Annotated in this window: 33 protein-coding genes and 2 tRNA genes; 25 read left to right on the top strand and 10 right to left on the bottom strand. The window is 51.3% G+C overall.

Annotated features, from left to right (window positions below):
• Positions 1–466: 466 nt before the first annotated feature.
• The 10 genes from HQ41_RS01315 (at position 467) to HQ41_RS01360 (ending at position 19,075) form a co-directional block, all read left to right on the top strand.
• Positions 467–537, top strand: a tRNA-Gln gene (locus HQ41_RS01315).
• 243 nt (positions 538–780) lie between these two features.
• Positions 781–2,058: a pseudouridine synthase gene (locus HQ41_RS09445; protein ID WP_044186863.1), complete on the top strand. Its 1,278-nt coding sequence runs from the start codon at positions 781–783 to the stop codon at positions 2,056–2,058.
• Positions 2,059–2,104: 46 nt separating this feature from the next.
• Positions 2,105–3,511 carry an asparagine--tRNA ligase gene (gene asnS, locus HQ41_RS01325; RefSeq protein ID WP_200880498.1) on the top strand — a complete coding sequence of 469 codons (1,407 nt, stop codon included), beginning with the start codon at positions 2,105–2,107 and terminating at the stop codon, positions 3,509–3,511.
• Positions 3,512–3,590: 79 nt separating this feature from the next.
• The gene (gene pfkA, locus HQ41_RS01330; protein WP_044186867.1) at positions 3,591–4,568 is read left to right on the top strand and encodes a 6-phosphofructokinase; all 978 of its coding nucleotides are present in this window, start codon (positions 3,591–3,593) and stop codon (positions 4,566–4,568) included.
• A gap of 232 nt (positions 4,569–4,800) precedes the next feature.
• Positions 4,801–5,322: a T9SS type A sorting domain-containing protein gene (locus tag HQ41_RS01335; RefSeq protein ID WP_044186870.1), complete on the top strand. Its 522-nt coding sequence runs from the start codon at positions 4,801–4,803 to the stop codon at positions 5,320–5,322.
• 46 nt (positions 5,323–5,368) lie between these two features.
• Positions 5,369–7,642 (top strand): family 20 glycosylhydrolase, encoded by a 2,274-nt coding sequence (locus HQ41_RS01340; protein WP_044186873.1) that lies wholly within the window; start codon positions 5,369–5,371, stop codon positions 7,640–7,642.
• 144 nt (positions 7,643–7,786) lie between these two features.
• The gene (locus HQ41_RS01345) at positions 7,787–9,262 is read left to right on the top strand and encodes a hypothetical protein (RefSeq protein ID WP_152567295.1); all 1,476 of its coding nucleotides are present in this window, start codon (positions 7,787–7,789) and stop codon (positions 9,260–9,262) included.
• 127 nt (positions 9,263–9,389) lie between these two features.
• On the top strand, positions 9,390–14,201 hold the full coding sequence (locus HQ41_RS01350; protein WP_044186879.1) for a translocation/assembly module TamB domain-containing protein: 4,812 nt from the start codon (positions 9,390–9,392) through the stop codon (positions 14,199–14,201).
• Positions 14,202–14,203: 2 nt separating this feature from the next.
• Positions 14,204–16,588 (top strand): BamA/TamA family outer membrane protein, encoded by a 2,385-nt coding sequence (locus tag HQ41_RS01355; protein WP_044186881.1) that lies wholly within the window; start codon positions 14,204–14,206, stop codon positions 16,586–16,588.
• 27 nt (positions 16,589–16,615) lie between these two features.
• On the top strand, positions 16,616–19,075 hold the full coding sequence (locus HQ41_RS01360; protein WP_044186884.1) for a TonB-dependent receptor: 2,460 nt from the start codon (positions 16,616–16,618) through the stop codon (positions 19,073–19,075).
• Positions 19,076–19,162: 87 nt separating this feature from the next.
• Here HQ41_RS01360 and HQ41_RS01365 read toward each other — a convergent pair whose 3' ends face one another.
• The 3 genes from HQ41_RS01365 to tpx form a co-directional block, all read right to left on the bottom strand.
• Entirely contained in the window at positions 19,163–19,726 is a 564-nt protein-coding gene (locus HQ41_RS01365) for a hypothetical protein (protein WP_044186887.1), read from the bottom strand.
• A 247-nt stretch (positions 19,727–19,973) separates the two neighbouring features.
• Positions 19,974–20,597 (bottom strand): hypothetical protein, encoded by a 624-nt coding sequence (locus tag HQ41_RS09225; RefSeq protein ID WP_052405212.1) that lies wholly within the window; start codon positions 20,595–20,597, stop codon positions 19,974–19,976.
• Between the two features lie 133 nt (positions 20,598–20,730).
• On the bottom strand, positions 20,731–21,237 hold the full coding sequence (gene tpx / locus HQ41_RS01375) for a thiol peroxidase (RefSeq protein WP_044186889.1): 507 nt from the start codon (positions 21,235–21,237) through the stop codon (positions 20,731–20,733).
• Between the two features lie 810 nt (positions 21,238–22,047).
• Here tpx and HQ41_RS01385 point away from each other — a divergent pair.
• A complete protein-coding gene (locus HQ41_RS01385) occupies positions 22,048–22,332 on the top strand; it encodes a cupin domain-containing protein (RefSeq protein ID WP_044186892.1) in 285 nt (94 codons plus the stop codon).
• Between the two features lie 18 nt (positions 22,333–22,350).
• Positions 22,351–23,925 carry a PAS domain-containing protein gene (locus tag HQ41_RS01390; RefSeq protein ID WP_044186941.1) on the top strand — a complete coding sequence of 525 codons (1,575 nt, stop codon included), beginning with the start codon at positions 22,351–22,353 and terminating at the stop codon, positions 23,923–23,925.
• Positions 23,926–24,024: 99 nt separating this feature from the next.
• Here HQ41_RS01390 and HQ41_RS01395 read toward each other — a convergent pair whose 3' ends face one another.
• The 3 genes from HQ41_RS01395 to HQ41_RS01405 form a co-directional block, all read right to left on the bottom strand.
• The gene (locus tag HQ41_RS01395) at positions 24,025–25,197 is read right to left on the bottom strand and encodes a cytochrome d ubiquinol oxidase subunit II (protein WP_044186894.1); all 1,173 of its coding nucleotides are present in this window, start codon (positions 25,195–25,197) and stop codon (positions 24,025–24,027) included.
• A gap of 30 nt (positions 25,198–25,227) precedes the next feature.
• Positions 25,228–26,808, bottom strand: a complete 1,581-nt coding sequence (locus tag HQ41_RS01400; protein WP_044186896.1) for a cytochrome ubiquinol oxidase subunit I — start codon at positions 26,806–26,808, stop codon at positions 25,228–25,230.
• Positions 26,809–26,874: 66 nt separating this feature from the next.
• Positions 26,875–27,120, bottom strand: coding sequence for a DUF4492 domain-containing protein (locus HQ41_RS01405; RefSeq protein WP_044186898.1), 246 nt, complete (start codon positions 27,118–27,120; stop codon positions 26,875–26,877).
• Between the two features lie 289 nt (positions 27,121–27,409).
• Here HQ41_RS01405 and HQ41_RS01410 point away from each other — a divergent pair, with 289 nt between their 5' ends.
• Genes HQ41_RS01410 through HQ41_RS01420 form a run of 3 tightly spaced genes read left to right on the top strand, consistent with a single transcriptional unit; the run spans position 27,410 to position 32,616 of the window.
• Complete coding sequence (locus tag HQ41_RS01410; protein WP_044186900.1) at positions 27,410–28,894, top strand: BACON domain-containing protein; 1,485 nt, start codon at positions 27,410–27,412, stop codon at positions 28,892–28,894.
• A gap of 45 nt (positions 28,895–28,939) precedes the next feature.
• Positions 28,940–31,675, top strand: a complete 2,736-nt coding sequence (locus HQ41_RS01415) for a S8 family serine peptidase (RefSeq protein WP_044186902.1) — start codon at positions 28,940–28,942, stop codon at positions 31,673–31,675.
• Positions 31,676–31,689: 14 nt separating this feature from the next.
• The gene (locus tag HQ41_RS01420; protein WP_044186904.1) at positions 31,690–32,616 is read left to right on the top strand and encodes a PorV/PorQ family protein; all 927 of its coding nucleotides are present in this window, start codon (positions 31,690–31,692) and stop codon (positions 32,614–32,616) included.
• Positions 32,617–32,720: 104 nt separating this feature from the next.
• Here the strand turns inward: HQ41_RS01420 and HQ41_RS01425 are convergent, their stop codons facing one another.
• The 4 genes from HQ41_RS01425 to HQ41_RS01440 all read right to left on the bottom strand — a co-directional run bounded on the left by HQ41_RS01425 (position 32,721) and on the right by HQ41_RS01440 (position 37,536).
• The gene (locus tag HQ41_RS01425; protein ID WP_044186906.1) at positions 32,721–35,006 is read right to left on the bottom strand and encodes a BamA/TamA family outer membrane protein; all 2,286 of its coding nucleotides are present in this window, start codon (positions 35,004–35,006) and stop codon (positions 32,721–32,723) included.
• A gap of 33 nt (positions 35,007–35,039) precedes the next feature.
• A complete protein-coding gene (locus HQ41_RS01430; protein WP_044186908.1) occupies positions 35,040–36,923 on the bottom strand; it encodes an ABC-F family ATP-binding cassette domain-containing protein in 1,884 nt (627 codons plus the stop codon).
• A gap of 92 nt (positions 36,924–37,015) precedes the next feature.
• A tRNA-Arg gene (locus HQ41_RS01435) sits at positions 37,016–37,089 on the bottom strand.
• 63 nt (positions 37,090–37,152) lie between these two features.
• A complete protein-coding gene (locus HQ41_RS01440; RefSeq protein ID WP_044186910.1) occupies positions 37,153–37,536 on the bottom strand; it encodes a DUF1573 domain-containing protein in 384 nt (127 codons plus the stop codon).
• A gap of 1,234 nt (positions 37,537–38,770) precedes the next feature.
• On the opposite strand from HQ41_RS01440, the gene HQ41_RS01445 reads away from it, so the two are divergent.
• Genes HQ41_RS01445 through HQ41_RS01490 form a run of 10 tightly spaced genes read left to right on the top strand, consistent with a single transcriptional unit; the run spans position 38,771 to position 49,240 of the window.
• Entirely contained in the window at positions 38,771–40,198 is a 1,428-nt protein-coding gene (locus tag HQ41_RS01445) for a LysM peptidoglycan-binding domain-containing protein (protein ID WP_044186913.1), read from the top strand.
• Positions 40,199–40,237: 39 nt separating this feature from the next.
• Positions 40,238–41,230, top strand: a complete 993-nt coding sequence (locus HQ41_RS01450; protein ID WP_044186915.1) for a MoxR family ATPase — start codon at positions 40,238–40,240, stop codon at positions 41,228–41,230.
• A 19-nt stretch (positions 41,231–41,249) separates the two neighbouring features.
• On the top strand, positions 41,250–42,140 hold the full coding sequence (locus HQ41_RS01455) for a DUF58 domain-containing protein (protein ID WP_044186918.1): 891 nt from the start codon (positions 41,250–41,252) through the stop codon (positions 42,138–42,140).
• A gap of 22 nt (positions 42,141–42,162) precedes the next feature.
• Positions 42,163–43,167, top strand: coding sequence for a hypothetical protein (locus HQ41_RS01460; protein WP_044186921.1), 1,005 nt, complete (start codon positions 42,163–42,165; stop codon positions 43,165–43,167).
• Positions 43,164–44,153, top strand: a complete 990-nt coding sequence (locus HQ41_RS01465) for a VWA domain-containing protein (RefSeq protein ID WP_044186927.1) — start codon at positions 43,164–43,166, stop codon at positions 44,151–44,153. The genes HQ41_RS01460 and HQ41_RS01465 overlap by 4 nt, the downstream gene beginning before the upstream one ends.
• Positions 44,153–45,184 carry a VWA domain-containing protein gene (locus HQ41_RS01470; protein ID WP_044186928.1) on the top strand — a complete coding sequence of 344 codons (1,032 nt, stop codon included), beginning with the start codon at positions 44,153–44,155 and terminating at the stop codon, positions 45,182–45,184. Before HQ41_RS01465 ends, HQ41_RS01470 begins: the two co-directional genes overlap by 1 nt.
• The gene (locus HQ41_RS01475; RefSeq protein ID WP_044186930.1) at positions 45,177–45,959 is read left to right on the top strand and encodes a tetratricopeptide repeat protein; all 783 of its coding nucleotides are present in this window, start codon (positions 45,177–45,179) and stop codon (positions 45,957–45,959) included. Before HQ41_RS01470 ends, HQ41_RS01475 begins: the two co-directional genes overlap by 8 nt.
• The gene (locus HQ41_RS01480; RefSeq protein WP_044186932.1) at positions 45,953–47,725 is read left to right on the top strand and encodes a BatD family protein; all 1,773 of its coding nucleotides are present in this window, start codon (positions 45,953–45,955) and stop codon (positions 47,723–47,725) included. The genes HQ41_RS01475 and HQ41_RS01480 overlap by 7 nt, the downstream gene beginning before the upstream one ends.
• Positions 47,726–47,756: 31 nt before the next feature.
• Complete coding sequence (locus HQ41_RS01485) at positions 47,757–48,527, top strand: tetratricopeptide repeat protein (RefSeq protein ID WP_044186934.1); 771 nt, start codon at positions 47,757–47,759, stop codon at positions 48,525–48,527.
• Positions 48,524–49,240 carry a phosphatase PAP2 family protein gene (locus HQ41_RS01490; RefSeq protein ID WP_044186937.1) on the top strand — a complete coding sequence of 239 codons (717 nt, stop codon included), beginning with the start codon at positions 48,524–48,526 and terminating at the stop codon, positions 49,238–49,240. Before HQ41_RS01485 ends, HQ41_RS01490 begins: the two co-directional genes overlap by 4 nt.
• Positions 49,241–49,576: the final 336 nt, after the last annotated feature.

The raw sequence follows: 49,576 nt of genomic DNA on the forward strand, positions 1-49,576 counted from the left end.
ATGTCGATACAGTTAATTACATATTAAAGATAGTAATAATCAGGGATATACACAACGTTTCTAGCCGAAAAGAGGCAAAATACCGTGCAACGGTCTCATAAGAATCAGTGGAGACATCTCAGCAGATTAATCCACCAATTTCACAAGATTGATCCTTCAATTTATTACCAATGCTCAATCTGTTTTTAAGAACTGCCCTACCATTCTTATTTTTCTTCAGACAAATTATTAACACTATTTAACCAAAAAGATGAAAATCGAGCACGCACCTCAATGCTCGGCCACGAGCACAGAATACCAAGTATCCGACAGCTACCCATAGATCAAGACAACTCAAATCCAAGCGCTTACATTAGTTAGCTCCAAGCATAAGCAAGATTATCCGCTGCACATTTGGAGAATAGAGATATTATCGCTACCTTTGCATCGCATTTGAGGGACATAGCTCCTCCTTATGCTTCGGGATTGTCTCGTGGTGTAATGGTAGCACAACAGGTTTTGGTTCTGTTTGTCAAGGTTCGAATCCTTGCGAGACAACAATAGGGGAGCGTCACTCCCCTTTTTTATTTATGACACGCATCGACAGGCCCCCACTGCTTCACTGTGGTTGTAGGACCTAGACACCTTTTGCCAATTGAGAAAATATAATTTACCTTTGTCGCGCATAGCATATTGACATCGACTTACAAGAAGGAAGATCAACAACAATTTAGGAATTTTTCACGTTATTGTTATGGTAGCCGAGAGGCTCCCCCTATAAATTCATATATAAGTAAATAGATGAGTACAGAAGAAAAAGCTTTCGGTATAGGACCTAGAGCCGAAGCCCCCACACGTCCAAGACGCACGCCTATCGCTACAGCCGATGGTTCTCAGGCGGCTAAATCGTCGGATGCAGGCGCAGTGTCTGGTAGGCGCAGGCGTGTACGCATTAGCACCAGCGATGTCGTTGATCAGCAACGCCCATCAGGTAGCTATGGAACGAAGAGATTCAACAACAGATTTCCCGATAGAGGCTACAACAATCCCAATACCCGTGATGAATATTCATCTCAAGGCTACCAAAGGCATCGCAGCTCTCAGGGGACTCAGCAGGGCGAGATAGACCCCTTCAACAGAGTAGACTACGAGCAGCGCTACCAAAACAAGAGAGCCGAGGGTAGCTACGACTACAACTATAACAGATCTGAGCAAGGCGCTGGCCCTCGCAGACCCAGACCTCAACAAGGAGCTGGCGACAACTACGCAGGCAAGCCCAACAAGAAGAAGATGGTCAAGAAGCCCAAGAAGGTCTTCAAACCCATCGAGCCAGTCAAATACAAGGAGGAGATAGACCCAACGAAGGAGGTTCGCCTCAATAAGTTCTTGGCCAATGCAGGCGTTTGTTCTCGTCGAGAAGCCGATGAGCTAATCCAAAAGGGAGAGGTCTTCGTCAATGGTGTAGCCGTGACCGAGCTAGGCACACGTGTCACCTACCAAGACGAAGTGGTATACAACGGCAAGCGTGTGGAGCGTGAGAGCAAGGTATATGTACTGCTCAACAAACCCAAAAACTGCGTGACGACCTCCGACGACCCAGAGTGTCGCCTAACAGTAATGGACATCGTGCGCAACGCATGCCCCGAGCGTATCTACCCAGTGGGGCGTCTAGACAGACACACCACAGGAGTGCTGCTCATCACCAACGATGGCGATCTCGCTTCCAAGCTCACGCACCCCTCCTTCCTCAAGAAGAAGATCTACCATGTGTGGCTCAACAAGCCTGTGGCTATGGAGGATATGCAGAAGATTGCCGACGGTATAGAGCTAGAGGACGGAGAGATCCATGCAGATGCACTGAGCTATGTCAAGGACGATGACTTGAGCCAAGTAGGCATCGAGATCCACTCTGGCCGCAACCGTATCGTACGCCGCATCTTCGAGCACCTCGGCTACAAGGTGATTAAGCTAGACCGTGTTTATTTCGCTGGTCTTACCAAAAAGAACCTACCCCGTGGTAGATGGCGCTACCTCAACGAAGATGAGGTCAATGCCCTACGTATGGGAGCCTTCGAGTAGGGCTTAAGGATATTTAGGCTTAGGCCATAAACAAGCAAGAAAAGGAATACTACAAATGAAACGAACTAAAATAATCGACGTCCTCAAGGGCGAGCTAGTCGGACAGACTATTTGCGTCAAAGGCTGGGTGCGTACCCGTCGTGGCAACAAAGCAGTGAGCTTCATAGCCCTTAACGATGGCTCTACCATACACAACCTGCAGATCGTAGCCGACAACGAGCGTTTTAGCTCAGAGCTAATGAGTACGATCAGCACAGGGGCTAGCCTATGTGTAGTGGGTCAGCTCGTAAGCTCTCAGGGGGCAGGTCAGAGTGTAGAGATACAAGCCGAGAGCATCGAGGTGCTAGGTACAGCAGACCCAGAGAGTTACCCACTACAAAAAAAGGGGCACTCGCTTGAGTTCCTCAGAGAGATCGCCCACCTGCGTCCTCGCACCAATACATTCGGTGCTATCTACCGCATCAGACATCAGATGTCTATAGCGATCCACACCTACTTCCACGAGCGTGGCTTCGTGTACTTCCACGCCCCTATCATTACAGGCAGCGACTGCGAGGGAGCGGGTCAGATGTTTCAGGTCACGACACTACCTCTAGACAAGCCTCCCTTGTGTGAGGACGGAGGCCTAGACTACGCTCAGGACTTCTTCGCTCGTCCCACAGCACTCACAGTGTCTGGTCAGCTCGAGGGGGAGATGGCAGCTATGGCACTAGGGGCTATCTATACGTTTGGCCCCACCTTCCGTGCCGAGAACTCCAACACGCCACGTCACTTGGCCGAGTTTTGGATGATCGAGCCAGAGGTTGCCTTCATCGAGATCGAGGAGAACATGGACCTAGCGGAGGACTTCATCAAGCACTGCGTCCAGTGGGCACTCGATCACTGTGCAGACGATATCAAGTTCCTCAGCGAGCACTTCGACAAGGAGCTTATCGATCGCCTCAACTTCGTTCTAGAGAAGCCATTCAAGCGCTTAACCTACACGGAGTGCATCGAGATCTTGGAGGCTGCCGTGGCCAAGGGCCGTAAGTTCGAGTTCCCAATCTATTGGGGTGCCGATATGAGTAGCGAACACGAACGATACCTAGTAGAGGAACACTTCTGCACGCCCGTGATCGTTACGGACTATCCCAAGGAGATCAAGAGTTTCTACATGAAGCTCAACGAGGACGGCAAGACCGTGCGTGGTATGGATGTACTCTTCCCCAAGATTGGTGAGATTATCGGTGGTTCGGAGCGTGAGTCCGACTACGACAAGCTACGCCAGCGAGCCGAAGAGATGGGTGTCCCCGACAAGGATATTTGGTGGTATATGGACTCTCGCCGCTATGGCACAGCGCCCCATGCGGGCTTTGGGCTTGGCTTCGAACGCCTACTGCTCTTCGTGACGGGTATGACCAACATCAGAGATGTTATCCCCTTCCCTCGCACCCCACGCAACGCTGAGTTCTAAACAGAATACAAATATGCCTGCGCCCTCCCTCGAAGTCATTCGGGGAGGGCGTAGTGCTTACATCAATCATAGACAATCAATGACAATCAAATGTATAGGCGTGCTAACCTCTGGAGGGGACGCACCCGGCATGAACGCTGCCATACGTGCCGTGACACGTGCGGCTATCTACCACGGCATCGCCGTCAAAGGCATATATAGAGGCTACAAAGGCCTAATAACGGGCGAGATCAAGGACTTCCAGACCCAAGATGTGAGCAATATCATTCAAAGAGGTGGTACAGTACTCAAGACTGCTCGCAGCGAAGAGTTCAAAACCGAAGAGGGTCGGCGCATCGCCTACCAAACCATGCAGGCACATGGCATAGATGCCCTAGTGGTCATTGGTGGCGACGGCTCACTCAGTGGCGCTAGGCTCTTCGCAGAGGAATATAATTTCCCAATCGTTGGCCTACCGGGTACAATAGACAATGACCTAAGCGGTACCGATCTGACTATCGGCTACGACACAGCTCTCAACACAATCGTCGAGGCGGTAGACAAAATTCGTGACACCGCCTCCTCACACGAGAGACTATTCTTCATCGAGGTCATGGGTCGAGAAGCTGGCTTCCTAGCACTCAATGGTGCTATTGCCTCGGGCTCGGAGGCCGCCATTATCCCGGAGTTCGCTCTAGAGAAGGATCAGCTTGCAGAAACTATCGCTAGTGGTTTCCGCAAGACGAAGAATAGTAGCATCGTTTTGGTGTCGGAGAGCGAGGTAACTGGTGGTGCTATGGGTATCGCCGAGCGAGTACGCAACGAGTATCCACACTTCGACGTGCGTGTCGTAATCCTCGGGCACATACAGCGTGGAGGCACACCCAGCGCTCAGGACCGCATCTTGGCAAGCCGAATGGGTGTAGCAGCGATCGATGCTCTACTAGAGGGGCAGCGCAATGTAATGATTGGCATCGACAACGATGAGATCATCTATATCCCCTTCAGCAAGGCGATCAAGAAGAACAAGGCCATTGATGAGCGGCTCGTATCAATCCTGCACATGCTCTCTATCTAGTGGGGCAACACAACGAGAGCTCCTCGCTAGGAGGTACAAACACAAGAATGGTATGTTCTGAACCATGTGCCCCTCTACACCGTATGCCACCCCTATGTGGGTGCGTGAGTTGAAACGATAAGATTACTCGTAAGGCATGAGGGCAGATCGGCTCGTATTGATTGATTTTGTTACAGAATATCTGTAACTTTGCCCTGTACGGCTTTTTGCGCCCTAACCAAAAGAGTAGCTGATGACTTATCGTATAGCACATAGCATATCCAAAGAAATTAGGCGTATGCTTCTAGCTCTCTGCCTCGTACTAGGGGTAGGAGAGCTAGCTTGGTGTATCCATACGGACTCTCTCTGGCATCAGCAAGCAACCAGAGATGTGCTCTCCCTGCGATGCCGCCCACCAAAAGTTACCTACACTAGACCTCTAGGTGGAGTAGTTGCCGCTACCAACGGAGCGACAATCGTCATCGCAGGCAATCAGGTACAAGGAGCTGTGCAAATAGAAGCCCCAACAAGCCTTATCCCACGCAGTAGCGAAATGGGCGACCAAGGAGAGAAAATAGAGCTCCGCATCGTGGGGCGAACCATCTACTTCAACCAAGAGGTTGAGCAAGTCGAGCTCATTGACCTCACTGGCCGTCGCCTTATGGTACAGTACAACACGCGCCAAACCTCTCTAGGAGATATCCGCTCGGGAGTCTACCTGCTTAGATGCTCTAGAGCTGGGCAACTGGTTACGACACGCCTAGTACTACGATAAGGGGAGGCTCTAGGGCTCTCTCATGACATCATTCACAATTATAGATATGACTATTACGAAAAAACTGACAACGCTCTCACTCGCTCTGGGGGCGTTGTTTTTGGGTGCTTGTTCCGATCAGGCGAGCAAGCAGCCTCTAGAGGAGCCATCTCTGATTCCACTACCCAAGGAGCTTAGCCTAACGCATGGGGCATCGTATCAGCTCCCCAAGGTCATTGGCTTCAGCACCCCAGACAGCGAATCGCACTGGGCGGATATCTCTAGCCTACTAAGCACAGAGCTTGGGCGTATCACCTCGCTCAAGGTAGAGCAGAAGCAAGAGGGTGCCGAGATTCGCTTTGTCAATAATCCCGAGATTAAATCACCAGAGGGATACACACTCGTTGTATCTGCAGACGGCATCGAGATACAGGCCTCTACGGGGCTTGGCTTCCGCCATGCAGTGCAGACCTTGGCACAGCTCACCGATGCCGAGGGTCGGGTACATCAAGCTGAAATCAAGGATGAGCCTCGCTTCGCTTACCGAGGACTGATGCTGGATGTATCGCGCCACTTCATGAGCACCGACTTCATCATTCGCCTACTCGACGAGATGGCTCGCTACAAGCTCAATCGCTTCCACTGGCATATCGTAGACGGCGGAGGCTGGCGTATGCAGAGCGATGCCTATCCGCTACTGACCAAGAAAGCAGCTTGGCGCACAGAACGTGACTGGGACAAATGGTGGCATGGACAGGATAGGCAGTTTGTCGAAGAGGACACACCCGGGGCATACGGTGGCTACTATACCAAAGACGACATCAGACGTGTGGTAGCGCATGCGAGCAAACTAGGCATCACTATTATCCCCGAGATTGAGCTCCCCGGCCATAGCAACGAGATCGCAGCAGCCTATCCCGAGCTATTCTGTCTAGAGCGCTGGGACAAGTCTGTAACCGACGTCTGCATCGGCAACGAGGCTACATTCACCTTCTTCGAGCGCATCCTCGACGAGACGATGGAGCTATTCCCAAGCGAATATATTCACATCGGTGGCGACGAAGCAGCAATGAACCACTGGGGCGACTGCACCAAGTGCCGTGCTCGTATGAAAGCCGAGGGGCTCAAGGATCTACATGAGCTACAGAGCTACATGATCAAGCGTATCGAGCGCTTCCTGCTTAGCCGTGGACGCAAGCTCATCGGCTGGGACGAAATCCTCATGGGAGGGCTTGCCCCAGAGGCAACGGTGATGAGTTGGCGTGGCGAAGCTGGTGGCATCGAGGCAGCCAAGAGCGGACACGATGTGATCATGACGCCCAATGGCTTCCTCTACCTAGACTACTATCAAGCTATCGCAGAGCATCAGCCCCGTGCTATCGGGGGCTATGTTCCTCTAGAGAAGGTGTACAGCTACAACCCCGAGTCTAGCAGCCTAAGCGCAGAGGAGAAGAAGCACGTACTAGGTGTGCAGGCCAACCTCTGGACGGAGTATGTAGAGAGCGATGCGCACGCCGAGTATATGTACTTTCCCCGTGCGCTAGCCCTAGCCGAGATAGCATGGTCGCCACAGGAGAAGAGGAACTACGAAGACTTCCGCAGGCGCGCCACTAAGCAAACCGAGGCGCTTAGGGCGAGAGGCGTCAACGCCTATCCGCTCAATGGCATCGCCACTGAGGTTTCCACAGATCTAGACAAGCAGCTCACGAGCCTCACTCTAAGGGCTGAGCAGAGCGATGTGGAGATCCGCTACACCACAGACGGTAGTGAACCAACAGCAGAGAGCGAACTCTACCAATCGCCTATCACGACCGCCGACTCGGCTCTCGTGGTGGCTAAGCTCTTCAAAAACGGCATGGCGCTCGACTCGGTCAGCCTCAAGTACCGCATCGACTACCACAAGGCGATCGGCAAGGCAATCAAGTATGCCAACCAATGGAACGTACGCTACCCCGCTGCTGGCGAGAAGACCCTCATCGACGGCATCAGAGCCACCCCAACCTACCTAGACGGCATGTGGCTTGGCTTCACCGAACCTCTAGACGTGACGATAGACCTCGGCGAGACACGTGAGCTCAAGCACATCTTTGCTCGCTTCATGCAGGAGCGCGAGCAGTGGGTATATATGCCTCGAGAAGTAGAGGTACTCGTCAGCCAAGACGGTAGCAAGTTCGAGAGCCTAGGCACGCTCCCCCCAAAAACGGACGAGCACAACCCTCGCCCTGTCTTTGAGGTATTCGACTTCTTCCCCCGTACTTCGGCTCGATACATCCGCATGCGTGCAGAGATTGGCCGTAGCGTTGGGCACTTCATCTTCCTAGACGAGATCGTCGTCCACTAGATTCTCTCCCAAACACGTCAGAGTAGATAAGCTGCTCCATACACTTATCTACTCTGACGCTCCTTAAAGGGAGTTGTAGCAGAATTAACTTGGGATACAACCCTCCCGCAACGCAACTTTTAACCACAACCAACTCGATCAGCTATGACCTTCCGTACCCTAATGATTAAAACCCACAGAGTACTCGGTACTCTAGTGAGCATTTTCTTCGTCGCTTGGTTTCTGTCCGCTTTCGTGATGATTTATCATGGCTTCCCTAAGTTCTCCTCAGACGAGGCCCATCGCCTCCACCCTAGCCTACCGAACTTCTCTCCTAGCGACAGCCTACTCGCCGTCATGGAGGCAATGCGTACGCATAGCCCAGAGGGCAAGCCGTCGTCTCTCTCACTTAGCTATAATCCAGTGGTGGGGCATCACCTCGCCACTAGTGGAGGTGGAGAGGAACACTGGTTCACTCTCGAGGGTAAAGCTATTACCCCCGAGGCGCCAACAGTCGAGGTATGCCACAGAGTAGCGGCACTCTGGTCCGACAAGATCGAGCGTATCGACACCCTAACGACCCTCGACCAGTGGACGCCTTTCTCTAGGCTTAGGGAAGACCTCCCCTTCTACCGCCTAAATCTCTCCCAGCAGGGGCGCAAGGTCTATCTGAGCGGACGAGACGGACACATCATCACCGAGCACACTAGGAGCGAACGCATCTGGGCTTGGCTAGGGGCTATCCCTCACTGGGTCTACTTCACTTGGATACGTGAGAATAGAGATCTCTGGGAAAATCTAATCATATTTCTCTCTGGTCTAGGTAGCCTCATGACCCTCACGGGTCTATATATAGGTATAGATGTCTTCGTCAGAACGCGTAAAAGCAAGCGCGGTGTGCACTCCCCCTACAAGCGACGCTCCTACCGCTGGCACCACATCATGGGGACATTGGGCGGTATATTCATTTTGGCATGGGTATTGAGTGGGCTCATGTCTCTAGCCGATATACCTAGGTCCATCAACGGCTCTCCCAAGCAGAACGCCAGAGAAGTCCTAAGCGAGCAGGCACTTCCTCTTGGCAGTTACCCAAAAAATCTCATTAACCAGATCCTCAGCCGAGGAGATGTGCGTAGCCTTCGCTGGAGCTCCGTGGGCAATATCCCCACAATCAAGGCCACCGACAGCCTAGACCAAACGATCTGCTACGATGCACGCACAGACCTACCCACACCGCTCAACCTAGAGCGCTCTCAGCTAGAGCAGCTCATCGGGCACATCTACACAGACCGTACGTGGCAGATCGATCGTCTGGAGGAGTACGACGGCTACTACATCAGCCGCAATGGTAGCCTCCCCCTACCCGTCTGGCGCATCCAAATCGAGGCAGAGGACAATCCCTACATCTATGTACACAGCCAGAGCGGTATGGTGCGTACCCTAGACAGACGCGACCGCTGGCAGATGTGGGTCTACAACAAGCCTCACAGCCTCAAATTCACTTGGCTCGTAGACAAGCCTATCCTCTGGCAGATCGTATGCTGGGTGCTTCTACTCGTCGGTACAGTCGTTTCAGTCACGGGAGTAATCCTCGGCGTTCGCTACCTGCGTAGATCCCTAAAACCAAAGTCTAAGCGCTGAGAGCAGAGCAAGGCGTGAAGAAGATATCTGATAGTCATAATTTCTATTCTATATTTGGCAGATGAGCTGTAACTTTGCACCTTAGACTTACGCAAATAAATGCGACGGACAGATAGACAGCGACTCTGTGAAGATTAATAGAAAATATCTCCTTAGGGGTATCCTAACCCTTATCCTTACACCAATCATATTGGTACTCGTAGCGGGCATCGCCCTCTACATCCCTGCCGTACAAGATATGGCAGTACGCTATGCCTCAAGAGAGGCTAGTCAAACGCTCGGCATGCAGATTGAGATCGGACGCCTACGGCTAGGATTTCCACTCAAGCTACGTCTGGAGCGCTTGTACATAGTACAGACTCCCCCAGATACTCTGCTTAGCCTAGACGAGCTTAGCCTAGGCCTAGACCTGATGCCTCTACTGAGCAAGCAGGTCTATGCCCCATCTATCCTAGCCAAGGATATTAGGCTCAACTATTTCGATAGTGCCAGCACCACACAGCTTACCCTCGACCAGCTCACTGGACAGAGTCTATCTGTCGATATAGATGCCCAGTGCGTACACCTCGAGATACTCCGCTCACAAGGGGCTAGGGTTCGCTACCACAGCCTAGATACCCTCGCCAAAGAGGAGGAGAGCGAACCGCTCAAATGGCAGATACAGGCAGATCTACTAGAGTTTTTGGAGACAAGAGCTCAAATAGATATGCCTCTAGACTCCATGATCGTTGGTACAGAGGTGCAAAGGCTTAGGCTGGAGGATACACAGGTCAACCTAGAAACGATGCGCCTAAGCCTAGGTCATGGACAGATTGAGGGTGGACAGATTAGCTATGCCAAGAACTACGATGCTCCCTCTACAGATTACCTAGACTACAACCACATCCAAGCCGAAGACATCGCCCTAGAGGTACACGACCTGCTCTCCGAGGGACAGCTGCTCCAGTTGAGGCTCTCGGGCGGTCAGCTTCGTGAGCGTAGCGGTCTGACCCTAAAGCATCTATTGGGTTCTATCGCCATGGATAGCGTCAAGGTAGAGCTGACCGATCTGGCACTACGTACCTCTCACTCTTCGTTCTTTGGCAATCTCTCCATGCCGTGGAGCATACTCTCTGGCGATAGTACGGCACACTCCGAGCTACATCTAGACTGCTCGATAGGATCCGAGGACGTGAGGAACTTGACGGGGCAGAGCCTCCTGGCTTACGACGAATTCGCTAGCTACGAGAGAGGCCTCAAGCAAGCCGAGCTCACCAATCCTATCGATCTGGGCATACACGTTTCGGGGACACTCAACCACCTACGTCTAGCCCAGATGCAGATGCTCTGGGCCGATGTGCTAGACCTTAGCGTAGAGGGCGAAATCTTTAGGTTAACCAATGATAAGGAGCGGAGAGGAAAACTCAAGATCGAGGGCGGACTACAGCGTAAGGCACGCTCTCTATTGGCTTTGGTGTCGCCAGATATTGCCAAGACGTACACCCTGCCTGCGGGGCTTACACTCAAGGGAGATCTTGATATGGGTAGAGGTAGACATCATCTGAACCTAGTTCTCAAACAGGGAGATGGCTCGGCCAAGCTCTCGGGACTATTGGTCGAGCAGAGCAAACAGTACCAAGCCGGCCTAGAAGTACGAGCACTCGATCTCAAGCGCTTTATGCCCGGGGGGAGCCTAGGGCTTCTCTCTGCCGACCTCTCGGTCGAGGGACGAGGATTCAACCCGATGAACCGGCGTAGCCATAGCGGGCTCAAACTTCGCCTACATCATCTACAGCAAGACTCGTTACAACTCGAGCAAATTACCCTCGACGGCAATCTAAACGAAGGGGCTCTAGTACTCTCGCTAAATAGCTCCAACCCGGGGCTCAACCTCGCCCTACAGGCCGATGCTCTCTTGACAGGGCCAACGATCTATGGGAGCGTTATGCTCGATGCACAGGAGCTGGATATGAAGGCATGGCAAATGTCCGAGTCGCCCCTAGATGCTAAGTTTAGACTGACGGGAGAGCTACGAACCAACCTCAAGGACGAGTATCAGATTACCTCTCTTGTGGAGGATCTCAGCCTCAATCTCTCTGGCAGGGTGCTCAACCCCAAGGAAGTACTTCTACAGGCGCTCATCAAGGGCAATCACTCCGAAGCAAGCGTTACCTCTGGCGACTTAAGCCTACAAGCCTCTGCAGAGACTGGACTAGAGGGACTAACAAAACTCGGCGTGCAACTAGGCAGCAAGGTCGATAAACTGATGGCAGAGGTACAGGGCACGCGCCCCATGCAGACACGCCTAGAGGACATTCTTCCGATACTGCCTCAGCTATCCATAGAGATAAATATGGGTACGGACAATGCGCTCAAGGACTTCCTCGCAGAGCAACGAATCGCCCTAGGCAGCCTGTCGAGCCAAATAGGCCACGACCGAGAGCAAGGACTCAATGGGTATCTGCGTCTAAGCGACCTAAGGCAAGATACCCTGCGTCTCAATGCGCTTGACCTTAGCCTCAAGACGCTTCGCTCGCCTCGCACTAGCGACGCTCGCCCTATCGCCAGCTCTCGCAAAAAGGCTATGCCGCCACCGATGCCACTAGATAGCATGACACTAGAGCTCACGGCCAGCATCGACAAGAAACCATACAGAGCTCAAGAGGGCTTCGGTATCACAACCAAACTGCTAGCCACACTACAGAGAGCTAATCTAGACCTAGAGTGGCTCGATGCACAGAAGCATAGCCGACATCGAGCCAACGTCCTCATTACTTGGGATGGCTCACACTACTTCGCGCATCTACTCTCTTCGCCTCTACGCATCGGCTATCAAGACTTTGAGGTTAGCCCACGCAACCACATTGCCCTAAACAAACAAACGTATTTCCTACGCAGTGATCTCAGCCTAACGGGAAAAGATCGCGCACTGCTCTCTCTGCAGGCTAGCGACTCGGTAGCCAATGTACAAGACATACACCTGATGGTGCAGAATCTTCGCCTAGAGGACTTCGGCGGGCTAGGATTAGACAATATAGGAGGCACAGTCTTTGCCGACGTTCGCTATTCCCGCATCGGCGACATCAACCAAGAGCCAATCATATCGGGAGATATATCCGCTCAAGGGCTTCGCTACGAAGACAAGGAGCTTGGACACTTCGCCACAGCGCTATTCTACGAGCCACGAAACAATTCCTCTCACTACATTACCGCAGAGATAAGCTATCGCGGCACACCTGCACTATCTATAGACGGTATCTATCGCCCCGACAACGAACGTACGCCCCTATCTGGGAGCCTGACGATGACGGACTTCCCGCTAGAGATGGTTAATCCTTTCCTTACGGCCTACAGCACAGCTCTAGCAGGCTCTATTAGTGGCAACTTGTCTCTCTCTGGCGAGATTACGTCCCCTCAGATACAGGGATCTATCGCCACCAAAGACGGACAAGTAGACCTCAAACAGCTAGCCACTCAGATACAACTAGACAGTATCCCTCTACGCTTAGAGGGTAGCGTCCTGCACTTCGACCACTACTCCCTACGCTCGGCTGTCGATCCTAAGCATCCGCTCTACATAGACGGCAGTGTCGTGGTCTTCGGTAAAGAAGCAACCAAAACAGACCTACGCCTACGCGCTAACGAGATGGTACTGCTCAACCAGAGTAGCCCCCAAAGCGAAGAGCAGCTTGTCTATGGTAGGCTGATTGCCTCGAGCGATATGCGGATCACTGGCCTAGCCGATGCGCTCAAGGTGAGGGGACGTCTGTCCGTGCTGGGTGGGACGAACTGCACCTACATCATGCGAGAAGGGCCACTAGAGATGGGCGATAAGATTGGCGAACTGGTAACGTTCGTCGATTTCTCCGACACGCTCTTCGTCAAAGCACCGGTAGAAACGACACGCCTCAGCGGTCTAGACGTCAATCTCTCGCTACACTTCGACCCCTCAGTACGCTTCGGCGTAGACCTAACGGCAGACGGGCGTGACTATATGAGGGTACAGGGCGGAGGAGATATGCAGTTCAATTACCCACCATTCGGCGAGATGAGTCTCATTGGCCGATATGAGATGAGCGGAGGTGGTAAGCTACACTACACTATGCCTATCGTCGGCGGTAAGCTCTTCAACATAGACCCGTCGGGATACCTTCTCTTCAACGGAGATGTCGCCAACCCGTACATCAACTTCATCGCCACACAGACGGTCCGAGCGACTACGGGAGAGGGCAAGAATGCGCAGAAAACAAACTTCGTCGTAAGCATCAAGGCACAGGATCACATCGACAACATACAGCTAGGCTTCGACCTATCTGCTCCAGAGAACCTAAGCATCCAAAACAGCCTCAACACTATGACGGCAGAGGAGCGAGGCAAACAGGCGATAGGCCTCCTCGGCACGGGCATCTATCTAGCAGGTAGCAGGGGCAGAGGCGACTTCAACCTCGACGGGGCGTTGACGAGCTTCTTACAGAGTCAAATCAACAAGGCCGCAGGTACTCTGTTGCAAGGCACCGACCTCGATATAGGTATGGAGGTGCATGACGGAGCCAATGGAGGTAACACCTACACGGACTACACCTACAGTTTCAGCCGAAGATTCTACAACGACAGAATTCGCATCGTAGTAGGTGGTAAGATCCAGAGTGGCAACGTACCAAGCAATAAGGAGCAGACCCTCATCGACAACGTAGCGCTTGAGTATCAGCTTGACCAAGCTGGAGATCAATACCTCAGACTCTTCCACAAACGAGTTACAGACAATATCCTAGAGGGCGAATATACCGAGACTGGTGGCGGATATCTGCTCAAGCGCAAGCTAAATCATCCGTGGGATCTATTTCGATTCCGTCGTAAAAAGAAATCCTCCGAGGACCGAACTCTCGACAGCATCAGACCTAGCCTATGGGCGGCTCCCATCATAGAGGGAAAGGTGGATACAATACAAATGACTAAGTAATTATGACCAAGCAAGCATCCATCTGGGAGCATAGCTTCTCGATGATTGGCACCATCATAACATTAACCCTAGTGCTCTCTCTGGTATCCTGCTCCATCAGACCCTATCAGGGGCCAGATGATATCCTCTACACGGGCGTCAAAGATATTACCTTCGCTGGCGGGGAACGCAACGAACATACCGAGATAGCCAAAGCAGCAGCGGAGGAGCGCTTCAACTATGCGCCCAACAACTCCATCTTCGGTAGCGCTTCGTACCGCTGGCCTCTACCTCTGGTAGGGCCATGGATACACCTCAACTACGCTAGCGACTCGACTTGGCTGGGGCGTTGGGCACATCGTGCCTTTGGCTCCAAGCCTATCTGGATCCGTGACGTCAATCCTGCGCTGCGTAGCCGAGTAACTGAGCGTGTTCTAGCTGAGTTTGGCTACTTAAATGCCCAAGTTACTCATGAGATTCACCCCAATAAGTCCGATTCACTCGAAGCTAAAATCTCATATCATGTCAATTTCGGTTCGCTATATCGGATTGACACGATGGAGTACCTACCGACTTTTACACTCAAAGATTCCCTCAAGCTAGTGCATCGTGAGCAGAGCGTGCTCAAACCGGGGCGTCTATTTACTCACGACGTTCTGCACAATGATCGGATCGAGGTTAGCTCCAAGCTACGAGAGTATGGCTACTATTATTTCCGTCCCGAGTACATACAATACGAGGCTGATACGATGAACCGAAGTGATGCAACAGTACATCTACGTAGTCGCCTGATAGACGGCGTCAATCCCGAGGCTCTCAAACCTTGGCGTATCCGCAACATCAACCTGCGCTTCCTAGACAACGATGACCGTAGCCAAAACCTCCTAGCCGACACGGTGCATATTAACTCCAACATTCTGGCCTACTACAACGGTAGGCTCCCCCTGCGACTCAAGATTCTAGACAGTCGCCTACGTATGCGCCCCGATAGCCTCTTCAAGCAGAGCAAAGCCGACCTAACCCTCAAGAGCCTCAGTAACCTAGGGACTTTCTCTGGCATTGAGTTGCTCTACAATCCGGTTGAGGTAGATAACCCAAGCGAACACACCGAGCGACAGCTAGACCTAAGCATCATGATGCGCCAAGACAGACTGTGGGAGGTTTCTCTTGAGGCCCTATTCAAGCTCAAGAGCACAGAGTTTGTAGGGCCGGGCCTGAGGTTTGTCCTAGACAGAAAGAACCTATTCGGCGGAGGAGAAGTACTCTCGACCGCCATATACGGCAGCTACGAATGGCAGACTGATCGCAGCCCCATCAGCAATTTCTCTTCTACTCTCAACAGTTACCAGATCGGCGCAGAGGCAGCGCTGACTTTCCCTACCCTACTCTTCCCCGGTCAGCTCGATCGTTTCTATCGCTACCCCGCCAACACAACCTTTAAGCTCAGTGGCCAGAAGCTCAATCGAGCTCATTTCTACGGCCTAAGCTCGTTCGGTCTAAGCTACAACTATGACTTCACTCCCCAAGAGGGACATAGCCACAGCATCACCCCTCTCTCTATCTCATACAATCAGCTGAGTGATATTACCGATAGCTTTGCAGAGATCTTGCGCAACAATCCCTCACTCATACTAAGTATGCAAGATCAGCTAGTACCACAGATGGGCTATACCTACACGTGGGAGCAGGCTGTAGGTCGCTCACGCAGTCATCAGCTTTGGGTGCGCAGTGGTATCAGCCAAGCAGGCAATATCATCAATGCGACGTCTATGCTACTAGGGCACGAATACAACAAGACCAAACAATTACTCGGCCTACCATACGCACAGTTTATCAAAGGAACGAGCGAGCTACGCTATACCTACAAGATAGACAGAAATCAGAAGCTGGCCACCCGCCTCTTCCTAGGTGCTGTGTATGCGTATGGCAATGTCAAGCAGGCGCCTTACCTAGAGCAGTTCTATATCGGTGGGGCCAACAGCCTAAGAGCCTTCACGGTGCGTAGCCTTGGCCCCGGGCGATACAAGCCCAAAGAGGGAACTATCTATACATTCATAGACCGTGTAGGAGAAACCAAACTTGAGATGAATATGGAGTATCGAGGACGCCTCGTGGGTAACCTAGAGGGCGCCGTCTTCGTCGATGCAGGTAATGTTTGGTTGCTAAGGCCAGACCCCGATAAACCCGGTAGTTCTCTGGGAGAAATCGAGAACTTCAGCCAATGGCTTGACCAGATAGCCGTGGGGACAGGTGTGGGACTACGATATGACCTAAACTATCTAGTGATCCGCTGCGATGTGGGGCTTGGCCTACACCTGCCCTACCAAACAGAGCGTAAAGGTTGGTACAATATCCCTCGGCTAGGCGATGCACTAGGCATACATCTAGCCATCGGCTACCCCTTCTAGCTATGGGGCAACTCAAATAGAGCAGATATGCATATAAGACTTCTGATACTAGCTATCCTCATCTCTCTAGTTTTCCCTAAGGGCATGATGGCTCAGACCTCTGCGCAGATTGAGCTTAGGGGCTACGTCCTAGACAGAGATCGCCAGCCTGTGCCTCTAGCCTCGGTGCGCATCGAGGGAACAACGCTTGGCACCTCGACCAATCTAAAGGGTTACTACAGTCTACGCCTTAGGCCTATCACCGATAGCCTCACGATTGTATATAGTAGCATAGGCTACCACACCACTAGGCGCAAGCTCCCACGACTGACCTCCAGCACGCAAATCACCGTTGAGCTAGGCGAGGATAGCCAAATGCTCGGGACAGTGATCGTACAGAGCCAAGGGAGCAAGACCTCTCGAGGGATGCAACGCCTAGAACCGGGCAAGCTAAATCTAGGCACATCGCCTGCTGGGGCAGTTGAAGCGCTAGTAGGTACACTATCGGGAGTAGCACAGAAGAACGAGCTAAGTAATCAGTACACCGTACGAGGGGGCAACTTCGACGAAAATCTCATCTACATCAACGGCATCGAGATCTATCGCCCTCTACTAGCACGCTCGGCCGAGCAAGAAGGATTGAGTGCCATTAACCCAGACCTAACCTCCAGCCTACTCTTCTCGGCGGGTGGATTTTCGGCAGACTATGGGGATAAATCCTCATCCGTACTAGATATTCGCTATAAGCAGCCCGACAGCCTTGAGGCAAGCCTACAGCTAGGCTTGATCGAGAATAGAGGCTACGTGGGGAGTCGCCACGGCAAACTAAGCCAGATCACGGGGGTACGCTACAAGCGTGGCAATGCTCTACTCTCGACACTTGATACCAAGGCGGAGTACGACCCACACTACTTCGATGCCCAAACCTACCTAACCTACTCCCATAGCCCAGCCCTCGAGATGAGTTTTTTGGGGCATATCAACGGAACTAACTACAACTTCATTCCACGCACACGCCAGACGACTTTCGGCACACTCCAGCAAGCCAAGCAGCTGAACATATCTTTCGACGGACAGGAGGTAGACCGCTTCCGCACTTACCTCGGCGCACTCTCTCTAGCCTACCGCCCCAATAGCAAGATGCGCCATAGCCTCTCTCTGGTAGGCTTCCTGAGCGAAGAGTCCGAAACCTACGACATCACGGGCGAATACATTCTCTCGGACGTCCTGCCCGATGGAGCAGTTCCCGAGGCGGGCGACAATCCCCTCGACAACAAACTGAAAGCTCTAGGCATCGGCCGAGATCGCACCCATGGGCGCAACCGAATGCAGTATAGCCTCATGTCTATGTCGGCTCGAAGTCAACTAGCCCTGCCCAGCGACCAGAGGTTACTGATGGGGCTAGACCTAAGAGCCGAAGACGTACAAGACAAAATCGCCGAATGGTCGATGCGCGACTCGGTAGGCTATACTACACCCAAGTCCGCCGACTTGCTACGTGCACATCGCAACCTCTACGGCCAAAGTAAGGTAGAGAGCCTACGGCTCTCTACCTTTGCGGAGGCTCGTATGCGTTGGGATGTCAAAACTCTAGGCGACCTCTCCCTAAGTGCAGGCCTGAGAGCCAGCTGGTGGAGTTGGAATAGAGAGCTGATTCTCAGCCCTCGCCTCAGTCTACGTCTACGCCCCAAGCAGTCGAAAGAACTTGAGCTCAAATTCGCCTCGGGCATTTACCATCAAGCCCCTTTCTATCGCGAGCTCAGGCAGGAGCGACTAACCGAACAAGGCGAGGGATACATCACACTCAACAAGGCAATCAAAAGCCAATCGACTCTGCTTCTGCTTGCTGGAGCAGAGTACGACTTCATGATGATGAATCGCAAGTTTAGGCTCAGCGCAGAGGCCTATTACAAGCACCTATGGGATCAGAACCCATACATACAAGACAACATCAAGCTACGTTACCTAGGCGAAAATACAGGACGAGGCTATATCCTTGGGGTCGATGCCAAGCTATTCGGCGAATTTGTCGAGGGTGTGGACTCATGGCTAAGCCTATCGTTACTGCGAGGCCGGCAGCGTGTCGCTTCGGGAGCACAGACCCCTCTGCCCAATGCCCCTGCCTACAACCTAGCGCTCTTCTTCCAAGACTACTTCCCGGGCTTCAAACCCATTCGCCTAAGTCTAAGGGCTGTTTACTCGGCTGGCTTACCTGTGATACACCCTCGTGGTGGATACGATACCGTAGCCTTCACGTCTACCCCCTACCGCCGTGTAGACATCGGGCTAACCTACCGCATCACCCAAAGAGGCAACGGGAGCAATCAGCGCTGGTGGTCGGGGCGATACGCACGATCAATTGACCTAGGCCTCGACGTCTTGAACTTGTTTGATATGGTCAATACGAGTAGCTACTACTGGGTTACGGATGCGTACAACCACAGCTATGCAGTACCCAACTACCTGACCCGACGCACTTGGAATTTTTCCCTGCGCCTCAGCCTATAGCTCAAAGCAAACCTTACAGTTAGGGGGAGTATCGAATGTCGATACTCCCCCTAACTGTTTTATAAGCCTACAAGGGAAGCACCTCCCCTAGCGCTGGAACTTGTAAATACGCCCACCTTCTGGGAGAGCCTCTCCATTAAGATAGAAAATACGTGTGATTTTAGGCTCTCCTCTCTTACCAGTCCATTTGATTTGATTCGTATAGCTCAACACATCTTTCTGACCATTTCCCCAATGGAGTGTAACCTCCTGATTATGATTCTGGGCGCCATCAAATTCACCGAATGAGAGCATCCATTTAGCATCTTTACCGTAGGACCGAGCATAAGTGAAGCCATGAAAGCTAGGCATATAGTATCTCAACACAGATTGTCCACTGCGACGAGCCTGCTCCAAACTCTTGAGCGGATAAACTTTCTCCCCCATCTGAATGGTTGTAGACGTCTTGGTAATGCTCTGCGGATGCTTAGGATCGACTAAATTGGCTCCCGCTTGATCATAGACCTCAATCTGAAAATTGACGGGGGCAATATCCCAGAGCATAGGTTCCTCGGGTTCTTGTTTCTCATTCTTACAAGCAAAGAGCGCAACGAGGGAAAAACCTACCAAGGCCAATCGCATCCAAAGAAAGGTAATAACTCTAGCATTCATATTGTTTGTTTTATAGTAGTAAGTTCACAAATATAACTAATTAAAAGGAGAGTATGCGGAGAAGATAACAGAAAGATGCCAAAGCTAATGAAAGGGGCTAGGTCAAACTCAGTCCTACCCTAGCCCCTTTCTAAATCAGTAACTGCTCGTACCAAATATCTGTCGCATACAACACAGCCATTTGTACAACAATACCCCATAGGTGCTACCAACATTTGGCAGACCTCTAGGACACAACCGTAGGCTCCTAAGGGAGGCTAGTGGGGGCTGTGGGAGCTTGTAGACCAGAGAGTTGCTCTATCCGAGCGGTCTGCTCTGCTAGCGATTGCTCTAGTTGCTCGAGCTGAGCCGTCCGCTCATGAAGTGATTGTTCGAGCAACTCGGCTCTAGCCGTCTGCTCCGAGAGGCTCTGCTCTAGCTCAACCAGACTAGACTTCTCGAGCTTATGCTGATCCTCTAGTTTAATCCACTCTAACACACTACGCACCGCCAAGCCTAAGCTTATGGCAGCAATAGCACCAATGACACCAAGCAGGCTTAGAGGCATCGTCCCGGAGGGGACACCGGGCATCGTCCACTGCCAAGCCGAGTAGAGGACTATAGGGATCAGAAAGCCGATCAATGCCGCTACTGCTACCAACCCAATGTATGGAGCAAACAGCCTCCGTCTAATCATTTTGGGGGCGAATACATAATAGTTGGCATAGAAAAGCAGGATCAGATAGAGATCTACTGCCCAAATGGAGTAGTAATGCTCTGGCGAAGCAAATACGCTAGGTGCATCACCAGCACCCGAGGTAACGAATGTCTGGGCCAGTACAAGCAAAAGCCATAGCCCTGCATAAACAAAGAAAGAGAGTGACTTATTCATGATGTCTTCGGATTATCTTGACGCCTCTCCCATGGAGAATGGGGCGAGACCTTAATAAGAAAAAGGGAGCGTGTCCAAACTAATACTTTGGCACACTCCCCTCTATTATGTCGTATTAAATACTAGGCAGTATTTAATTCTTAAGAGCAGCTAGGGCAGCGTCGAAGTTTGGATCCTGACTAATCTCTGGCACAAGCTCTGTATAAACGACCTTGCCCTCTTCGTTCACAACGACCACAGCACGTGCAAGTAGGCCACGTAGAGGTCCATCGGCTTGTAGTACACCGTATGCCTTCTCGAAGCCATCGCTGCGGAAAGCAGATGTTGGGATCACCTGCTCTAGACCCTCTGCAGCACAGAAGCGACCAAGGGCAAAAGGCAGGTCCTTGGAGATGCAGAGCACCACAGTATTCTCTAGGTTGCTTAGCTCCTGATTGAAGCGACGTACGCTGGCAGCGCAAACGCCTGTATCTACGCTAGGGAAGATATTGAGCACCACACGCTTGCCCTTGAAGTCTGCGAGGGATACTTCGCTAAGGTCTGTCTTCACGACCTTGAAGTCTGGAGCCACTGAGCCTACTGCTGGGAGCTGGCCGTTTAGGTTAATCGTAATGTCTTTCTTTAGTGTTACTGTAGCCATTTTAGTTTCGTTTTGAGAGATTGCCATACCGCATGAGGCAAGTACGGCTACCCCGATTAATATTAGTTTATTGATGTTCATTTGCTTCAATCTTCTCAATAGAAAACAAGTTTATTCTGTGATAGGTTTTGCCGTCAGCCAAATAAATTACCTCCTTGATTAGGGCAACAATCACAAGGCTCAGCAGATACAAATTTATACAATTGCAGTGATTTTTGTATGCCGATCGCAATACTTTGGTGCACCCAAGCTCGCAAAGCCCAAACTGCATATTTGCCCTCTACAAGGCTCTACACTGCGTCAAAGCTTGTTTTGGCTCTCTGCTCTAGACACACAAAAACAACCGCCCAAAACAAGCCTAATATAATACACTAGTAACTAGCGTTATAATAAACACACTGGGGTCATTCTCGGAGCTTGTACGACATTTTTGAGATTTTCTTCCCATCAATCCCCCAACATTGGTGGACACATCGCCAAAGGTTAGTCCATCAATCTGACAAAATCTTCCCATCAATCTCTAAGGTAGCTACATCGTCCTTTAGGAATGTAGCCTTCATTCGTCTAAATTCGGGCATAATAGATTCATATATCTTAACACAAAAAGAATAGAATCGTAGCCCTAATTCCGAAGCCTTATAGCAGCATATAGAACTACACTACCCTCGGTACGACAGTTTGTACAAGACAATTTAGTTAGTGTTTTGAACTCAATATCTAGGTACTGTAACCGATGTTACAGAGTAAGATAGAGCTAGTAGTTACTTTTGCGTAGTAGTAATTCGTCAAACTTCAAAAAATATAATCGTTATGCTAGGTAATAAATTATCACAGACAGGCCGCCTCATCGATAACAAAGAGCTCATGCTCGTTCATCTGCAGCTAGAGGCTGGGGGCAGTGTGCCAGCTCACGACCACGTAGGTCAGGAAGTATTTTTCACCGTAGTCAAGGGAATAGCCGAGGTTACGCTCAACCAAACGGAGAAGCACAGACTTACCCCGGGCGAAGTCTTGCACTTCGCTGGTGAAGCCTCCGTAAGTGTCTATGCCGTGGAGGATGTAGACTTTTTCGTGTATCTCATCAACCGTCAGTAAGCCATGCAATCCAACAAGATGAAAAGCCACCTCCCCGAGGTGGATCTAGAGAAGCTCAAGTTCGTCCTTGAGGTCAAGGAGGCCTACAACGCAGGTCAAATCTCGCTGCAAGAGGCACAGCAGAGGCTTAGGACACGTGTGCAGTCGCTCAAACCCTACGAAATAGCCCTCGCCGAGCAGGAGCTCAAAACCATTGAGGAAGATGAGTGCCGCAAGGAGGATATTCAGGCCATGATGGATCTATTCGAGGGAATCATGGATACAAATCGTCCCGATCTACCAGATGATCACCCCATTATGTGCTACTACAGAGAGAACGACGAGATGCGACGCCTACTGCTCTCCGTGGAGGATCTCGTGCAGTATCCCGTGATCAAGAACCAGTGGCTTGAGCTATACGACCAGCTATCTCAATGGCGCACACATCTAGCACGCAAACAGAACCAGCTCTACTCGGTGCTGGAGCGCAAGGGCTTCGACCGACCTACGACGACCATGTGGCTGCTCGACGATTTCATACGAGATGAGATCCGTGACGCACGCCAGCTGATTGAGCAGGACAGAGATAATGAGTTCATCAAGCTACAGCCCACACTCGTGGCTGACGTGCGAGATCTGATGCAGAAAGAAGAAACCGTTCTCTACCCCACCTCTCTGGCTATGATCACACCAGACGAATTTGAAGAAATGAAGTCTGGGGACCGAGAGATTGGCTTCTCTTGGATCAAGGTCGGCGATAGTGACAAGGCATCTAAGCCAGCTGAGCAAGCCCCCACAGGGCTAGAACCATCGGGCTTTGCAGCCGACCTAGCGGCTCTGCTCGGCAAGTATGGCTACCAAACGGGGGGGAGCAATCAGCTGCTTGATGTGACGACGGGGCAGCTCACGCTAGAGCAAATCAACTTGATCTACAAACATCTGCCCATAGATATATCTTTCGTAGACGAGAACGAACTGGTATGTTTCTATTCGGATACTGACCACCGAGTATTCCCTCGTAGCAAGAACGTCATCGGTCGAGATGTGAAAAACTGCCACCCACGTACCAGCGTGCATCTGGTGGAGGAGATCATTGAGAAGTTTAGATCGGGAGAGCAAGACAGCGTAGACTTCTGGATCAACAAGCCCGGGCTATTCATCTACATCTACTACGTAGCTGTACGCGATGCCGAGGGACGATTTAGAGGAGTACTGGAGATGATGCAGGACTGCACACGCATTCGCCAACTACAAGACTCCCGCACGCTGCTCAAGTGGAGCCAAGACACCTCAGGAGCAAGCAAGTCGTCTGGAACATACGACACGAGCGAGCAAGTAGCTCCAGCCGAGGAGCCTAGAGAAGACGAGGCTGGCGAGGAGGCAAAGGCCATCGAGGATATTACCCCAGCTACCAAACTCAAAGATCTGCTCAAGGTCTATCCCTCACTCAAGGAGGAGCTACCAAAGATCAATGGTGCCTTCAAGATGCTCAACTCACCTCTGGCACGCATCATCATTCCTAAGGCTACTGTGGCCATGATGAGCGAACGTAGTGGTATGCCACTAGACGAATTAATCGTCAAGCTCAGAGAGATAATCAGAGCACTCAAGTAGACGATTCGGTATTGTACCCAAAAAACCAGCCCCAAATAGCTCACTGGACTATTCGGGGCTGGTTTTTTCTATCTCTGCCACAGGGCAGATAACCGCAGACTAATAGTTATGTCCGTGCGGATCTTCCATTTCCCTCTTCGTGATCTTGTGGAGGTCTAGGGCACGCCATGCATAGATCATATATGCTGCCACGAAAGGCACCAAGAGAGAAACATAGCTCATCGTCTTGAGTGTGAAGAAGCTAGACGAACTGTTGTAGATCGTCAGCGACTCTTGCAGATGTCCATCGGCTAGGGTTGGGTAGTAGGCCGTATTGTTCCACCCAGCGATCAGGAAGAGCGCTAGAGCCGTTAGGATCACACCAACACCCTCGAACCAGATCCCCTTCTTGAAGTTAGGTTTGAGGAGCGTCATCAGGATACCGGTAAGCACCAGCACCACGCCCACAAGCATCGTCACGAGTACTAGGGGCATCTCGATGAGGTTGTGGAAGTACTTGTATGGTTGCATGAAGATCTCGCTCGTCTCGGGGTTGAGCGCAAAACCTTCCTTAGTCAATAGATAGGACAGATAAGGCAAGAAGAAGAGTAAGAATGCTGCTGCATTCCAAGCCAATCGACGGCGTGCATTGCGGTCTAGGTCCACATCCTCAATATTGTTGATGAAGTAGAGCAGAGCCGAGGTGCGACTCAGGAAGAAGATAGCGATACCGAAGACTACGTTCCAAGGATTGAGCACAGCCTCCAATCCGTATAGCTGTAGCCCCTTATAGGTCATCCACTGAGAGACTACTTGGCTCGTACCATCAAGATCGAAGATCGCCTCACGATTGATCGAGAAGTTCGCCCCAGTGAAGAACGTAGACACAGCCGTGCCGAGCAAGATAGGAGCCAACAGACCATTGATGAATAGGCAGACTTGATAGGTTTTGCTCCCCCAGATATTGCCGTGCTTGCTCTGGTACTCGTACGACACCGCTTGAATGATGAAGCAGAAGAGGATCAGCATCCATACCCAATAGGCTCCTCCAAAGCTAGTCGCATAGAACATAGGGAAAGAAGCGAAGAAAGCTCCACCGAAAACCACCAACATAGTGAAAGTAAACTCCCACTTACGCCCCACCGAATTGACCAATAGCTTACGATCGGTCTTGTCACTACCTAGGCTAAAAAAGAGGGATTGCCCCCCCTGAACGAAAAGCAGGAAAACTAAGAGGGCTCCTAGCACAGAGATGAGGAACCACCAGTATTCTTGAAAAAATGTGTAACTCATTTTGATCAGTATATTTAGATAATTGGTGGATTAGTGATGATCGGGTCCCTTCTTAATGGCCTTACGCATGATATTGAGCTCGGCAATGAGCATCAGCGTGAAGAGCAGGAAGAAGAGCGTGAAGGTGATGATCACCGACGACGTTTCCAACTTAGATACCGCTGCTCGCACGGGAAGCAGGTTCTGGATCGTCCAAGGCTGACGGCCTAGCTCTGCCACAACCCAACCAGCTTGGCTAGCTACCCATGCTAGAGGCGTACAGATGATGGCAAACCACATCAACCAACGTGTGCCGATCACAGGCTTCTTGCCCCAGAATGTGAACCATGTAAGCAGAGCAAATAGTAAGATAAAGGCTGTACCTAGCCCCACCATGATGCGGAAGGAATAGTACACCGTAGGCACGTGAGGCACGACTTCGTATTTACTATCGAAGTAACCATAGCCGAAGTAGGGGAAGTGCTCATCAAGTTTAGCTTTGCTCGCTTGTGCTTGTGCCTCATCGCCTGCTTTCTTGGCCGAACGATAGTCCTTGAGGGCTGCGATCGCCTCACGTCCACGAGCCATTTTTTCCTCTACCGATAGAGCCTTGGTACCATCGGGTAGGTGATAGTCGCCGCGAATGATATTATTGATCCCGGGCACGTAGGTATTGCCATTGCCAGCTACCAAGTACGAGAGTACTCGAGGAGCCTCTATATTAAATAGGAATGGATCTACACCATCGTCTGGAGATTCCTTGGCGGGATTGAGCATACCGAAAGCAGATAGGGAAATCCCCTCTCCGTCGGCACAGCCACCCTTACCATCGCAGGCCCCTGCATCGTAGAGAGCTTCCATAGCCGCGAGCTTCATTGGCTGGTTCTCTGCGACATCGACCGCAGAGCTATGCCCTGTCAGCGCTGTGAGCAAGGCAGCCACTAGACCAAATGGGGCAATAATCTTGAAGTTGCGCAGGGCAAACTCCTTGTTTTGCTTGCGTAGAGCGTAGAAAGCACACACACCAGCAGCAAATAGAGCACCGAGCGTCCAGCTGGAGATGACCGTATGCCAGAACTTGATGATGGCCGTAGAGGAGAGAGCTACTGCCCAGAAGTCATTCATCTCACTACGTACCGTGTCGGGATTGAAGACGATGCCCACTGGATTCTGCATCCAAGCATTAGCCACCAAGATCCAAATAGCCGATATAGTAGCTCCAATGATCGTCAGCCAAGTAGAGGCTAGGTGGAAGCGTTTACTTACTTTATCCCAACCGAAAAACATCACGGCAATGAAAGTAGACTCCATAAAGAAGGCTAGAATCCCCTCAATCGCCAGTGGAGCTCCGAAGATATCGCCAACGAACGTACTATAGTTGGACCAGTTGGTACCGAACTGGAACTCCAGAATAATTCCTGTAGCTACCCCGATAGCGAAGTTGATCCCGAAGAGCTTCTGCCAAAATTTGGCACTCTTCTTCCAGAACTCATCGCCCGTTCGGTAGTACTGTGTTTCGGCTAAGGACATAATAATCCCAAGACCCAAGGTTAGCGGTACAAAGAGCCAGTGATACATGGCCGTCAGCGCAAACTGCGCCCTAGACCAAGCCATTAGTGATTCTAAGTGCATAATGTAATTAAGTATTGATTAGTTTATCTGCTTAAGTGAATAGTTACTACATGATTTAGCGTCCGGCTACTCATCAGCCCCTCGATCTATGAGCTCGTTCTGCACAAACTCCGCTCCCGTCATCTCTAGACGTTGAGCTTCTTTTTTCGTGTGATTGGGGAAGAAGAAGGGCTTGAGTACCGCAAACATGACAAACAGCTTAATGCCTATGATCAGCCAGAGAATACGGCTCGTACGGCTTAGCCCCTTGAAGCCATCGACGTAGAAGCGATATGCACGAGCTATTGGATTACCTTTTTTATTTTGATTCATATATATTGGTTAAATGATTAATGGCAATACTTGACAAAGATAACAAAACCTGCCAAGTCGTGCTACTTAGGCCACTTTGCCCGAGGCTACCCGGGCTGCCAAACAGGGCTATGGGAGAGTAGCAGATTGGTCAATATCAACAAATAAAACTTATATTTACGAGCCTAAAATTGGACTAAGTAGTACGAGAAGGCTTAGCAAAGCGACTCCCCCCCTCTCTAGCTCCTTAGATTCGAATACATCACTTAATAGTAAGCGTTCATTTTCACAGAAATCATCGTTCAAAAGAATGAAAACATCCTTATTTTTCTCGGGGATCTTAGCCTCCTTGTTAGTACTGATATCTTCGTGTCAAAAAGATAGCCTAGACACTACCAGAAAGCTAGAGCTAGACACTGAGCCACTCGTACACCTCGAGGCTGGCGATAGCGAGAAGATTATCACCGTCAGAGCAACCCACAGAGAATGGACAGCGGAGGCTTACGCCACTTGGCTTACAGTACGCAAAATCGGGAATAACCTCGTCATCAATGCCGAGAGCAACGAAACCCTTGAGCCTAGACAAGCTAAAATCAAGGTTTTCTCCGCCGACATCACCCAAACACTGGAGGTCAAGCAGGCTGGCTACCCAACACTCTTGGTCGAAACGGACCCTGCAGAGGTCATTTTTGAGAAGAATGCCAGCACCATAAGCATTAGGCTGAAAACGAATGCAAAGAACTGGAGTATCAGCAATACCGCTAGCTGGATTACCGTGACCAGCGACCCAGAGAGTAGTATCGTATCCATCAAAGTCGAGGAAAACCGAACTAAGGAAATCCGCACAGCTCATCTAACTGTGCATAGCGGAAGGCTCAAACATACGATTTTGGTCAAGCAGAGAGGTCTACTCCACTTCTTCTTGCCGTATAACGAGTGGGGACAAAACTTCTCCAACATCCGAAGTCTGGAGTTAGCCCGCAATAGTAGGCTCAAGGCCTCCCCAAATCCCAACCGCAGCCCTCGCATTCCCGACTACACCTTCAGCACTACAAGTACGGCTTTCCCCGAGGTTAAATACGAGTTTGTGGACTATGGTAGTCGTACTCTCTACGCCACAACGCTTATCGGAGATGCAGACATTGTGCGCAGCGATGCCTTCCACGAGTATCTCATCAGCGAGGGATTTGAACGTGTTAGCTCACCCAACCAGACCAGCCAGCTCGAGTTCGTAAACCGAGCCCGCAAGACGCAGCTCTACATCTATGCTATTAGAGATGGACAGAGTCAGCAAGTCAGAGGAGTCGTTTTCTGTAGGCCTCTACATAAGCAACCAGAGCCAATGCCTACCCTCGAGCACTTAGAGCTAGGTATCACCCGCCATGGCGAGGCTACAGAGGCCGAGGTCGAGCAGTGGGAGCAAACAAACAAAGGGGCTTTCGACCAGGAGTTTTCCAATATCATAGGAACCCCCTTCTTCTTCGTTCCAGAGCCATTCTACGGCAGAGGCTACTTCTATCGTAGTGGGGCAAAGAGATCTAGGCTGCTCGATAGCTATGTCCATTTATATACCCGACACACACTTGGCATCTATCGCTTCGGTGGCATGGACTATCTGACCGACGAGTTTAGGCAGCTCCTAGAGCGTGAGGGCTTTGTCTTCTCTCACTTTAGCCCTCATGCTAGAGCATATCTCTACCAACATCAAGGGAAGCGATTGGCACTAGCCATTAGATCTATGGAGATCGGTCGCTACCGTATGCTCCGCATCAACATCAATCCGCTCACACCTTAGAGCAGTATCTCGATGATACATACAATAGAATAGACAGATCAGACAATGAATAAAAGACATATTATCCTAGCTCTAGCAGGAGCAACTATACTAGTGGGCTGTCATCAAAGTGACTTGGAGCTTCCCAATCAGCAGGCTCCACAGCTGAGCAGCCAGCAGGCCTCTACATCAGATGGCACACTCCCCCACATGATACGAGTACGCTTCTCTGCCGAGGGCGGAGTACAGATCGAGCAGCTTCTAAGTGACGAAGTCGATCCGCAGACAATCCCTCTACTTAAAGAGATTAAAGCCACTCGACTAAGCCGTGTATTTCCATACGCCGGCAAGTATGAGGAACGCACCCGACGTGAGGGGCTACATCTGTGGTACGACATCACACTAGACGAAACGCTATCTCCCACAGAAATCAGAGAAGCTCGCCAGAGAGCGATGGAGATTGCTCTTCACTCTTCAGAGGTGACCTCGGCCGAGCTCGTGTACACAGCCAAGCTCCCTCAGACCAAAATCACTTACCTTGATCCAAGCCAATGGGGAGGCCTAAGAGCCGAGGGCGGAATGCCGATGGACGACCCGCTCCTCCCTAAGCAATGGCATTATCATAATGACGGTAGCCTAATTCGCTCTAAAGCTGGCGCCGACATTAACTTATTCAAAGCTTGGGAGCAAGAAGTTGGTCGTCCGGAGGTAATCATTTCAATCGTTGATGGAGGTATAGACTACACTCACGAGGATCTCAAGGACAATATGTACATCAACCACAAAGAGCTTACTGGCGTTAGGGGCAAAGACGACGACAATAATGGGCTGGTAGATGATGTCCATGGCTTCAACTTCGTCTTCATGAGGCCGCAAATCAATCCGCATGAGCACGGCACCCACGTAGCCGGTACGGTGGCAGCACGCAACAATAATGGTGTCGGCGTGGCAGGAGTAGCCGGCGGCAATGGTTCAGTAGGCTCTGGTATCAAACTGATGTCCTGCCAAGCCTTCGATATCAACCCTGCCACTGGTCGTGATATAGCGAACGGCTTCGAGGCTGCAATCAAATATGGAGCGGACAATGGTGCTGTCATCAGCCAAAACTCATGGGGAGTGCCAGATGCCCAGACCCTACCAAGATCCTACAAAGATGCGATCGACTACTTCATCAAATACGCAGGGTGCGACAATGAAGGGAGCCAATTACCGACCTCTCCTATGAAGGGTGGGGTACTGATCTTTGCAGCAGGCAATAGTGGACTAGACTATCGAGCATACCCAGCCGCCTACTCCGAGGTAGTTTCTGTCTCGGCGATGAGTACCAACTTTGGAGTTGCCCCATATTCCAATAGGGGCGACTGGGTAAATCTCATGGCACCAGGTGGTGATGTATATGAGCACAACGGGCAAGTGCTTAGCACACTCCCTAGCAATAGCTACGGCTATCAGCAGGGAACCTCTATGGCTTGCCCGCACGTTTCGGGCATCGCAGCTCTTATGGTGTCTAAGTTCGGCAAGCAAGGGTTTACCAATACGGAGCTCAAACAGCGCTTGCTTACAGCTATCTCATCTGTAGATATCAATAAGATGAACCCCGAGTATGTTGGTCGTCTTGGGCTAGGCTATATAGATGCAGAGATTGCTCTCTCCGGATCGGGCGGAGGTGGCGCAGCGCCTCAGCTTGCCCAGTGGCAGCCCATCGTAGCCACCCACACAGGCCTAGAGCTATCTTGGTCTGTTTCTGCCGATACAGACGATCAGAAGGCCCTCGGCTACAATCTCTACATCTCCAAGAGTGAGCTAAACAAGAGCAACCTCGACCAAGCAACCAAGGTAGTAGTAACCAGTGTAGGCCCTGCCGTCGGGGAGAAAGTCCATCACAAGCTAGAGCGACTAGACTCGAATACTAAGTACTTTTTCGCCTTACAACCCTACGACAGATGGTACAACATGGGCGAGTTATCTTTCGCCTCAGCCAAGACTCTAGCCAACCGCCGCCCAGTAGTAGATATCCCTCAGCAAACGCCCATACGTTTGTCGGAAAAAGAATCCTACGATTTGGTTATTCCAGTTTCCGATCCTGACGGACATCAGTGGCAAGCCAAATTTGTTGGCTCTACCTACGGAGCATCTATGGAGCCAATCAAAGATGGGATACGCCTGCATCTGCTCGGGCAGAACCCCGTGGGCAAGTACCAGATCACGATTAAAGTAACAGACGAGCTGGGGGCTAGCGAAGAGGTTATCTTGCCATTCGAGGTCTACCAAAACAGAGCTCCTAAACAGCTGCGCCCTCTGGTCAAGCACTATCTACCCCTCGGCAGAGAAGCCCTCAAGTTTGATCTGAAGGATCTCTTCGTAGACACGGATAATGAGGTACTCACCTACAAGGTTCGTGTGATCGGCACATCGACCGTGGAGGCTAGTATCTCCGAAGGTGCACTATCCATCATAGGCAAACGAATTGGCCTGAGTGGACTAGAAGTATCAGCTACCGATCCCAAAGGATTAACGACAAGGGCAACGCTAGAGATAGAGGTGGTCAAGGACGAACTTGTACACCTAGTCTATCCCATACCAGCATCCACGACGCTCAACGTTCGCTTAGCCGATCGTCTACGTGCGGCCGTACTACGCATCTTTACCCAAGTGGGGCAGCAAATGCTAAGCAAGTCTGTCACGCTAGAGCAAGGCGAGCAAGTGGCTCAGCTAGATATCCGCTCACTCACTACGGGCACCTATATCCTACAAGTAGAGGCTGAGGGCAGAACCTTCCGTCAGTCATTTATCAAACGCTAACTATCATTCATTATATGATCAAGAAAATAATGATTCTTGTCCTTGGGCTGTGTGGCCTTAATCTAGGCGTATCGGCTCAGACCCTACCTATCCTCTCGCTCGGCGGCGACATGCGTTCGGCTGGTATGGCGGGAGTAGTGACAGTAAGAAACCTACATACCAATACCTACTCCTCTACGATCATTCCATTTCAGGAGGGCTCCACCAAGCTTAGCACCTCCTATGTTGGTGGCATACATACTACCAAAGACTCAGGCCTAGCCACTTATCATCAAGCAAGTGCTGCATACGTACTAGGCAGTAGTAGTGCATTATCCCTAGGCTGGAGGTACCTAGGCGGCATCAAGACGGACTACATAGACGCACACGGCAATAAGATTGGGCAAGTCTATCCGAGAGATTGGTCACTAGACCTCGGTTATAGCCACCTATTCGGTAGCAGCTGGCTAGGTTGGGGACGCATCGGCTACCTACAATCCTACAACTCAGTCACAGCGAATATCGTCACTGCCTCGGCTGGAGTAGCCTACCGACTAGACCGAACAGATACTACACCAAGCTATATGGTAGGGCTGTCCGTTGAGAACTTTGGTACGAAAGTCAAATATACAGACTCCGAGATCAGTGCCAATCAGCCAACACTTCTCCGCCTATCGGGCTCTATTGCGCTCCTCAAGTCCGGAAGTCTAACTCTTGGAGGCGGTGGAGTCTATTACCTCGCCACGGCTGGAGAGAAAAAGCTCGGGTATCACATCGGAGGCGAATGGCTACCAATAGAGCATATCGCGCTGCGTACCGGATACTCCGCATCTCCCTATGGCAGTATATGGACGACAGGGATAGGCCTTTCGTTTCGGAACATTAGCCTTGATGCTGCCTACAACCTACACGAGTACAGGCTCTTCAATATGATTAAGCTGGGCATCGGCTACCGTATGTAGTACACATCGCATCATAACCAAGGCAGAGCCATAGAAAATGGGGAGCATTGAGCGATCGCTCAATGCTCCCCATTTTCTATCCCAACAACTAGGTCTTGAGCTATCTAGAAGGGATAACCAATGGCAAAGTGTACTGCCGTCAGATCTCGGATAGGTCGCCCCACAACCCACCTGCGCCCCCGATCGGCTTGTGGGTCATGGAGCTTAAAGCCCATATCCAGCCTGAGTAAAAAGAAGTCGAAATCCCATCGTAGCCCCAGCCCAGAGGAGAGAGCAATCTGCTCGTAGAAACGATCTAGACGGAACTCCCCTGCAGGTTGCCCCTCATAGGGATAAATCGTCCAGATATTACCCGCATCAACGAAGAGCGCCAACTCCCATGCTGGAGCAATGCGTGTACGTAGCTCTGTGCTTAGATCTAGCTTAATGTCGCCGACCTGATGGAAGATTGAAGTCCCAGCACTCTTGGGCATAGCCCCCGGTCCTAGACTACGTACCCCCCAGCCTCTAAGGCTATTAGCCCCTCCCGAGAAGTAACGCAAGTCCACTGGCAAGATACGGCTATTGCCATACGGGTAAACCATAGCTAGGGCAGCATGGTAGGCCAGTGCGTTCTTCCCTCTAAGGCGAAACAGACCACTATAGTCTAGCTCTGCTTTGACAAACTGTGCAAAGTTGATATTCATGAGCGAGTAAGCCCCATAGCTATCCTTACGGCTACGAAGCAGCGCAGACATACCATAGAGGGCATTGCCAGCGGACTGAGCATAAAGACGAACATTGTGTAGCCAACGAGATGAAGTATATCGGTAGTCATTGGCAGAAGAATAGGTCATTTGTATCGAGGAGCTTACGACAAACTGATCTCGATAGTTGAGCAAACGAGTAATCATGGGCAGAGAGCCGATAAACTCCTTGTTGATGTACCCAAAGCGCATATAGTCCACCTCGACGAGCTTGAGCGCATACCTAAAGCCGGGCGAAGCGAAGTGACGCCATGAGTATCCCCAAGAGGCAGACAAGAGATCTCGTGTAAACTCGGGGCGACGCTGATGATCGTAACTTAGGCTAAAGTCTGTGCTGGCCTTGAGTGGGCGCTGCTTAGTGCTATGCCCAAAGGAGATGAATGGACGAGGAAAGCTCAGTGAGGCCTCTAGCCCATAGTTGAGGTGGTCGCTGGCCGCATGGCTAAGGTTCTCATACCCCACACGACCCAGTAGCTTAAACTCCTCTGCCCCTCCCAATAGATTGTTGTGCCCAAAGGCAATAGAGGCATTAGCGCCTAGATTGCCCGAGGAGTGGGTCCCGACCAAGTCTACGGCAAACTCCTTGCTGCGCTCGGCGGTGGTGACAATGTCGCAGTCGAGCGTAGGGACAGAGGCTAGAGTATCTCGCCTATATTGTATATTGATGCTACCCACTGCTGCGAGGTCTGCTAGAGCACTATAAGTACGCCTATCGGCCTCCTGCGTGTAGAGCGAGTCTGGACGAATCCAAATACGACGAGCCAACACTCTGGGGCGGATATGGTGAGAGCGAGCCGAGAGTAAATCTATCCCGCCAAGACGTGTAGAGTCTATGCGCTGGTCTGTGGCTCCATCACCAGCGTGCAGAAGACGCACCCGACCAATGCGGTAGGGCTGATGTAGCCCATCAATGCTCGTACGTAGCCAAGCAGATTGATGTCCGGCAAGTGTATCTACATCAAAGTGAATATACTCCTCTCTGAAGCTCCAATAGCCTCGGTTGCGCAAGATCTGCGTCAGTCGCCGACGCTCCAGCTGCATCTTCTCTGGTGCAAGTGGCGAGCCAACTGTGAGCCACGGTGTATATCGCTCACTAGGGAAACGGTACTTGAGGGCAAGCGTATCGACAGGGGTAAGCAAGGGCAATAGTGTGCTATCGGCCACGTGCATATCGACCTGCTCTATTTGGTATAGAGCCCCGGGGTGGAGCTGATAGGTTAGCCGCACCTTCTTGGGGGCAATAGTATCGAGTCTATAAGTTGCCTCCGCATGTAGAAACCCTCTATTGTAGAGTGCCGCCGAGAGGCTAGAGCGTCCATAATCGGCTTCTTGACGGTTGAAGATAACGGGCGGATCTCCCCAGCGTCTGAGGCGACGGTTGAGCCAACTATTGCTCTTGATATTATTGAGATTGTAGATACCAAGCGACCAGTTGAATAGCCCAAAGAGGCGATGATTGGGGCGCTGGCTGACGTAGTTGAGCAGGTCGCTCACTGGCGGCACCTCACTAGGCAGACTATCCTGCTCTATATGCACAGCAGAGAGCAGCATAGAGCCGTCCTCGACATAGCGTGTAGAGGCACAACCCCAGACCATAGACACAAGTAGCAGAGCTCCGAGGCATCTCCCCAAGTGGGATTGCATAGATTGGCTCCTAGTCATCATCTTATGGTTTTTTTAAGATATTTTCTCCTCTAGCTCGAGCTGACGCAGTGCCAGTAGATCCATCTCATCAATCAGCCCTCCTATTCTATTGGCTGCTTGTACCAGCTCGTCCGAAGTCATAGTCCCTAGGCTCATCGCCTCCTCTAGGGCCTTTTTCTCGGCCTCGAGCTCTGGCATTCGCACCTCGATACTCTCTAGCTCTCGCTTCTCTGCATAGGTTAGCTTGGCTGTGCGTGGTCTATCTTGTCGGCCCGATTGGCTTGGCGCCTCTTTGCGCTCTGCACGTGCCTCCGAGCACTGTCGCTCTCGTTCTTGGTTCTCCTTATAGGCTCGGTAGAGGCTATAGTTGCCGGGGAAATCGCGTACCCAACCATCTCCCTCGAAGCAAAGCAGATGCTCTACGACCTTGTCCATAAAGAATCTGTCGTGCGAAACGATCAGGACACAACCAGCAAAAGATACCAGATACTCCTCTAGTACTTGTAGGGTAAGAATATCTAGGTCATTGGTCGGCTCGTCGAGAATGAGGAAGTTGGGGTTAGTCACAAGCACCGTACACAGGTAGAGCCTGCGCAGCTCTCCTCCACTGAGCTTGCTTACCTGAGTGTATTGTCGCTCGGGCGGGAAGAGAAACTGAGTGAGGATCTGGCTTGCCGAGAGCTTCTGCCCAGCCTCTGAGCCCGCAAGAGTAAAGACCTCTGCAATGTCCTTGACCACATCGATGACCCTGCTCTCAGGATCGAAACTGGGCGCCTGCTGGCTGTAGTAACCAAAACGTACAGTCTGCCCTATATCGAAGTGACCGGCATCGGTAGGTTCCTGCCCCAGTAGCATACGCAGGAAGGTGGTCTTACCCACCCCATTCTCCCCAACAATACCTATTTTGTCGTGTCGGCTGAAGATGTACTCGAAGTCCCGAAGAATGACCTTGTCGCCATAAGCCTTGCAGACACCGTGGGCCTCGAATATCTTTTTGCCGATATAGCCAGCCTCTGTACCGGCTAGGCTGATAGCCTCGCCCCGACGTGCAGGCCTTATCTTCTTCTCTAGCTCATGGAAGGCCTCTATACGGTAGCGTGCCTTACCACCTCGCGCCTGAGGCTGGCGGCGCATCCAGTCTAGCTCTCGCCTATACAGATTGCGTGCTCTGTCTACATTGGCGGCCTGCGTCTGTAGGCGCTCCTCTCGTTTGTCTAGATAATAGTCGTATCCACCCTTGTAGCGATAGATCTGCCCGAGATCGATCTCTAGTATCTCGTTGCAGACTCTATCGAGGAAGTACCGATCGTGCGTGATGAGTACGAGGCTCATGGTGCTACGTGAGAGGTAGTCCTCTAGCCACTCGATGGTCTGGAGATCGAGATGGTTGGTAGGCTCGTCGAGGAAGAGCAGGTCAGGGTCACTGATTAGGGTAGCCGCTAGGGCGATACGCTTGGCCTCACCGCCAGAGCAGTTGGCCACCTGTCTATGCTGATCTCGAATGCCGAGCGCCCCTAAGATCTCTTTGGCCCTCTGCTCATAGTGCCAAGCACCACTAGCCTCCATCTGTGGGAGTAGGCGCTCCATCTGCTCGGTATCCTCAGTCTGAACGGCATACTGCCACTGTAGGGTCAGCTGAGCCACTGGATCAAAGCGGCTAAAGCACGCCTCTAGGATCGTCCCCTCAGTCGGCAGGTCTGGTAGCTGAGGCAGATATGCCCAGCGCACACCATCTTCGTAGGTGATAAGCCCCTCATCGTAGGGCTCCAAGCCCACTAATATATTCATTAGAGTAGTCTTACCACTCCCATTGGGAGCTATAAGCCCTACCTTCTGCCCACGCTCAAGGGAGAATGAAAGTTGCTGAAACAGCACCCGATCGCCGAAGCTCTTGCTCAATGATTCGACCTGTAGCATATAGTTTAGTCAGTCTTATACCTTATCTAGATGAAGCCCTCGAGGGCTAAGAAAAAGAAAAGAGTCCAAGACTACGTCCCGAACTCTCTCTGTGACTCCGACAGGATTCAAACCTGTAACCTTCTGATCCGTAGTCAGATGCTCTATTCAGTTGAGCTACGGAGCCAAGCCTCATAAGCCTTTTGTTTGCGCAAATGTAAGGCTTTTTTGTCAATATGCAAGTTTATCCCTACTCGACCACTCCCTTGACGCGTAGCGTGAAGGAACCATCTCGACCATTGCTATAGACTGCAATAGTCTTAACGAACTGGCCGGGGCGACCTGCTGGGTTAAACGTTACGACTATTTTACCCTCCTTACCCGGAGCGATAGGCTCTGTATTGTACTCTGGAGTTGTACATCCGCAAGCTGCCACGACACGCGTCAAGACGAGCGGAGCCGTACCAGTATTCTTAATCACGAATGTATGAGATACCTTGCCATTGGCTTCTTTGATTACACCGAAGTCATAGTCAGTCTGCTCTGCCGAAATAACAGCCCCCTTAGGAGCTTGAGCTACAGCCACTCCAAGAAAAACAAGAAGGAAGCCGAATACATACAAGAGTTTCTTCATCTCGCTAATTCTGATTTTTGTGATGCCCTAGAGCAACACTTATTTAACAACTTTTCACGACAAAGATATAACAACAAAGGACACAATCCAAATACCACACCTCGATTGAGCCTATACCGAGATCTTACCAGAGATGCCAGCAAGGTCTTTTATATACTTAATACATAGCCATATCTATCAACACTCCGTTACATTACTTTGGATATATATACCTGCACTCTGAGATTATTCAATGCCCAAGCAATATCACATTAACAATTTAGAAAACAACAAGATAAACAACCTAAAACAAAAACTCTATCACACCTTAATCGCCACCATCAAAATTGTTAAAAACAATCAAAACACAATCTAGAATAAACACCTCTATATCCATCGCATAGACCTTTTTGCTTCAGACGGCAAAATTTATATTTTAGACCAGTTTCTAAGATATTACTGGGACAATTTCTGGTGTGAGGTCGCCATTAGGCAAGGCCCGTATTGCCCCCTAGCAGGCTCAGGATCGAGCTTAACCACGTTTTGGAGCTACATACCAGAGCACCTAAAACAGCAGTCTAAAAGGCACACATCACAACAAGTCCAAAATCAAGCAGATAAAACCACAAAATCAAGGCGAAGCACACATTTGCAGCACACTACTTGGACTTTCTTCCCATCAATCTATACAAATTGATGGATACATCTCGACAAATGAGCCCTACAATCCTCCGCAATCAGTCCTTCAATCTTCTTCGGAGTACTCCGCGATCCAAACCAACCGCCCCTCCTAGCCTCCTAGATTTACCCACAGAATATTCACACTTATTAACAAAATGCATCACTATCGCCCTCAAACATCAGCCCAATTCTACAGTAAAACATCACCCTAAGCGGCCTCTCGAAGCTATCCTTTGCGACACTTGCCCCCTCAATGTATGCAACTACCTAGCCCAAATCCAATAGGCTCCACTAGGGACGATAAGGAGTGAAGGCCACAAGGAGGCTATGCGACTAAAGAAATAGCCCCACACGGGTCTCATCAGTGCCTAAGGTGCACACCACAAACAGTCCTCTAGGTACAACCTTAACACCTCGAGATTAGCCAGTTATGTCAGTCCTAGAGGAGCCTGATAAGCGAAATACACCTACTACCGTACCATCAACTCTGTATCCCCGTTGTGCAATTATAAAGAAATGACGAACTTTGGGGTTAAATTCTTTTGATTTAACACCTGGACTGAAGAAACTCAAGATGCTACTAGACGAGTTGTGGATAGATCGATTGGCTAAGGACGCCGACATAGAGCCTGAGACAAGCGCTAGGCTCTGGCAGGCTTTTGGGTCCCAACTCGAGAGCCGTTTGGCTATGGGTATGGACATCTATATCCGAGAGGCGGGCTACTGGTCTACACACACAGATGGTGAATACTTAGCTATCCTGCCCAATCTAGAGCGCTACCTCATTCCCCCGATCATACGCCTTGCGATCTCCTACACCCCCGCCCCCAATAGAGCATACATGGAGCTAGGGGATTTATGCGAGGCCTTGGTACAGGCCACAGAGGTTCGCCCAGAGGCCGTAGCCAGATGGCTGGCCGCTATCGAGCCACGTTTGGCCAAGGGGTTATCTTCTGGGCGCCAAACAGCATGGGCAGGTCTAGGAGTGTTTACCCCGATCATAGAGGCCGAGAGCCTTAGGGGCTTCTCATTCGCCCCAGAGGTAACACTATCCGAGGTGCTCAATAGGCCTTTTGGCATGTTTAGCCCAGTGGCGGTCGTTGCTCCTGAGGCGGCCGAGGGGCTAGAGGAGCGGGAGGTCGAGAGCCTAGAGCAGTGCCTTGCCACTGCAGCCATTGAGGTGCTCAAACCTCTCTGCGACGAAGACCTACAACCAGAGGCAGCACTAAGGGCAGAGCCTGAGGTCTGTGTGGTAGAGCCTCTACCTATAGCCCACACCCCAAACGAACCAGTAGAGTCCGATCAAGCAAACGAAGCTCCTCAGATTGAGCCAGCAGACTCGCAGATAGACTTATTAGCCCAGGAGGAGGTAAACCCACAGCATCAAGCAACCCCTCCCGAGAGACCGCAAGCTAAGAGCTCACCTGTTGCATCTACGCAAAGAGGCCAGAGAGGGCGGTGGGTCGGGCTACTGATACTGCTACTTATCCTCCTTGTCGGTATTTGGGCTCTGTGGCAGTACCTAGAGCGCAGACCTATGACCACGGTACAGCCCCAGCACAGACCTCCTGTGCACTCCGAGCGTGTCGCCCCCACTCCTGCCCCAGCAGACACTGCTACCACTGGTACAGACAGTGCGCATATCGCCTCCCCTATGAGAGCAGAAGAGACCACACAGCCCCGCCCTTTAGCCGCCCCCAAACCAGCGATTGCACCCGCAGCCTCCGATGCCCCCAATAGAGGAATAGAGGCAGAGGAAATCGTCATCAAGCCGGGAGATAGCCTTGTGCAAATCTCCCTGCGCAAGTATGGGCACAAAGCCTTCTGGGTGTACATATACGAGGAGAATCGAGATCGGATCAAAAATCCCGACAATATCCCTCTAGGCACACGACTTAACCTGCCAGCTGCCCGCAAGTATGGCATCGACTCGTCCAATACTAATTCGGTAGATCGTGCGTTAAGTCTACAACGGGCTTTACTTAGGAATAGAAAAAAATAAACGAAATAGTCATCACAATATAAATGCTCAAAAGACAGCATGGAATCAATAGATATTAGAAGCCTCACTGAGCTGATAGAGAAAAAAAGCTACGTTGTCGATCAGCTACGTAGAGGTATGCAAGAAGCAATCGTCGGTCAGACACATCTGATCGACTCCCTGCTCATCGGGCTACTCGCAGACGGACATATTCTGCTCGAGGGCTTGCCCGGTCTAGCCAAAACCCTCGCGATCAAGACACTGGCACAGCTAGTACACGCAGACTACAAGCGTATCCAGTTTACCCCAGATCTACTGCCTGCCGACGTGATCGGTACGCTGATGTACTCGCAGAAGCACGAAGAGTTTCAGGTCAAGCAGGGACCCATCTTCTCCAACTTCATCTTAGCGGACGAAATCAACCGAGCCCCAGCCAAGGTACAAAGTGCCCTCTTGGAAGCGATGCAGGAGCGACAGGTAACCATCGGTGAGAAAACCTTCAAGCTCCCTAACCCATTCCTCGTAATGGCCACGCAGAACCCAATCGAGCAGGAAGGGACGTATCCCCTACCCGAGGCTCAAGTAGACCGCTTCATGCTCAAGGTCAAGATCGACTACCCCAAGCGAGAGGAAGAGGCTCAGATTATCCGAGATCATATCCGCACAGCGAGCTATACCGCCAAGCCTATCCTACAGATCGAGGATCTGCTTGAGGCACGAGAGACCGTGCGCCAAGTGTATCTAGACGAGAAGATCGAGCGCTACATCGTAGACATCGTCTTCGCCACACGAGATCCAGAGGCTGCCGGCCTTGGCGAATACAAAAACTTCATTAGCTTCGGCGCTTCGCCCCGTGCCTCTATCGCACTGGCGGTAGCAGCACGAGCACACGCCTTCATCAAGCGCAGAGGCTATGTAATCCCCGAGGATATACGTGCTGTTTGCTATGATGTGCTGCGCCACCGCATTGGGCTAAGCTATGAGGCCGAAGCCAACGACATCGTAGCCGATGATGTGATCAAGGAGATCCTCAACAAGGTAGAGGTGCCATAGAGCGAGGGCGACAGAACCGATGAAAAAGGATAGAACGGCACAGAGTACAGACCTGCTCGGCAGGGTACGGCGCATCGAGATCAAGGCCAAGGGCCTATCGGAGCAAGTTTTTGCGGGGCAATACCACTCGGCTTTTAGGGGTCGGGGTATGGCCTTCAGCGAGGTGCGTGGCTACCAAGTCGGAGATGATGTACGAGATATCGACTGGAACGTAACGGCTCGCTACGCCAACCCCTACGTCAAAGTATTTGAGGAGGAGCGCGAGCTAACGGTTATGTTGCTCATTGATCTAACGGGCAGTAGCCTCTTTGGGGCTAAAGCCGAGAGCAAGCGTGAGCTGATGACTGAGGTTGCAGCGACATTGGCTTTCTCAGCGATGCAAAACAATGACAAGATCGGGGCTATCTTTTTCACAGATCAGATTGAGTTATTTATCCCTCCTCGCTCGGGTCGCAAACATATCCTATACATCATTCGAGAGCTACTTGGCTTCCAGCCGCAGAGCAGAGGGACAGACCTCAATGTACCACTGGGCTACCTGATGCGTACAATCAAGAAACGCTGTACGGCCTTCTTGATCTCAGACTTCATACAGACGGGTGAGAGCTACCAAACTTCTCTCAGTCTAGCTAGCCGCAAGCACGACCTCGTAGCTCTACGTGCCTTCGACCCCACAGCTGCTACCCTGCCCGATCTAGGACTGGTCTACCTCATAGATGCCGAGAGTGGGCAGAAGCGCTGGGTGGACACCTCGTCTAAGAAACTAGCCAGAGGCTATGCCGAGAGCTATCTCAGGCATGAGCAGACCTGCCGAGAGCTATGCCTACGCTCTGGTGTAGACCTCGTGCATCTATCCACGGGAGAGGACTTCACTCCTGAACTAATCAAATTATTTAGACGTAGGTCTTGAGGCCTACGACTTAATCATTCCGATGAGGACGTACCTACAGTTAATCATACTTACGCTAGGGACACTTCTGAGCTGGCCAGCCCAAGCTCAGAATGTTTCTATCCAAGCCCAGCTAGATAGAGCCGAGATAAAAACGGGCGAACAAGCTATCATCGATGTGGTGATCCGCACCGACGACTTGGCACGCACTCACTTTTTCGTGGCAGAGAACGACCAAGAGCCATCTCGCTTTAGGATTCTTGAGTTCGGCGCTGTCGATACAGTACAGATAGACGATAAGCTACGAGAGATACAAGCCAAGATGCTCATCACCTCTTTCGACTCAACGCTCATCGTCATACCGCCTATTGTCGTCGAGACACCCAGCGGTCGTGCCCAGACAGAGCCACTAGCCCTCAATGTCATTCAGCCCGAGGTAGACCTAGATCACCCTGAGCAGTTTGAAGACATCAAGGCTCCTTGGGGAGTATCTTGGGGGTTAGCTGATATCTTGGAGCTCATACTCAGGCACCCTGCTTTCTGGATTATACTCCTGCTAGCTATCACTGCCTATAGCATCTATCGATACAGACAGCTACCCAAGGACGTCAAACTACCAGTTGCCTCCACCCCTACCCGCGAGATAACAGAGAAGCCACTGGAGCGCATCGAGCGAGAGTTAAGAGAAATCGAGGCACGTGCCTACTGGCGATCGGGAGCGTACAAACAATTCTATAGCGAGGTCATCGAGAGCCTCAAGCACTATATCTATGCTGTCAAAGGCTGGCATGTACTGGAGATGACCACGAGCGAGCTCAACGACTACCTCTACCGCAGGGGCGAAGACCGAGAGCTGCGTACCTTACTTGAGGGACTACAGCGTGAGGCCGACTTATCGAAGTTTGCCAAAAGCACCCCCACCGAGGGCGATGCTCGCAACTCACTAGCCGATGCACGTAGCTTCGTGCTGCGCACGCAGTCCTTATGGCTTGCCGCACAAGAGGAGGCAGACAATAGCGATATAGCAGAAGGGAGGGCTGAAGTATGACATTCCTACACCCACACTTGCTGTACCTGCTACTAGCTATACCAGCGCTTGTGCTATGGTACATCTTACATAGACGGCATGCTCAGGCAGCACTTCTGACACCTTCCCTTAGCTTCATCAAGGGATTACCCTCTGGCTGGCGAGTACGCCTAAGACATTTGCCTTTTGCCTTGCGCATGCTTGCTCTAGCTATGCTCATCATCGCCCTAGCTCGCCCCCAGTCGTCAAGGAGCTGGAGCGAAAACGATGTGGAGGGGATAGACGTCATGCTGACGATGGATATCTCCACCAGTATGCTAGCGATGGACTTCGAGCCCAACCGCATCGAGGCTGCTAAACAAGTGGCTGCAGATTTCGTCGCCAATCGCCCCAATGACAACATCGGTCTAGTGGCATTCGCTGGCGAGAGCTTCACTGTCTGTCCTCTGACTACCGACCACGGCGCCCTAGTCAATCGACTGGTGCAGATTACACCCGGTATGATTGAGGATCAGACTGCCATCGGGCTAGGTCTTGTCACTGCGGTCAATCGCCTACGAGATAGCCAAGCCGAGAGCAAGGTCATCATTCTGCTGACCGATGGGGTAAACAACGCTGGTGATATCTCCCCTCAACTGGCGACAGAACTCGCCGCAAGCCTAGGCATCACAGTACACGCTATCGGTATGGGGACGGATCAAGGACAGGCCCCGTATCCCATTTCCTCTGCTTTTGGAGGAACGGTCGTGCGCCCCATGCCTGTGGATCTAGACGAGGTAGTGCTACGACAGATCGCCGAGAGTACAGGCGGCACGTACTTCCGTGCTACGGACATGAGCAGTCTGGAGAAAATATACAATCAGATCGATCAAATGGAGAAAACCAAGCTGCGCACACGCAACTATCAAATGGTGGGTGAGGAATACCTTATCTTTGCTATCATTGCATTGCTGGCCCTAGCTTTGGATTTCATCTTGCGCAATACTTACCTCAGAACGAACCCGTAATGAAGTTTATATTTCATTCTCCCCAATATCTCTACCTGCTACTCTTGCTCGCCCCTATGGTCGGGCTGAGCATCTACAGCTTCTACATCAGGCGGCGGAAGCTACATCGCTATGCAAGCAATCCCGAGATGCGCACCACTCTGATGCCTGAGCGTGTAGGACGCAAACGACTCATGAGAGATTTGATGCTCATCTTATCCTTCGCCGCCCTAGTCATCGTCCTCGCTCGCCCTCAGATGCCGGGCAATAAACAGGAGGGCGAGGACAGACGAGGCATAGAAGCTATGATATGTATAGACGTTTCCAACTCGATGCTTTGCCCAGATTTGGCGCCTTCACGCCTAAACTTCGCCAAGCGTTCGGTACAGCGTCTGCTCGAGCGTATGCAAAGTGACAAGGTGGGGCTCATTGTCTTCGCTGGCAAGGCCTACATACAGCTCCCCATCACCACTGACCTGAAAACAGCGCAGGAGTTTTTGGCCAACATTAGCCCCTCTATGCTATCAGCTCAGGGCACAGCAATCGGCGAGGCAATCTCTCTGGGCATACAGTCCTTCTCCTCTCGTGAAGACATCGGCAAGACTATTATCGTCATGACAGATGGAGAAGACCACGAGGGGGACGCCATCGAAAGCGCAACGGCAGCCGCTAAGCAAGGCATCAGAGTACAAGTAGTAGGGATAGGGACTGCCGAGGGCGGACCTATACCAGTGGCAGACGGTCAGTATCTCAAAGACGAAGATGGACAGGTCGTTACGACACACTTCAACTCCGATATGTGCCGCTCTATCGCCGAAGCAGGTCAAGGCTCTTTCGTCACCTCGACCAATCAGAGCGATTTGGTCGAGGCTCTGTATCAGGAGCTAGACAAACTCCCCAAGGCCAATACAGGACGCCTCGATCACTCGGGCTATCTAGAGCTCTTCGAGGTATGGGCTTGGCTAGCACTAGTGCTCCTCGTGGCCGAGTGCTTTATCGCCGAGAGAAGAAATAGAATCCTAATGAAATACAACCTTTTCTCCCATGAGTAGCAAACAGATTCTATTATTAGCGCTCATGCTTATGGGCATGGGGTCCGTAGAGGCTCAAGTACGACAGAGGCAACTACTACGCAAAGGGAATAAGGACTACGAGAAGTCAGATTTCGTAGCAGCCGAAACTAGCTACCGAAGGCTTCTCCAGCAAGATAGCCTCTCGATATACGCCAACTTCGCCATGGGCAATACGCTCTACAAACAAGGCAAAGGACAAGAGGCACGTAGCTACTACGAGCAGGCCGCCAAGAAAACGGATCTGCCCAAAGACAAGCAAGCGGAGATATGGCACAACCTAGGCAACATCTCGATGCAAGAGAAGCAGTATGCCAAGGCTATCGAAGCCTACGAGCAATCACTCATTCTCAACCCGAGCGATGATGCTACACGCTACAACCTCGTCCTAGCCCAGAAGCTCCTGCAGAAGGAACAACAGCAGAAGCCAGAGCAACAGCAGAACCCAAACGATCAGCAACAGAAGCAAGATCAAGACAAGGATCAGAAGCAAAATCAGGATCAGAACAAGGATAAGCAACAGCAGGACAAACAAAAGAACCAGCAGAAGGAACAGGACCAACAGCAAAAGAAAGAAAACCCTGAGGCCAAGAACCCTGCCAATCCCCAAGAGGGCGAAGGTAAAATGAGTAGACAGCAAGCCGAGCAGATCCTAGATGCCTACAAACAGAATGACGACAAGACTCGCCAACGTGTAGAACAGATGCAGCGTGAGGTGGAGCAGAAAAGAAACAATAAGGTAAAACGAAAATGGTAACATCGATAAGTAGATCGATTTATATCCTCATCTGTGCTCTAGCCTTCGTCGGCACAACGCTCCGAGCACAAACTATCCAAGTCGAGGCTCCGCAAGAGGTCGAGCAGGGGCGCCCTTTCTCCGTCACCTACGCTATCAGAGACCTTAAGGAAGATGTATCACCTATTCCACCAAAGTACGAGGGGCTAGAGCTACTCTATGGCCCGACACGCAACGAGAGCTCCAATGTATCTATTACCAACGGGCGTGTCGTATCCTCTAGTTATGTAGCCTTTACCTATACATTCCTAGCGACAAATCGAGGTTCGTTCACAATCTCTGGTTTCAAGCTAGCTCGCCCGTCTGGAGAGCCTATCTCAGCACCTGCACACAAACTGACGGTACTAGCCAGCACCTCGGGGGCAAAGAATATGAGTCGTATGTCTAGAGGATACCTCTACCGCACGGTCGTGCCACGAACCTCGGTCTATGTGCAGGAGGCTCTACCTGTGAGTTACAAGATTTACTCCTCTACGTCCTTCGGTGTTTTGGACGCCAAAGCTCCCACCTACGACGGCTTTATTAGCCAGAAAGTGGAGGATACGGGGCGCACACCCATTCTACGAGAGGACTATCAAGGTACTAGCTACCAAACGGCCGAGATTATACGTGAAGTACTCTTCCCGCAAAGAGCAGGTTCGCTGACACTTCCCTCCAGTGAGATCACTATTCAGATACCCATGGAGCTAGAAGGCGATCCATTCCTTGGATCAATGATAGAGCGCAAGCTCGTCACCTCACCAGTGGCTATTAACGTAAAACCTCTCCCCGAAGCAGGTAAGCCCGACGACTTCTCGGGTGCTGTAGGTAAGTTCATCGTCAATGCCGAGCTCTCGAGTCAGAGCGCTCGCACCAACGAAGCCCTTACACTACGATATCGCATACAAGGAGTTGGCAACCTTAAGATAGCCAAGCTACCCAATCTAGAGTTCGCTCGTGAGCTAGAGGTCTACGACCCAAGCGACGAAACCGAGCAGACAAGCGACGGCACAACGGTGCGAGCTACTCGCATCATCGAGTACAGCATCATACCCAGACACACGGGTCGCTACACACTCCCCAAGCTGACCTTCTCGTACTTCGATCCTACGAGCAAGAGCTACAAGCGTGTAGCAACCGAAGAGATGAGCATTCGAGTGGCTCAAGGTAAACACATTGAGTCGAATACCCCTGTGGTACGAAGCTCCACAATAGAGGACGACACCACACCATATGGTCTGACAAACAAGACAGGAGCCTCGGAAATCAAAGGGCTGTCGTTTGTATCTAGCTGGCAATACCCAGCCAGCTATATCGGGCTAATGGTACTTTTCGTAGCTATACTCATGCTGATCCGCAAGAGGATTGCACTACGTGCCGATGTCCTAGGCTATAGTGCTTCGAGAGCCAATGCCGTGGCCAACAAGCGCCTGCGTCTTGCCAAGCAATACCTAGATAAGAACCAAAACAGCCAATTCTACGAAGAGCTGCTACGTGCTCTGTGGGGTTATATGGGCGATAAACTACGCCTACCAACCTCCGAGCTAAGTCGCAGCAACGTTCGTGAACATCTAGAGCACCACAGCGTAGAGCCTGAGCTAATAGATGCTTGGTGTGCTACCCTAGACGAGGCCGAGTTTGCTCGCTTTGCGCCAAATGCCTCTAGCGATGCCCCCAAACAGCTCTACCAAAGGGCTGTCGAGGCCATTACCAAAGTGGAAACCTCGAAGAAACTAACGGGTAAATAGTGCCATAGACAGCAAATAAATCCTATCGAAGATGACGAATCGTTTCATATATCTCTGCCTAGCCCTATTGGCTATGCTCAAGACCACGACCTACGCTCAGCAAGCACTACCATCTGCTAGCGAGGCTTTCGCCCAAGGCGACTATGCCGAAGTTGCACGCTACTACCAAGGGCAAATAGCAGAAAGCAACACCCCAACCTCCGATATGCTCTACAATCTAGGCGTATGCTACACACAGATGGAGCATCTCCCCGAGGCTATCCTAGCCTACGAGCGAGCGCTCTATCTAGAGCCAACACATCAGCTGGCTAGACACAACCTCGGGCTACTATACAAGCAGATTAAAGGAGGTATGGGAGATGGTCGAGGGCTAATGACACGCTGGGCCGATCGCCTATGCTACCAGTTCACGATACAGACTTGGGCGACTATCGCCCTTGCGACCTTTGCCTTGATGCTTCTCGCTCTAGGCTCCTTCCTCATCTCTAGAGTGCTGACTCGCAAAAAAATCTTCTTCTACTCCTCTAGCCTACTTGGACTACTCTGCCTCGTGGCCAATGCCTGCATACTGCGCCAGTGGTACTACCACAAGATGAGCCAGTCACAAGCTATCGTACAGCAGGGACAGCAGCTGATGTCTACCCCCGAGGCGGAGGCTGTGGCAATAGCCGAGCTCCACGAGGGGACTCCAATCGGCATATTGACAACTAAAGAAACGGCTAGTGAAGTACGCCTGCCGGACGGGCGGATTGGTTGGATAGCAAATACAAGCTTTACACGAATCTTACCAATCAAACAATGATATTTCTCAATCTAACGCCTCCTCTTATACCGGGCGAAGTCGGTATTCTCAAAGCTATCAACGGCTGGCATAGCCCCATAGCCGATGCCTTTATGTACATGATATCCAATACTGGAGCTTGGATACCTGTAGTAGCCGTGCTGCTGTATTATCTTTTTTATCGCAAGCCATGGCAAGAAGCCGTGCTATTTATCCTCTGTGTAGGGCTATGCATCTTGATCTGCGACAGGCTAAGTGCGGGCTTCTCCAAACCATTCTTCGCAAGGCCACGCCCGACACATCTAGAGGGCTTGGGCGACTTGCTCCACATCGTATTCGGATACAAAGGGGCTGCCTATGGCTTTTTCTCTGGTCACGCCTCCAACTTCATCGCCGTAGCAATGCTGATGAGCCGAACGATACGAGATAGACTTACCTCATTCCTTATTTTCGGCGTGGTCTTTATCGTAGCTTATAGCCGTATGTATCTAGGTGTACATTTCCTCTCCGACATCTTGGTTGGCTTTGCCGTAGGGTTGAGTACTGGTTATCTAATCTCTCTGCTTCATCAATGGCTGCGCCAGCGCCTCTCGCCTCTAGGGCATCGCCCCTCACGTGAGGTATTCGCTCCAAGGCTTGCAGCTTGGCAGTTCACACTCGTCGTCTTCCTCCCCGTACTACTTGCCTACTCTTGGCAGGTAGCTCGTATCTTGAAGATGGTGGGCACCTACTAAGAGCTCTCTTGCTTTATAGACGAATGTGTATGTCGTATGAAGAGGGTGTGCCCATAGTATACAAACTGCTCAAGCTATTTGCGACATTTGTTCCGTACGGATTTCGTTGTCGGCTTTAGGCCACTTACTCTAGTATATCCCTCATCAGCTTCGACCTAAGCGCCCTCTAGCGCACGATACTTGGCCTTGGGGTAGCTGGAGTAAACGCCGCTCTGCCCTCGGCCCACACAATACCTGCATTTTGAGACTATTGCGCAATGAACCCCTTCGCTGCTTCAGTTCTCTAGAGTCATTTTTTGCTACTTGAGGCAGTGTTTTTCAACTTGGGTATCCTCC

The sequence above is a fragment of the Porphyromonas sp. COT-290 OH860 genome, assembly GCF_000768935.1.
In the GTDB taxonomy this organism is placed as follows: Bacteria; Bacteroidota; Bacteroidia; order Bacteroidales; family Porphyromonadaceae; genus Porphyromonas.

Bases quoted from the DNA above. Each gene is read 5' to 3' on its own strand.
- HQ41_RS01475 (WP_044186930.1), top strand. From the start codon at position 45,177: ATGAGTAGCAAACAGATTCTATTATTAGCGCTCATGCTTATGGGCATG.
- HQ41_RS01460 (WP_044186921.1), top strand. From the start codon at position 42,163: ATGAGGACGTACCTACAGTTAATCATACTTACGCTAGGGACACTTCTG.
- HQ41_RS01355 (WP_044186881.1), top strand. From the start codon at position 14,204: ATGACCAAGCAAGCATCCATCTGGGAGCATAGCTTCTCGATGATTGGC.
- HQ41_RS01345 (WP_152567295.1), top strand. From the start codon at position 7,787: ATGACCTTCCGTACCCTAATGATTAAAACCCACAGAGTACTCGGTACT.
- HQ41_RS01415 (WP_044186902.1), top strand. From the start codon at position 28,940: ATGAATAAAAGACATATTATCCTAGCTCTAGCAGGAGCAACTATACTA.
- HQ41_RS01485 (WP_044186934.1), top strand. From the start codon at position 47,757: ATGACGAATCGTTTCATATATCTCTGCCTAGCCCTATTGGCTATGCTC.
- pfkA (WP_044186867.1), top strand. From the start codon at position 3,591: ATGACAATCAAATGTATAGGCGTGCTAACCTCTGGAGGGGACGCACCC.
- HQ41_RS01400 (WP_044186896.1), bottom strand. From the start codon at position 26,808: ATGCACTTAGAATCACTAATGGCTTGGTCTAGGGCGCAGTTTGCGCTG.
- HQ41_RS01445 (WP_044186913.1), top strand. From the start codon at position 38,771: ATGCTACTAGACGAGTTGTGGATAGATCGATTGGCTAAGGACGCCGAC.
- HQ41_RS01480 (WP_044186932.1), top strand. From the start codon at position 45,953: ATGGTAACATCGATAAGTAGATCGATTTATATCCTCATCTGTGCTCTA.
- HQ41_RS01365 (WP_044186887.1), bottom strand. From the start codon at position 19,726: ATGAATGCTAGAGTTATTACCTTTCTTTGGATGCGATTGGCCTTGGTA.
- HQ41_RS01465 (WP_044186927.1), top strand. From the start codon at position 43,164: ATGACATTCCTACACCCACACTTGCTGTACCTGCTACTAGCTATACCA.
- HQ41_RS01360 (WP_044186884.1), top strand. From the start codon at position 16,616: ATGCATATAAGACTTCTGATACTAGCTATCCTCATCTCTCTAGTTTTC.
- HQ41_RS01420 (WP_044186904.1), top strand. From the start codon at position 31,690: ATGATCAAGAAAATAATGATTCTTGTCCTTGGGCTGTGTGGCCTTAAT.
- HQ41_RS01340 (WP_044186873.1), top strand. From the start codon at position 5,369: ATGACTATTACGAAAAAACTGACAACGCTCTCACTCGCTCTGGGGGCG.
- HQ41_RS01490 (WP_044186937.1), top strand. From the start codon at position 48,524: ATGATATTTCTCAATCTAACGCCTCCTCTTATACCGGGCGAAGTCGGT.
- tpx (WP_044186889.1), bottom strand. From the start codon at position 21,237: ATGGCTACAGTAACACTAAAGAAAGACATTACGATTAACCTAAACGGC.
- HQ41_RS01335 (WP_044186870.1), top strand. From the start codon at position 4,801: ATGACTTATCGTATAGCACATAGCATATCCAAAGAAATTAGGCGTATG.
- HQ41_RS01425 (WP_044186906.1), bottom strand. From the start codon at position 35,006: ATGCAATCCCACTTGGGGAGATGCCTCGGAGCTCTGCTACTTGTGTCT.
- HQ41_RS01385 (WP_044186892.1), top strand. From the start codon at position 22,048: ATGCTAGGTAATAAATTATCACAGACAGGCCGCCTCATCGATAACAAA.
- HQ41_RS01410 (WP_044186900.1), top strand. From the start codon at position 27,410: ATGAAAACATCCTTATTTTTCTCGGGGATCTTAGCCTCCTTGTTAGTA.
- HQ41_RS09225 (WP_052405212.1), bottom strand. From the start codon at position 20,597: ATGAATAAGTCACTCTCTTTCTTTGTTTATGCAGGGCTATGGCTTTTG.
- HQ41_RS01430 (WP_044186908.1), bottom strand. From the start codon at position 36,923: ATGCTACAGGTCGAATCATTGAGCAAGAGCTTCGGCGATCGGGTGCTG.
- HQ41_RS01390 (WP_044186941.1), top strand. From the start codon at position 22,351: ATGAAAAGCCACCTCCCCGAGGTGGATCTAGAGAAGCTCAAGTTCGTC.
- HQ41_RS01470 (WP_044186928.1), top strand. From the start codon at position 44,153: ATGAAGTTTATATTTCATTCTCCCCAATATCTCTACCTGCTACTCTTG.
- HQ41_RS01455 (WP_044186918.1), top strand. From the start codon at position 41,250: ATGAAAAAGGATAGAACGGCACAGAGTACAGACCTGCTCGGCAGGGTA.
- HQ41_RS01405 (WP_044186898.1), bottom strand. From the start codon at position 27,120: ATGAATCAAAATAAAAAAGGTAATCCAATAGCTCGTGCATATCGCTTC.
- HQ41_RS01395 (WP_044186894.1), bottom strand. From the start codon at position 25,197: ATGAGTTACACATTTTTTCAAGAATACTGGTGGTTCCTCATCTCTGTG.
- HQ41_RS01450 (WP_044186915.1), top strand. From the start codon at position 40,238: ATGGAATCAATAGATATTAGAAGCCTCACTGAGCTGATAGAGAAAAAA.
- HQ41_RS01440 (WP_044186910.1), bottom strand. From the start codon at position 37,536: ATGAAGAAACTCTTGTATGTATTCGGCTTCCTTCTTGTTTTTCTTGGA.
- HQ41_RS09445 (WP_044186863.1), top strand. From the start codon at position 781: ATGAGTACAGAAGAAAAAGCTTTCGGTATAGGACCTAGAGCCGAAGCC.